Raw genomic sequence first — 55,477 nt, 5'->3', positions numbered from 1 at the left:
GCTGGCCTCGACCGCGCGGGAACTGGACCCGGACGCACCTGCCGCCGTGGCCCTGTCCCTGGGCGCCGCCGCGCTGCTGGCCGCGACGGTCCTTCTGCTGGTGTCGGTGCGTCCTGATCTGCGGGGGCGCGGCTGGACGAGCTGGCCAGGACTCGCGCCCGACCAGCTTCGCGCCTGGCTGGAGACGGGCTACGAGCCCGGCCATCTCGGGTTCATGGCGGAACTCGCGACGCGCAAGTTCCGCCTCATACGGGTGGCCGTCGACTGCCTGCTCGCGGGGCTCGGCCTCCTGGCACTCGGCGCCGTCCTCCACATCGCGTCCTGAGCGTCCCTCTCGTGGGGTGCGTCTCCGGGCCGCCGTGAACTTTTCCGGTGGTACGGCCATCGAAATCTGTGTCCGGCCCGACAGCGGGGGACGACGACAGCGAGATGTGAGGCGGTCATGGCGCGCCAGGCGGACACGAAGACGGAACGGGGCGAGTGCGGGGCCACCGGTGCCGGTACCGAGGCCGGTGCGGGGGCCGGTCTGGGCGCGGGGCGGGGGCGTGCGTTCCGGCAGGTGAGGGTCGCGGCGTCGGTCGCCGCCGCCGTGGTGGCGGGTGCCCTGCTGGCGGGCTGCGCCGGGGGAGCGGACGGGGGAGCGCAGCCGCGCTCGGCGGGGAGCGACGCGGTGCCCGCGGGCTCCGCGTCGAAGAGCGAGCAGCAGGGCGACACCGGTACCGGAACCACGGGCGGCGGCAGCGAGGGCGGTACGGGCGGCTCCTCCGGCACCGTGACCTCCGAGAGCGGCACGGGCGGCAGCACGAGCGGCGGTACGGGCGGGAGCACGAGCGGCGGCAGGACCACCACACAGGGCGGCTCCGGCGACGGCTCCGGTTCCTGCGCCACGTCCGACCTGAAGGCGTCCATCGGCCCCAACCACCCGGGCGCGGGCCAGGAGAACTTCGCCCTCGTCTTCACCAACGACTCCGGCGAGTCCTGCACCGTCCGCGGCTTCCCAGGACTCGCCTTCCTCAACGCCGACGGTGAACAGGTCTCCTTCGACCCGCAGCGCGAGGGAAGCGCGGGGAAGGCCGTCACCCTCGCCCCCGGCAAGAGCGCATGGGCACCGCTGTCGTTCAGCAACCCGGAGATGACCGGCGTGCCGACCGTCACCCCGGACAGTGTGCTGCTCACCCCGCCCGACCAGCGGACCTCGCTCAAGATCGACTGGTCCGGCGGCCCGGTCACCGCGACAGGCAAGGCGTCCGTGCCGAAGATCGGCGCACTCTCCGCCGGTACCAGCGCCTGAGCCGGGGCGGGAGCGTCCGGGGCCGGGGTGGCGCGGGACCCCTCCGGTGCGTCGGACCCGTACCGCGCACCCGCCGCACACCCGCCGCCCCGTCAGGACAGCCGGGTCAGGAAGTCCACGACGGCGGGGGCGAATTCCGGATGGCCCACCACGGAGAGATGGTCCCCCGGCAGGCCCAGCAGCTTCGCGTCCGGGATCGCCGCGCTGAGTGTTCCGGGCCGGACGGCCAGCGGGTCGTCGTCCCCGGCGATCAGGAGCGTCGGCGCGGTGATGGCGCCGACGTCGATGTGACCGCTGTGGACGGCGGCGGCCTGAGCGGCGAGCGACGGCAGATCCGCGCCCGTGGCCTCGGCGAACTGGCGGAAGGCGGCGCCGGGACCCGTGAGCGTGGACGGGTCCGTGGTGCTGAGCGCGGCGGCCAGCCCTTCGCCGCCGGTGGCCCGGGTATCGACCCCGCCCAGCTCGACGACGGCCGCGCCGACCCCGCCCACGACGAGCCTGCGGACACGGGGGTCGTGGCTCGCGGTGAGGAGGGAGATGATCGCGCCCATCGAGTAGCCCACCAGGTCGACCTGGTCCAGGCCGAGGTGGTCGAAGAGTGCCAGGTGGTCGCGCGACATGTTCCGCTCGCCGAAGAAGGACGGGTCGCTGCCCTTCTGCGACCTCCCGTGACCGCGGGCGTCCACGCCGATCACGTCCCGGCCCGCCGCGTTCAGCGCCGCCACGACGCCGGTGTGCACCCAGTTCGACTCCGTGCTGGCGGCGAAGCCGTGTTGCAGCACCACGGGCGGAAGTGCGGCGTCGGCGGGCCTGTCGGAGCGCCACGTGTGATAGCTGATCGCGGCCCCGTCGAAAGACGTCAACGACTCGGTGTCCATGGCAGGTGAGGGTATCCCCGCCGACGGAACACCGGCAGCGCGTAATCCGGTACCGCCTCCCCGCCTATGGTGGTTGGCTGTCCCGCATGACTGGACCAGACCCGAAGGCGCAGCTCCACCGCTATCTGCGGACCGGCCGCGAAGCCCTGCTGTGGAAGCTCGACAGCCTGTCGGAGTACGACATCCGACGCCCCCTCACCCCGACCGGCACCAACCTGCTGGGACTCGTGAAGCACCTGGCGGGCTGTGAACTGGGCTATTTCGGCGACACCTTCGGCCGCCCGGTTCCCGGACTGCTGCCCTGGCTGAGGGAGGAAGCCGAGCACAACGTGGACATGTGGGCCACCGCTGACGAGTCACGGGAGGAGATCGTCGGCCTCTACGAGCGGGTGAACGCGCACGCGGACGCGACGATCGAGGCCCTGACGCTGGACGCGACGGGACACGTGGCGCACTGGCCCGCCGACAGGAGCGAGGTGACGCTGCACGGCATCCTGGTGCACATGATCGCCGAGACCCACCGGCACGCGGGGCACGCCGACATCGTCAGGGAACTCATCGACGGTGCCACCGGGATGCGCAAGGGCAACGACAACATGCCCCCGGGCGACGAGGCATGGTGGGAGGAGTACCGGAACAGGCTGGAGGACGTGGCGCGGCAGGCGGACCAGAGCCGGAGGGCCTGAGCGGCACCGAGGGGCGCCCCGAGCGGCGATACGGGGGCGCCGCGCCGACAGCGCTCCCGCCCCACTCGTTCCGTCGCCCCGTCGTCCCCAGCGTCCCGTCAGCTCCGGTTGAGCACCCGGGTCACGCCCGCGACGACGGCGGTCGTCAGCAGCCACCCCGCGGCGACGAGCGCGTACGCGAGCCACTGCACCGGCCCCGCCTCCCAGTACCAGGAGTTCCGCTGGCCCAGTCCGCCGAAGGGGATCAGCAGGTCCAGGGTGTAGACGAGAGGGCTGAATGGCGCCCCCTCGCCGGGCTTGACGGGCCTGGGGCCGGCGGCGCCGAAAGCCGCCGTGCCCAGCAGGGTGAGCGCCGTCAGCCAGAGCCCGGCCAGCCATGGCCGGTACCCGTGGCCGACCGTCGCGTCGAGGAGCAGGCCCCAGGCGCGCCCGGCGGGCCGCAGGGTGCCGCGTCGGCAGCGCTGCCGCGCCAGCAGCACGCGGCGCGCCTCGTCGTCGTGGCCGACGGACCGGCAGACGGCGGCCAGTTGCTGGTAGGGCTGCGGCCGGTATCCGTCGGGGTCGCGCCGCAGGGTCGCGAGACGGTGCGCCACGGGCGCCATCGGCTCCCAGGCGCGGTAGACGAGCCCGTCCAGGCGCAGCGGAGACACGTCGGGCACCTCGGGCGCACCGTGCGCGGTGCGCAGCACGTCGAGCCGCGCGTGACGCAGATCGACGGTGCCTTCCGTGTGCGCGGTCTCCAGGTGCGCCTCGGACGCCTGCACGCGCGAGCAGGCTATGGCGTCACCGGCCGGGTTCTGCACGGTGCCGCCCTCGAAGCTGACGGTTCCTTCGATGGCGGCGCCGGTCAGCACGACCGCGCCGTCGGCGTGAAAGCCCTGGCCGCAGTCGACGCGGGCGGACTGGAGGCCCTCGGCGAACAGCGCTTCGCCGCCCGGGTGGTGCAGTCGGGCGCCGTCCAGGAGCAGACCTCCGTGCGCGCGTGCCCCCGGCAGGCGGACCTCGCCTTCGGCGCGGAATCCGTCCCGGCCGACGATGCCGCTGCCGACCTCCAGCCGCGAGCCGTCGAGCGCGAGCCCGACGGTTCCGGTTCCGGTTCCGGTACCGGTTCTGGTCCCGGCCCCGGCCCCGGAGAGCCGCGCGCCCTGCAACAGCAGGCTGCCCGTGATGTGCGCGCCCGTCAGCGTCACCGTGCCCGCGACCCGGGCGCGCATCAGGTCCAGATCTCCCTCGACGGTGACGCTGTTGGCCCCCAGTCCCGGCAGCCACGAGCCGCCGAACCCGGTGACGTGCAACCGCGCCCCGTAGAGCTGCGGCGCCTGCTCGAACCAGCACTTCTCCAGCCGCAGCACGCAGCACGCCTCGGCGAAGACGAGGCGCAGCTTTCCCGACACCCGGGCCCCTACGAGGTGGACGACCGGTGTCTCACCCGGCACCGTGTCGGCACCGCCGAGCACCAGCGAGCGGATGACGGACGCACGCACCGTCCGCTCGGGCCCCCAGCCGGAACCCTCCTCCGCCGTGGGCCCCTCCGCCGTCCCTGCCGGACGCAGATCGACCTTGTCGCCCCGCGCGAACGCGGCCCACAACCGCCGCTCCGGCTCACTGAGCCCGTCCGCCCGCATGCAGCCCACGCCCCTCCCGCCTGCGGACTCCCGCGGACCGCTGAACTCTAACCGCCGTGTGTTCCCGGCACAGCCCCGCAGGGCATTTGTCCGGCAGCTCCGCCCGGCGGCGGGGAGGCCGGTGGCCAACGTGTGCAGGTTCGGGGAGGATCTGACGGCAAATTCGCGCCCCGTGGTGCCGAACGCCGCGCGATGCATCATGGTGGCTCAGTCGGCGGGCGGTTCCGCGGCCGGACGTGCGTCTGTGAGACGGCGTCAACTGGCCCGTGGGGACACGAGTTCCGGCACCGGATCAGGACTTGCGACGAAACTTACCTTGAAGTAACAACGTGCCCCATGAACTTGTTCAGCCGCAGCTCTTCCCTCCGCCGCTCGGCGGTCGCCACCGCACCGGAGGCCCCGGAGCACGCCGGACCGGCCGGGTCCGCCGTCCTCACGGATGATCCTGGTCTGGAGGCGCTCACCGGCGAGTGGATCATCGATCAGGCTCACAGCAGGATCGGGTTCTCCGTCCGGCACGCCATGGTGACCACGGTCCGCGGCGCGTTCACCGAGTTCGAGAGCCGCCTCTACTTCGACGGCCGCGACCCGGCCCGCTCCCGAGCCGAGATCTCGCTGTCCACCGCCAGCGTCCAGACGGGCGTGGAACAGCGCGACGCGCACCTCATCGGCCGCGACTTCCTGGACGCCGCCACATATCCGCACATGAGCTTCACCAGCACCGCGGTGCGGCTCGTGGGCGTCGACGTCTACCGCATGACCGGTGACCTCACCATCCGGAACGTCACCCGCCCCGTCGACCTGGAACTCACCTACATCGGCTACGTCACCGACCCATTCGGCTACCAGCGTGCCGGGTTCGACGGCACCACCACCATCAACCGTTCCGACTGGGGCCTGACGTACAACGCCAAGCTGGCGCAGGGCGGTGCCATGGTCTCGGAGAAAGTCCGCCTCCAGTTCGACATCGCCGCCATCCGCACCGCTCCTGCGGGGTGACCGCTTCCGCGGCGTGAAGGAACGTTTCTGGAAACGCCGCGAGGACGGACCGGGGGTGGCTCGGAGAGGGGCCGCCCCCGTCGACGGCCGTGTGGTCCGCGTGGTCAGCGCGGGGCGTCCGATGGGGTACTGTGGATCTTGAAAGCGCCGCCGGAAACGGAACACCTGGTGGTGTGTCAGGCGTCGGTGGTCCAAGGAAAGACGCCCCGCTTCCTGCGGGGAGATGCAGGTGCGAGGCCTGCCCGGCGCTCCGCGCGGCCCCACCCCTCATGAGGGGTGGGGCTTTTTGCTGTCGGCGGGGAGGGACGCCGCTCGCCAGTACCGCCCGTCCGCCCGCCCCGTCACTCGTCGGAGAAGTAGGCCGAGGGTGTGGTGCCGAGCGTGCGGTGGAACATCGCCGTGAGCGCGCTGGGGGTGCCGTAGCCGACGGCGGTGGCGATGGTGGTGACCGGCGTGCCTCTGGCGAGGAGGTTGACGGCGTGCAGCAGCCGGGCCTGCTGCACCCACCGCGCCGGGCTCATCCCCGTCGCGGCGAGGAACCTGCGCTGGAGGCTGCGCTGGCTCAGATGGGCGTGGGCGGCGGCGCGCGCGGTCGTCCACGGCTCCGCCGGGTGGCGGCGGACCGCCGCGCACAGGTCCTCCAGCCGGGGGTCATCCGGAGCGGGCAGATGCAGCGCCGGGACGGGGCGCGGCGTCAGGTCCAGGAGAAGGAGTTCCATGACCTTCCCCTCCCGGCCTTCGAGGTCGTACTCCACCGGCAGCCGCGTCGCCTCGTCGATCAGCTCGCGCAGCAGCGGGGGCACCGAGACGACGGTCGGCCGCGCGGGAAGCTGCCGGGCCGCCGCGGGATCGACGTACAGGGTGCGCATGGCCACCGCTCCCGCGCAGGTCATCGCATGCGGGAGACCGGCGGGGAGCCAGACACCGCGCGTCGCGGGAGCCACCCATGTGCCGAGTCCCGTGACGACGGTGATGGCTCCGGTCGTGCCGTAGATGAGCTGGGCACGTGGGTGCTGGTGGGTGGGGATGTGGTGCCCGTCGGACAGGTCCCTGGCCATCGCCGCGACCGGCCGGGGCACATGCTGATAGTCCTCGCGCTGCTCGCTCTTCCCGTACATGGCGCATTCTCGACAGACGATGGCGTGACAGCGAAAGTATGCCACCCGGGGGACACCTAGCGTCGGATCATGTGAACGCACCACATGTCCTCCCCGACCACCGCTCAGCGCGTCGCCTGACGGGCGTACTGGCCGCCACCAGCGCCGTCACCGCGGCCAACGTCTATCTCAGCCAGCCCCTGCTGGGCGCCATGGCCGCCTCGCTGGGCGCGGGTCCCGCGCTCGCGGGGGCCGTGGCGACCTCGGCCCAGCTCGGCTACGCGGCGGGCATCCTGCTGCTGGTCCCGCTCGGCGACAGCGGCGACCGGCGCCGCCTGATCCTCCGCCTCACGGCGGCCTCCGCCGTCGCGCTGGCCGCCTGCGCGCTGTCGCCCACCCTGTGGTGGCTGCTCGCGGCGAGCTTCGCGCTGGGCCTGTTCTCCCCCCTGCCCCAGCTCGTCACCCCGCTCGCGGTCGCGCTGGCCGACGCGCGTGAGGGCAGCGGCCGGGTGGTGGGCACCGTGCAGGCGGGGCTCCTCGTCGGTGTCCTCGCCTCCCGCGCCTACTCCGGCGCCTTCGCCGAGCTGACGGGATGGCGCGGTGTGTACGTCTGCTCGTGCGCGCTCACCCTCCTGCTGGCACTCGTGCTGCGACGGCATCTGCCACACCTCCCCGCCGTCGGCACCACCACCTACCGCGCCCTGCTCGCCTCACTCCCGCGCCTGGCCGCGCACCCGCTGGTGTGGCGGGTCGTGTCCTCCGGGCTGCTGGTCGGGGTCGCCTTCGGCGCCTTCTGGACGGCACTGAGCTTCCTGCTGGAGCGCCACTACCACTACGGCCCGGCCGGAATCGGACTCTTCGGACTGGTCGCGGCGGCCAGCGCCCTCGCCTCGCCCTGGGCGGGGCGGACGGCGGACAGGCTGGGGCGACGTGGTGCCCTGGCCGCGCTGATCGGCGTGATCCTGGCGGGGTGGCTGCTCCTGCTGCCGGGCGGCACCGGCCTGTGGTGGCTGATCGCGGGGGTCGTGGTGGTGGACGTGGGGGTGTGGGGCAGCCAGGCCGTGAACCAGACGCTGCTGTTCACCCTCGACCCCGCACTCCACAACCGCCTGAACACCCTCTACTTCACCCTCCGCTTCGCCGGTATCGCCACCGGCTCGCTGATCGGCCCGATGGTGTGGAGCGGCAGCGGGTGGGCCGCGGTGGTCGGCACGGGGGTGGCCTGCACCCTGGGCGGACTGCTCCTCGGCGTCCTGCCCGCCCGCGCGGGTGCCGGGCGGGGGTTCGCGGCGGCCCGGCGATGACCTCGCCCGCCGCTCAGGCCCTCGCCCAGGTCCTCGCTCAGGCGAACGTCACCCGCGCGGTCGCGTGCCGTGCCTCCCGGTGGGTGGCGACGTGGAGCGCCGCGCCGTCGCCGTCGGGGGTGCCGCGGGCCAGCAGCCGCTCGCCCGCGAACACCGGCCGCCGCAGCCGGTAGGAGAGTGAGCGGACCTGACGTCGCGGCGCGTCGCGGCGCACCAGCTCCAGCATGGCCAGGGCCAGTAGCGGGCCGTGCACGACGAGGCCCGGGTAGCCCTCCTCGTCCTTGGCGTACGGGGCGTCGTAGTGGATGCGGTGTGCGTTGGCGGTGAGCGCGCTCAGCCGGAACAGCAGGGTGGGGTCGGGTCGCAGAGGAAGTTGCCAGGGTGCGGCGGCCTCGGGGGAGGCGGTGTGGCCGGGGCCGGGGGCGGGGGTGTCGTCCGCGCCGTGTGCGGGCCGGGGGCCGCGCCCCGACCGGTAGACGATGTCCTGCTCCTCGACGAGGCACGTCCGCCCGCGCTGACGGAACTCGCGGCGCTCGGTGACGAACAGCATCTCTCCCGTGCTGCCGCGCTTGGCGGCCGTCGCGCCCAGGCTGCTGACGCGCTGGGTGGGTTCGCCCACCCTGAGCGGCTCACCGATCTCGCAGCGGCCCCCGGCCCACATGCGCTGCCGGTGGGGGACGGGCGGGAGGAAGTGGCCGTGCAGCGGATGGCCGTCGGGGCCGAGTTCGCTCTGCGCGGGCCAGCGCAGGAAGTAGAGCCACTGCCACAGGGGCGGCAGCGGCTCGCCCGCAACGGCGGCGGGTCCGGGCAGGTCCAGCAGCGCCGACAGGGCCGCGACGGGGCCCGGCGGCAGGGCGTCCTCGTCGGTGACGGGACCGGGGGCCCAGGACTCCACGTACGAGGCGAGCGGGGGAGGGGTGGCGGCCATGGTGTCCTTCCTGTCGGGTGCGGGGCGCGGAGTGCGGCATGTGGGCGTCGGTGTCGGACGAGCGGGGCACGTAACGCTGTTTCAGCGGTGCGGTTGTGAGCGATCATGAGGGTATTCCCGGCACCGGGCCCCGCACGCTCCTGGAGGTCGCCGTATGACCGAGCTACCCGACGCACCCCCGTTGACCGGTATCACCGTCGTCAGCGTCGAACAGGCCGTGGCGGCGCCCTTCGCCACCCGTCAGCTCGCCGATCTGGGCGCCAGGGTCATCAAGGTGGAGCGCCCCGGCGGGGGCGACTTCGCCCGCCGCTACGACGCCACCGTGCACGGCGAGTCCAGCTACTTCGTGTGGCTGAACAGGTCGAAGGAGTCCGTGACGCTGGACCTGAAGTCGGAGCGCGGACGCCACGTACTGGAACAACTGCTCGCGGACGCCGACGTGTTCGTCCAGAACCTGGCCCCGGGCGCGGCGGACCGCATGGGCCTCGGCCCCGAAGCCCTCGCCGCGCGCTTTCCCTCCCTCATCCCGTGCGCGATATCCGGCTACGGCACGAGCGGCCCCTGGGCGGACCGCAAGGCGTACGACCTGCTGGTGCAGTGCCAGACGGGCCTCGTCTCGCTGACGGGCAACGAGCACGGCACCGCACGCGCCGGGGTCTCGGTCGCCGACATCGCCGCGGGCATGTACGCCTACTCGGGCATCCTCACCGCCCTGTTCCGGCGGGCCACCACGGGCGTGGCCCGCGCCGTCGAGGTCTCGCTGTTCGAGGCGCTGGCGGAGTGGGTGAGCCAGCCCGCGTACTACACCCGCTACGGCGGCAGCCAGCCACCCCGCATCGGCACCCAGCACGCGACCATCGCCCCGTACGGCACCTACACCGCCGCCGACGGCAAGGACGTCCTCTTCTCCATCCAGAACGAGCGGGAATGGTCGGCCCTGTGCGAGGGGTTCCTGCGCCGTCCGGAACTCGTCGCCGACCCGCGCTTCGCCACCGGCTCCGCGCGTGTGACGCACCGTCAGGAGCTGAACGCCGTCGTGTCCGCACGGTTCACCGAGTCGGACAGCGCCGAGGTGATGCGGCAGCTCGACGAGGCGGGCATCGCCAACGCGGGAGTCAACGACATCGAGGAGTTCCTCGCCCATCCCGTCCTCAGCGCCCGCGACCGCTGGCGGGACGTGCCGATACCCGGCGGGGCCACGGTGCGGGCACTTCGGCCCCCGGCGGATCTGGCGGGCACCGCGCCGCGCATGGACGCCGTGCCCTCGGCCGGGGAGCACACCGGGGCCGTCCTGGCGGCCCTCGGCTACGGCCGGGACGAGATCGACGCGATGCGCGCCGACCACGTCATCTGAGGCGGCGCGGGCCACATCCGGCACATCCGGACCAGCAAGGGACGTGAGCATGAGCACCCTCGACATCCTGACCGAGGACGAGCGCTTCGTCGTCCGCACGGTGCGCGACTTCGTGGACAAGGAGGTGAAGCCCGTCGTCAGGGAGCTGGAGCACAGCGACACCTACCCCGGGGACCTGATCGAGACGATGAAGCGGCTCGGGGTCTTCGGGCTCGCCGTCCCGGAGGAGTACGGCGGCACACCGGTCTCCACACCCTGCTACGTGCTGGTCGCGGAGGAGCTGGCGCGCGGCTGGATGAGCCTGGCCGGTGCGATGGGCGGCCACACGGTGGTCGCCAAACTGCTGCTGCACTTCGGCACCGAGGAGCAGAAGCGCCGCTATCTCCCCCGCATGGCCACCGGCGAGGTGCGGGCCACCATGGCGCTGACGGAGCCGGGCGGCGGCTCCGACCTCCAGGCCATGCGCACCGTCGCCCGCAAGGACACCGACGGCTATGTCGTCGACGGGACGAAGACCTGGATCACCAACTCGCGCCGCTCCCGGCTCATCGCGCTGCTGTGCAAGACCGACCCGGACGCCACCCCGGCCCACAGCGGCATCTCCGTGCTCCTGGCCGAGCACGGGCCCGGACTGACGGTCTCCCGCGATCTGCCCAAGCTCGGCTACAAGGGGGTCGAGAGCTGCGAGCTGTCCTTCGACGGGTACCGCGCACCGGCCGACGCCGTGCTCGGCGGCGTCGAGGGAAGGGGCTTCGCGCAGATGATGAAGGGGCTGGAGACCGGCCGTCTGCAAGTGGCAGCACGTGCGCTGGGCGTCGGCAGGGCGGCGCTGGAGGACGCGCTCGTCTACGCGCGGGAGCGGGAGTCCTTCGGCAAGCCGATCTGGCGGCACCAGTCGATCGGCAACCTCCTCGCCGACATGGCCACCTCGCTCACCGCGGCCCGCCAGCTCACCCTGTACGCGGCCCGCGAGGCGGAGGCGGGGCGGCGCGTGGACATGGAGGCGGGCATGGCCAAGCTCTTCGCGTCGGAGACCGCCATGGAGATCGCCCTCAACGCCGTCCGTATTCACGGGGGTTACGGCTACTCGACGGAGTTCGACGTCGAGCGGTACTTCCGCGACGCGCCGCTGATGATCGTCGGTGAGGGCACCAACGAGATCCAGCGCAACGTCATCGCGAGCCAGCTCGTCAAGCGAGGAGGTCTCGACGTGTGACCGGCCCTAGCTCCCCGTGCCGGACAACTCGTTCGCGTGCCCAGCGGCCACATGTCTAGGCTGCGCGCATGGTGTCGAGACTGCCGCTGCGGGACGAGCTGCGCACACTGCTCGGCGAGCCCGCCAAGACCCGTCGGTTGAGCAGCAGTCCGCGTTCCCGCGTCTGGCGCGCGGAACTCGGCGGCACCCTGGCGGTCGTCAAGCAGTTCGTCGAGGGGCCGGAGGCCGACGGGCGGTACGCCCGCGAGGTGGCCGCGCTACGGTTCGCGGCGCGGGTCGAACCGCCCGTGGTGCCGCGGCTGCTCGGCACCGATCCGGGCGAGCGCGTGCTGGTACTGGAACATCTGGGACACCGCCGTCCGGCCCCTGACTGGGTGGTCGGCTACACCACCTCCCTGGCCCGCCTACACGCGTCCACCGGGCGGCAGGACGTCGGTGCCCTGCCCGCGTGGACGGGCCCGACCAGCGACGACATCGCTTCGTTCCTCGCCCTCGCCGAGGGAATGGCGGCCCCGGTCCCACCCCGTGTGCACACCGAGCTGGAAGCGCTGGTGGACCGGCTCACCCGGACACCGGGACACAGCCTCCTCCACGGCGACCCGTGCCCCGGCAACGACCTGCACGCCCCCGACGGCGTCCGGTTCATCGACTTCGAGCAGGCGTCACTGGGCCACGGCATCGTGGAACTGGCCTATCCGCGCATCGGCTTCCCGACCTGCTGGTGTGTCACCGCGCCACCCGAAGCACTCCTGGAGGAGGCCGAGACGGCCTATCGCACCACCTGGCGCGCCGAGACCGGCACCGAGGTGACGGGAGACCTCGCCGACGCGTGCGCGGGCTGGCTCATCCGCGGCGACGCGCTGGTTCAGCGGGCCCACCGGGGCACCGTCGACCACCTCGCCCGCGTCCCGGACCACGACTGGACGTGGGGCACGGTGACCGCGCGCCAGCGGCTCGCGCACCGGCTCGGCGTCGTCGCACGGATGACCGCAGAGCACGACGCACTCGGCGCGCTGAGCCGCCTGAGCGCGGATCTGCGCGAGCGCCTCCTCGCCCGGTGGCCCGCGCTCACACCCCCGCCGTCACGACGACCTCGGTAGTCGCTCCCGGCGCCGTCCGGTGGGCAGGGGCACGGGCTTCTGGCCGGGCACCACGGTGTTGGAGACGGTGCCGATGCCCTCGACGGTGAGGGTGACGGTGTCACCGGGGCGCAGGGGCGGGGGAGTGTGCTCGCCCCGCAGGCCCCACAGCTCGGCGAGGCAGCCACCGTTGCCGCAGGTGCCGGAGCCCAGGACATCGCCGGGCACGACGCGCGTACCGCGCGAGGCGTAGGCCGTCATCTCCTCGAAGGTCCAGCTCATGTGCGACAGCAGATCCTCGCCCACCGTCTCGCCGTTGACCTGCGCGGTGAGCGCGAGGCGCAGGAACCCCTCGTCGTCGCGGTACGGCTCCAGCTCGTCGGCCGTGACCAGATACGGGCCCAGTGTGGTGGCGGTGTCCTTGCCCTTGCAGGGACCGAGGCCGACCCTCATCTCGGCGGACTGGAGGTCGCGCGCCGACCAGTCGTTGAAGACGGTGTAGCCGACGATGTGCTCGCGGGCCTGCTCGGGCGTGAGGTCGCGGCCCTCACGTCCGATGACGGCGGCCACCTCCAGCTCGAAGTCGAGCACGGCCGAGCCCGGGGGCACCGGTATGTCGTCGTGTGCGCCGAAGACGGCGTGGGGGTTGGTGAAGTAGAAGGTGGGCGCCTCGTACCACTGCTCCGGCACACCGACGGAACCGTCGACCGACCGGCGCACGCCCTCGACGTGTTCCTCGAAGGTGACGAAGTCCCGTACGGACGCGGGCTGGAGGGGCGGCAGCAGCCGCACTTCGGAGACGTGCGGGCCGGGCGGCGCTTCGAGCGCGGCGGCACCGCCGGCGAGCAGCGCTTCGGGACCGTCCCCTGAGGCGAGGAGCCCGGTGAGCGAGTGGGCACCGGGTACGGGGTGCAGGAAGCCGTCGTCGTCGACGGCGGCGAACCGGTCCTGTCGCTGGTGGTGGTAGGAGGCGAATCGCATGCGGGCTCCGGGTGGTGCGGGAAACGCGAGGCGGTGGGTGTGCGGTGCGGGTGCGGCTTCCTGGTGCGGTGACCAATCTGGACCCGGCGCACCGGATCCGGGAAATCGATCCTGTGGATGCGGGACATCCACGATACCTATCCCCGCTGGTCACCGGCGATGCGCGGGCCGAGTTCGTGGGCGTCGCTCCCGTCAGCGTGCGGCCCGGCCGACACGGGACGCGGTGACGAGGACGCCGTCCGCGAAGCACAGGCGGTAGGCGTCCGACGAGTTGAGGCCGGTGCTGTAGTACACACAGCGCTGCCCACGCGGGACGGGCGGTGCGTCGTCGGGCGGGCCGTCCCGGGTGAACATGGGCATCCGTGCCTCCACGGCCGCCCGCGAGGTGCCGGGGCGCAGCCGGTCGTAGTCGGCCCGCTCCAGTACCGACAGGGAGGAGCTGACGAGACCGACCGGGGCCATCAGCAACGCGATCCCGGCGACCGCCGCCAGCGGTGCGAGGACGGTACGCGCCAGGCTGCGGCGCACGCGCCGCCTGACCCGTTCCAGCTCCCGCGAGGAGGCGGTGGGCGCACCGCGCGGATGGCGGCGCGTCGTCGCGGCGGGCGCGGTGTCCTCGCCACCGGCCGGCAACTCGCCGCCGACGGGCGGTCCGGCGCCGACGGGCAGTTCGGCGGTGACCTCGAAACCGCCCTCCGCCGTGCCGCCCGCGCCGAGGGTGCCACCCGCGAGGCGGACGCGTTCGTCCAGGCCGACGAGCCCGGCCCCACCCGAGACGACCGTGAGCGGGGTGGCGGTGTGCGCGGCGGACGGCCGGCGCGGTTCTGCCGAACGGCGGTCTGGCGCGGGGCCGTTGGTGACGGTGACCGTGCGGACGTCCGCGCCGCCGGTCACCCGTGCGCGCACACGTACGCGCACCTCGGCACCCGGTGCGTGCTTGGCGGCGTTGGTGAGGGACTCCTGCACCACACGGTGTGCGGCGCGCGCGGCCGTCCCGGTGAGCGCCCGCGCCTCGTGGCCGCCTTCGAGCGTGACGGTGAGACCCGCGTCGCACGCGCCCCTGACCAGGTCCTCGACCGTCTCCTCCGGGCGACCGGCCGCGGGCTCATCCGGGAAGCCCGCCGCGCGCTCCCCGTCATCCTCCGCGCGCAGCACGCCGACGATGTCCCGCAGCCGCTCCGTCGCCGCTGCCGCCGCCTCCCTCAGCTCCGCCGCGGCGGCCTGCTGGCGCGTCCCGAGCGTCGGATCGACCTGGAGTGCCCCGGCGCGGATGGCCAGCAGTGTCAGATCGTGTCCGAGCGAGTCGTGCATGTCGCCCGCGATCCTGGCGCGTTCCCGCAGCCGCGCCCGTTCGGCGGCGGCCCGCTGCTGGTGCTCCAACTGCTCGGCCAATTGCCAGCCGGTGCTGGTCAGCTCCGCGTACTGCCGCCGGTAGCGCCCCAGCAGCCATGGCATCACCACGGCGAGCAGCAGTGCCAGGAGCTGCGTCGGCCAGGCCCACAACTCCCGCTCCACGAACGCGCACAGCGGCAGCCCCACGGTGGCTACGCCCCCGAAGAACCCCAGCGCCGACCGCCCCGACGGCATGCGCCGGCCCGCCAGGAAACCGAAGAGCACCAGCGCGGGCCAGTACGCGGGGGCCAGCAGCTCGACGTTCGTCGCGAGGCCCATCGCCACCGGCACGGCCATCGCGGCCAGCGGCCACCGCCCGCACACCTTCGCCGCGACGGCCAGCAACGGCACGGCCATCGCTGCGGTCACCGCGTCCTGACCGTGGGAGGTCACGGCCATGGTGGCGGGCGCGGCGCAGACCGCGAGGAGGAGGACGAGGGTGCGCATGCGCCAAGCATCACCGACACACCAGGGCCCCCGCCCTCGTCTCGTGGAAGTTGACATCCGCGACCCCCTTGGCACACCCTTTCACTACTTGCCTAGTGAAAGGGGGAAGCTTGTGGCCGCGTCGGGAACCATCGAGTTCCGTATCGACCGCCGCAGTGGCGTCGCCACCTACCTCCAGATCGTCCAGCAGACCAGACGAGCTCTGCGCCTCGGCCTGCTGGAACCCGGTGACAAGCTGCCCACGGCCCGTGAGGTCGTCGAGGCGACCGCGATCAACCCGAACACCGTCCTGAAGGCGTACCGGGAGCTGGAACGCGAGGGACTGGTCGAGGCCCGCCGGGGCCTCGGCACCTTCATACGGAAGACGCTCGGCGCCTCCCCCGCCGCGGACTCCCCCTACCGCCAGGGCCTGGCGGACTGGGTGGCGAGCGCGTCCGAGGGGGGCCTGGACCGGGAGGACATGGCGGCCCTCTTCGACTCCGTGCTGAACGATCATTTTCCCCAGGAGAACTCATGAACAGCGCCGCGCCCGCCCTTGAGGCGACCGGACTCGGCATGTCCTACTCGCGGTACCCGCGCCGGAAACAGGACGTCCTCACCGACTGCTCCTTCCGGCTCCCGCAGGGCCGGGTGTGCGCCGTGGTCGGCCCGAACGGGGCGGGCAAGTCCACCCTTTTCGGCCTGGCCGCCGGGCTGCTGCGCCCCACCACCGGCGCCCTGGCCGTCCTGGGAGGGACACCCGCCGAGGCCCGCGACCGTATGGCGTACGCCGCCCAGGACAAGCCGCTGCACCCGCACCTCACCGTCGCCGAGACGCTCCGCTTCGGCGCCGCGCTCAACCGCTCCACCGGCAGGTGGGACCAGCGGGTGGCCGAACGCATCGCGTACGGCGAGGGCGGCCCCGAACCCGAAGCGAAGGTGCGGACGCTCTCCGGCGGCCAGCGCACCCGCGTCGCGCTCGCCCTCGCCCTCGGCAAGCGGGCCGAGCTGCTGCTGCTCGACGAGCCGATGTCCGACCTCGATCCGCTGGTCCGCCAGGAGCTGACCGGGGCGCTCATGGCGGAGGCGGCCGAGCACGGCACCACCATCGTGATGTCGTCACACGTCATCACCGAACTGGAGGGTGCCTGCGACTACCTCCTGCTGCTGGGCGGCGGCCGCGTCCGGCTCGGCGGCGAGACCGACGAGATCACGGCGGCCCACACCCTGCTCACCGTGCCCGCCACGGCCGACCTCGGCGGGCACACCGTCATCGAGGAACGCCCGGCGGGCCGTGGCCGCACCGCGCTGGTACGCACGCACCCGCACGACGAAGACGGCCAACACGGCGACGACGGCGCACACGGGGACATCGGCGGCGACTGGATTGCCGAGCACCCCTCCCTGGAGGAAGTCATCCTGGCCCACCTGCGCCACCCGCAGGCCCCCGCCCTCCTCACCGAGAGCGCCACACCCACCACGCCCACCACCTCCCCGCACACACAGTCCGCACCCTCGCAGGAGACCCCCGCATGAGCACCACCAAGACCCCCGCGTCAGCGCCGGGCCGCACGGACACGGCACGCCCCGGCCGACTGTGGGCGATACTCCGGCTGCACCGCACAGCGCTGTGGATCTGGACCGCCTTCGTCGTCATCGCGGCGGGCGCCCTCCTCTGGCTGCGCCTGGGCCCGGACGCGACGGCAGCCGTGCAGTTGCAGGCGGGCTGCGGCACCCCCGGCCACCGCGCCTGCAACCTGACCCCCGCGAGTGAGGACTTCTACGCCTTCCAGCGCAACCTCATGGGCGTGGGCTCGTTCCTGCGCAACCTCGCACCTGTCGTGGCCGCCTGGGCGGGCGCCGCGCTGATCGGCCGCGAGCTGGAGAACGGCACCGCCGGGCTGGCCTGGTCCCAGTCCGTCCGCCCCGTCAGGTGGCTCGCGGAGAAGCTCGCCGTCCCCGCCGTCCTCCTGACCGTGGGGACGGGCCTCCTCGTCGTCCTGTACCGGGGGCTCCTCGACTGGGCCGCCGACCACCACCTGCTCACCGCGGGCTACGAGGCCAATGACCTCTACTTCGCCGTCGGCCCGGCGCTCGTCGCGTATACGCTGCTCGGCCTGGCCCTCGGCGCGCTCGCCGGTCTGCTGGTGCGCAGGGCACTGGGCGCGCTGGCCGTCGGCGCCGTGGCCGCCTGGGCCGTCGCCTGGCTGATCGGCCCGTGGCGCACCCGGATCTGGCCCGCCGTCACCTCCGTCGGCAAGGGCGAGGGCCCCTGGGGGTACACGGTGAGGCCGTGCGAGTGGAACCAGTCCGAGTTCCGGTACTCCGTCGACGCCTGCCTCGGCGCCCGCCCCGCCTCCCACTACTGGCCCGCGCAGCTCGCGGAGACCGGCTTCCTCCTCGCCCTGGCCGCCGTTGCCACGCTGGCCGCCTTCTGGCTGCTCCGCCGCCGTACGCCGTAACCGACCCGTACGCCGTCACCAGCGGACGGAGGCGGCGGCCGCCGCGCACAGGCCGCCGTCTCCGCCGACGTGTCAGGGGGAGCGGACGTGGTGTGACGCGGCGGCGCGGTCGCGTCAGGGGGCGGGAGCCCGTGTGAGGTGTGCGCGCAGCGTGGCGGCGAACTCCTCGGCCCGCGCCAGTTGGGTGCGCAGATCCCGTACCCGCTGCCGCGCGGCTTCCTCGAAGCCGCGCACCCGTTCCACCAGTTCCTCGCGCTCCGCGGCCGACAGCTCCTCGCCGGAGTCGAGACGGTCGGTGGCCGCGAGCAGCTCGCGCATCTCGTCCAGGCTGAAACCCAGCGGCTTCATGCGGCGGATGACCATCAGCCGGGCGACGTCGGCCTCGTTGTACAGCCGGAACCCGCCCTGGGAACGGGCGGAGGGGACGACCAGGCCCGTCTCCTCGTAGTGCCGGATGGTGCGCAGCGACAGCTCGGTCCGTGCCGCGACCTCGCCGATCTGCATGTGCTCGCCGCTCACGCGCCCGCCTTCCTCGTCCCTCGTCCTCGCTCGCCGCGGTCACGGTGACCGTCCGCGATCTCTACCGTAACGTTAGGGTAGGGTCCGTTGGTGCCGAGGCCCGTGTGCCGCCCGCTCCATGGTGCGGGGTGCCTCTCGCGACCTTCGCTGTGCCGGGGCCGAGGACGCGGCCGGCGAAGACCGACGCACGCGGGTTCCACGGACGGCCGCCCGGCCGCACCGGCCGCTCCGCGCCTTTCCGCACGTCCAGGGTGATGCCTGACGTGCCCGAGAACGACAGGTTGCCTCTTGTCCACGTCCGCTCCGTCCCCGGCCGCGCGCCTGCGCGGCCTGCGACCCGGCTGGCTGTCAGAGCCGAAGGCCTGGCGCACCGAGATCCTGGCCGGTCTGGTGGTCGCGCTCGCGCTGATCCCCGAGGCGATCTCGTTCTCGATCATCGCCGGGGTCGACCCCGCGATCGGCCTGTTCGCGTCCTTCACCATGGCCGTGACCATCTCGGTCGTCGGCGGCCGCCGCGCGATGATCTCCGCGGCGACGGGTGCGGTCGCCCTGGTCATGGCCCCGCTCAACCGCGAGCACGGCCTCGGGTATCTGGTCGCGGCGGTCATCCTGGCCGGTGTCTTCCAGATCGTCCTCGGCGCGCTCGGTGTCGCCAAGCTGATGCGGTTCGTGCCCCGCAGCGTGATGGTCGGCTTCGTCAACGCCCTCGCCATCCTGATCTTCATGACCCAGGTGCCCGAGATGCACGACGTGCCCTGGCCCGTCTACCCGCTGATCGTCGGCGGGCTGGCGCTGATGGTGTTCTTCCCGCGCGTCACCAAGGTGGTCCCGGCCCCGCTGGTCTCCATCGTCGTCCTCACCGTCATCACCGTCGCCGCCGGGATCGCGGTGCCGACCGTGGGCGACAAGGGCGAGCTGCCCTCCTCCCTGCCGGTGCCCGGGCTGCCTGACGTGCCGTTCACGGCGGACACCCTCACCACCATCGCCCCCTACGCGCTCGCGATGGCGCTGGTGGGCCTGATGGAGTCGCTGATGACCGCAAAGCTGGTCGACGACATCACCGACACCCACTCCTCCAAGACCCGCGAGTCCATCGGCCAGGGCGTCGCCAACATCGTCACCGGTCTCTTCGGCGGCATGGGCGGCTGCGCGATGATCGGCCAGACGATGATCAACGTGAAGGTGTCAGGCGCCCGCACCCGCCTGTCCACGTTCCTGGCGGGCGCGTTCCTGATGGTGCTGTGCATCGTCTTCGGGCCCGTCGTCTCCGACATCCCCATGGCAGCGCTGGTCGCGGTGATGGTGATGGTGTCCTACGCGACCTTCGACTGGCACTCCATAGCGCCCGGGACCCTGCGGCGGATGCCCGCTGGAGAGATCGCCGTCATGGTCGTCACCGTGGCCTGCGTGGTCGCCACGGACAACCTCGCCATCGGTGTCGTCGTCGGATCCGTCACGGCGATGGTCATCTTCGCCAAGCGTGTCGCCCACCTCGCACACGTCACCTCGGTCACCGACCCCGAGGGCGGCAGTGTGGTCTACTCCGTCACCGGTGAGCTGTTCTTCGCCTCCTCCAACGACCTCGTCGGGCGGTTCCGCTATGCCGACGACCCCGAGAAGGTCGTCATCGACCTGACCGACGCGCACATCTGGGACGCCTCGTCCGTCGCGGCGCTGGACACCATCGGAACGAAGTACGCGCAGTACGGCAAGACCGTCGAGATCATCGGCCTCAACGAGCCGAGCGCCCGCATCCACGAGAAGCTCAGCGGCGAACTCACCGGCGGCCACTGACACCTCGTCAGGGCGGCAGACGCTTCGTCAGGACAGCAGGCGCTGCTCCTTGACCACCGCCACCGCTCCGGCGCGGGTGTCCACACCGAGCTTGTCGTAGATGCGGCCGAGGTGGGTCTTCACCGTCGCCTCGCTGATGAACAGTGCCTTGGCGATGTCGCGGTTGCCCAGGCCCCGGGCGAGCTGGCCGAGGATGTCGCGCTCGCGGCCTGTGAGGGCGGGGCGCGGGGCGCGCATGTTGGCCATCAGCCGCCCGGCGACCGGGGGCGAGAGCGCCGTGCGGCCCTGGGCCGCCGCGTGGATCGCGGCGAACAGCTCGTCCGGGTGCTCGGCCTTCAGCAGATAGCCGGTCGCGCCCGCCTCGATGGCGCGGGTGACGTCGGCGTCCGTGTCGTACGTGGTGAGCACCAGGACGTGGGGGGTCCGACGGGTGCCGGTGCCGGTGTCGGTGTCGGCGTCCGTGCCGGTGCCGGTGTCGGTGCTGGTCAGGCGGCGGGTGGTCTCCACGCCGTCGATGCCGCCGCCGAGCTGGAGGTCCATGAGGACCACGTCGGGGCCCAGCTTCGCGGCGAGCGCGAGCGCCTCCTCGCCGGTGCCCGCCTCCCCGACGACCTCGATGTCCGGCGCGCTGTCCAGCAGGGCCAGCAGCCCGGCCCGTACGACCACGTGGTCGTCGCACACCAGGATCCGCACCGGGGCCGACGCGTGGGCCGAAGGCGTGGCGGTGTTCGTGGCCGGGGGTGGTGTGTTCACTGCGGGGGCTCCAGGGGGATCGCGGCGGACAGGACGGCGCCCTCGCCGGGTGCCGACTCGATGGTGAGGGTGCCGCCCAGTTGCCTGACCCGGGCGCGGATCGCGGGGAGGCCGTGGCCGCGTGTCCCGGTGGGCGCTTCGCGCAGCGTCGCCGGGTCGAAGCCGCAGCCGTCGTCGGCGATGTCCAGGACGACCTGGTCGCCGAGGACGGTGAGGGTGAGCGCGGCGGTGCGCGCGCCGGAGTGTTCGCGCACGTTGGCGAGGGCGCCCTGCGCGATACGGAGAAGGCCGGAGCGCACCCGGTCGGGCAGCGGGGTGGGCGTGGGGAGCGGGGCAGGCGGAGTGAGCGCGGTATCGTGCGCCGAGGGGTCCTCGACGCGGACGCGGACCGTGAGGCCGCCGTCGCTCTCGCGCGCCGCGAGCGTACGCAGAGCTTCCGGGAGGCCGCCGCCCCGGGCGAGGTCGACGGGGGCCAGGTCGTGCACGAAGCGGCGGGCCTCGGCGAGATTGTGCTCGGCGATCGACGCGGCGGTACGGACGTGTCCGCGTGCCTTGTCCGGATCGGCCTCCCAGGTGCGGTCCGCGGCCTGGAGCAGCATCCGCTGGCTGGACAGGCCCTGGGCGAGGGTGTCGTGGATCTCCATCGAGAGGCGCTGGCGCTCGGCGAGGGTGCCCTCGCGGCGTTCTGTGGCGGCGAGTTCGCGACGGGTGCGCACCAGGTCGTCGATCAGGGACCGCTGCCGGGCCGCCTGCCGCCGCATATAGACGAAGATCGCGGTGGCGAAGGTGGCGACGGCTGCCGGGCCGACCACCGTGTCCAGGTCGAACCGCCGGGCAAGGGTCAACTGCGCGATGATCACGAAGACGGTGAGGACGCCGACCAGGACGTAGGCGGCCAGCGGCGGCAGGGTGCGCAGCGCCGCGTAGAAGAGGGGCACCGCGACCCAGGCGAAGCTCGGCGCCAGCTCCACCAGCACCGCCCACACCGCGACGACAGCGCCCAGCCAGATCAGGCGCCGGACCGGCGGCCACGGCACCCTGCCGCCCGGCGGCAGCGGCGGAACCGCGGGGGCGCCCCGGCTGGGCCCCGCCGCGTACAGCACGACCAGCACCACCGCCAGCGCGATCACCCACGGGGCGCGTACCTCGCCGCCGTGCCGCTGCACGAAGCGGGCCATGGACGAGCCGAGCAGCAGGAAGAACGTCACGTGCATGACGGCCGCCAGCCACCGGGCGTCCGGATCGACGTCGCGCACTCGCTCTTCCGCGTGCACCGTGCACCGCCTTCCTGGACGCGCCGAGCCGGCCGGGGCCGTCTCCATACCCGTACCCGTGCCCGCACCCGTACCACCTGAGCTGGGGAAACACCCTCATTGTCCCCCGGCCGGGCCGCGCCGGGGTCATCCGATCGGCTGACCCCGGTGTCGCCCGGACGGCATGCCGCATCCAGCCGGTACGACGACGGGAACCGGGCGGAAGCGGCCCCAGGATGGATCTCGGAGCAGGCGGCGCGACCCCTTCCGCCACCACTGCTCCGTCACCTCGGAACGTCCCCATGAACACCTGGAGTCGGCAGTCATGAAGCACACCGTGAAGCACGCCATGAAGGTCTCCCGCCGCACCCGAGTCGTCACCGGTGGCGCGCTGGCCGCCGCCGTCGCCCTCGGCGGCTTCGGCGCGTGGTCCGCGAGCGCGTCCTCCCCGGCCCCGGCCGTCCAGACCGCCGCCGTCGCCGCGAAGGGCGCGGCCAAGTCCGACGCGAAGAGCGCGGGCCTCGTGCGGTCCACCCACCTGAGCATCGGGGCCGCCACCGAGGCGGCCCAGGCCGCGCTCAAGGCCGCGCAGAAGGAGAACCAGCGGGTCTCCGTCGCCGTCGTGGACCGCGACGGCAACACCCTCGTCACCCTGCGCGGCGACGGCGCCGGTCCGCAGTCCTACGAGTCCGCCGAGAAGAAGGCGTACACCGCCGTCTCCTGGAACGCCCCGACCTCCGAGCTGGTCAAGCGCCTGGACAACGCGCCGACCCTCAAGGACATCCCCGGCACCCTGTTCCTCCCCGGCGGTGTCCCGGTCACCGCCAAGGACGCGCCGGTCGCCGGTGTCGGTGTCGCGGGTGCGCCGTCCGGCGACCTGGACGAGAAGTTCGCCCGCGCCGGTGCCGCCGCGCTCGCCGGGTGACCACACCGTGTGACAGGGCTCGGAGCGGTACGTAGCGCCACATGGCGGCACGTAGCGCTCCGGACCGGCCGGTCAGCGGCGGTGACGGGGCTCCTCGGTCTGGCGCCGGGTCGCGTGGACGGAGCCGAGGAGGTGCAGGGCCTCGGCGCTGGAACTGCCCGGCTCGGCGTGGTAGATGACGAGCTGCTGGCCGGGCGCGTCGCGTACGTCGAACGTCTGGTAGGTGAGAGCGAGCGGGCCGACGTCGGGGTGGAGGATGTGCTTGGCGTCCCGCGTCTTGCCGCGCACGGTGTGTGCGTTCCAGAGGCGGGAGAACTCCGGGCTGTGTGCGCCGAGGGTGCGGACGAGTTCGTTCAGTCGCGGGTTGTCCGGCTCGAACCCGACCGCCTGGCGCAGATTGGCGACGGTGGCCTCGGCCGTCCTGTTCCAGTCCGCGTAGAAGTCGCGGCCCACGGGGTCGAGGAACGTCATGCGGGCCAGGTTGTCCACCGGGTCGAACGGCGCGTAGAGGGCGTCGGCCAGCGCGTTGGTGGCGAGGAGGTCCAGGGTCCGGCTCATGACGAGCGCCGGAGTGTTCGGGTAGCCGTCCATCAGCTGGCGCAGCGCGGGACCGACCCGCTCGGGCGTGCGGGCGCCGGGCCGGTCGTCCGGCACCGCCCCGGCCAGCCGGTACAGGTGCGCGCGGGCGTCCGCGTCGAGACACAGGGCGTGGGCGAGCGCCTCGATCACCTGGGGCGAGGGGTTGCGCTCGCGGCCCTGTTCCAGCCGGGTGTAGTAGTCGGCGTTCACACCGGCCAGTACGGCCACCTCCTCGCGGCGCAGCCCGGCGACCCTGCGGGCGCCGTAGCTCGCCATGCCCACGTCCTGCGGCTGGAGGTCGGCGCGCCGCGCGCGCAGGAAGTCTCCCAGGTGATTGTCGGCCATGTGCCCACGGTATGCGGTGGCCCGGCGTGCTGCCTGGGTGCGCCGCACCCAGGCAGCACGCGCCCTGGGCCATGCCCGCTGACCTGCGCTGATCTGCGCGGACACGCAGGACACGCGGGACACAGGGGAGGCGCCGGAGCCGGTATCGCCAGAAGTCGGACGTAACTGCCGGTACCGCGGGGCGGGGCGAGGCCGCGGTACCGGCGCACTCCGGTCCGGCGGCTCAGCCGCCGAGACCGAAGAACTTGGCGGCGTAGTACGGGCCGCACAGCGAGTCGTGCCCCTGGCCGAGGGTGCCGCACTTGTCGATCCCGGTGCCGGGATCGATGGGCGGCTCATGCCCCATCGAGTTGATCAGATACGTCTCGACCTGCCCGCTGCCGTACACCTGCTTCGTCACGCCGAGGGCCGGGCGCGAGGTGGCGGACGGGGTCTGCGAGAGGCCCAGCGTGTCGGTCCAGCCGTCGCGCTGCTTCTCCAGCGAGTTCTGGTTGATGAGCGGGTCGGAGCCGCCGTGCCAGATCTGCACACGGGGCCGCGGGCCGGTGTACCCGGGGTAGGCGGAGCGGATCTTGTCGCCCCACTCCTCGGCGTCGAGGGTGTTGAAGCGGCCGGGGCAGGGCGCGAGGGAGCCGGTGTCGAAGTAGTCGTCCTCGTTGTCGGCGCACCCGTAGGCCATGCCGAAGAACACCGCGCCCGCCTTGAACACCTCCGGGTAAGCGGCGAGCATCACGTTCGTCGCGGCGCCACCGCCCGAGTACCCGGTGGCGTAGACGCGGTTCGCGTCGACCGCGTAGTTCGCCTTCATGTAGTCGACCATCTCGATCACGGAGCGGGCCTCGCCCCGGCCGTCGTGGGTGCGGTCGGCCTCGTTCCACGCGCTGAAGCACTTGTGCGGCACGATGCCGCCCGAGCCGACGTTCTCGTCCTTCTGCTCGGGGAAGACGATCGTGAACCCGTAGGCGTCGGCGTACTTGCGCCACCCCGTGTTGACGTCCAGATCCCGCGCCGCGCCGCCGCAGTGGTGGAAGAGGACCACGACGGGCGCGCCGGTCCGCGCCTTCTCCGGGACGTACGCGAACATCTTCAGGTTGCCCGGGTTGCTGCCGAAGTCGCGCACCTCGTGGAAGCCGGTCTGCGCCGCCTGCGCCCGCGCGGGTTCGAGGGCGAGCAGCGAGGTCGCCAGTACCGCGACGACCGCCGCCAGTACGGCTCCGGTTCTGAGCCCTTTGAGGCGGGGTAACGCGCCCGCCACGCCGTGAGCGTCCATCCTCACAGCGTGGGGGCGCGTGTGCGGGGTGGCATCGGCAGAATCACCGGTTCCGGCCGGTGGACCGGGCTTCCGGTACCTCTTCCGGTACCTCTTCCGGTACCTCTTCCGGTACCTCTTCCGGTACCTCTTCCGGTACCTCTTCCGGTACCTCTTCCGTGGCCGCCGCCCGTCGCCCGGCCAAACTTCCTGGACGCGTGCACGGGCCACGGGCGATGATCGTCCTCCGGTCCGCGAGGGCGTGGCCGCGTGGTCGCGCGGCCAGCGGCGCCGGGCCCGGCCGTGACCGTGCCCGCGGCGGAGCACCCCCCCACCCTGGAGAAACGCACCATGAGCGAGAGCCCCCGCACTCCCGGCCTTCCGGACCCCGGACTCGCGAACCCTGCGGGACCGCTGCCCGCGCCCCCCTTCGACCCGCAGCTCGCACCCGTACTGGACGACATCGGAGAGCTGCGCGACGCCGCACCCGCGTCGCCCGCCGAAGTCCCGGCATGGCGTGCGCGGCTCGGTCAGCTCGCCCCTGACCCGACGCTGGAGGAACTGCGGGCCGACGGCGCCTACGAGGTGACGGAGCGTCATGTGCCAAGCCCCGAGGGGGCTCCCGACGTCCCCCTGGTGATCGCCCGGCCCGCAGGGCTGGAGCCCGGCGCACCCGTCGTCTACCACGTGCACGGCGGCGGGATGATCGGCGGCAGCAGCCGCGCCGGACTCGCGGGCCTCCTGGAGGAGTGGGCGGTGCCGCTGGGCCTTGTGGTGGTGTCCGTCGAGTACCGGCTCGCCCCCGAACACCCCTACCCGGCCGGGGTGGAGGACTGCTACGCGGGACTGGAGTGGACCGCGCGGCACGCCACGGAGATCGGCGGCGACCCCGAGCGGATCGTCGTCGCGGGCGGCAGCGCGGGCGGCGGCCTGACCTGCGCGCTGGCCCTGCTGGCGCGCGACCGCGAAGGCCCGGCCATCGTCGGCCAGTTGGCGATGTGCCCCATGCTCGACGACCGCAACGACACCCCGTCAGCGCGACAGCTCGAAGGGCGCGGGCTGTGGGACCGGCGCGCCAACCACGTCGGCTGGTCCTCCCTGCTCGGCGAGGCACGCGGCACCGAGCAGGTGTCCCCGTACGCGGCCCCCGCCCGCGCCCGGGACCTCTCCCGGCTGGCCCCGGCCTTCATCGACGTGGGCTCGGCCGAGACCTACCGCGACGAAGCCGTCGTCTACGCCACGCGCATCTGGCAGGCGGGCGGCGAGGCCGAACTGCATGTGTGGGCGGGCGGCTTCCACGGCTTCGACCAGATGGCGCCCCACGCCCGGCTCTCCCAGGACGCACGCCGCGCGCGGCTCCAGTGGCTGGGCCGCATCCTGGAACGCTGACAGAGGCACCGGACACGTCGTCTGTCACCCATTACGCGTTATCTGTCATCTGTTATCTGTTATCGGTTACCTGTCATCTGTCACGCGTCGCGCCGGTGAACAGCCCACCAGCCCGCGAGCAGCGCGGCAGTCGCCCACAGCGCGGTCACCGCGAGGCCCGTCCACGGCCCGAGAACGCCGTCCGGGTGCTGGTGCAGTATCTGTTGCCCGGCGCGGTCGGGCAGATAGGCGGCGGCGTCACCGGCGAGGTCCCCGACCACGAAGGACACGATCAGCAGGAAGGGCACCAGCAGGCTCAGCACCGCGACGGCGCTGCGCAGCACGAAGGTGAGCCCGGCGGCGAACGAGGCCATCAGGGCGAGGTAGAGCCCCGCGCCGAAGCAGGCCCGCAGCGCGCCCGGTTCGCCCGGGCCGATGGCGTCCTCGCCGAGGAACGCCTGCCCGGTGAAGAAGGCGGCGAAGGCCGTGACGAGTCCGACGGCGAGTGCTGAACAGACCACGACGGCCGTCTTGGCCGCGTAGAAGAGCCCCCGGACCGGCACGGCGGACAGCGAGATCCGCAGCGCGCCGTTCGCGTACTCGGACGAGACGGCGGTGGCGCCGAAGGCGAGAGCGGCGATCTGCGCGAAGTTGATCGCGTAGAAGGCCCCGAAGAGGGGGTCCCCGCCGCCGAGCTTCCCCGCCTGGCCGACGGTGGCGAAGACCAGCAGGGTGATCGCGAGTGTGGCGACGAAGACCGAGAGGAGGGAACCGAGGCAGGCACGGATCGATCTGATCTTGATCCACTCGGAGTGGAGCACCGCGGTGACAGACATCGTCAGACCTCCTGCGTGGTGACCGGGGGCGCGGATGTGGACGTGGGGGAGGTGGTGGGGGTGGCGAACTCCGCCTCGTCCGCGGTGAGCGCGAGATACGCCTGCTCCAGGGACGCGCGCTCGTCGGCGAGTTCGACGACGGGAATGCCCTCGCGCGCTGCGACGGCCCCGACCTCCTCGGCGCCGGCACCCTCGACGACCCACCGGCCGCCCCTGCCCACGCCCTCGTCCCTGCCGCCGTCCCCCTCCCCCTCCCTCTCCCCGTCCTCCACGACCGTGTGCCCCTCGGCGAGTAGCGCGGCACGCAGCCGGACCGGATCGCCGGTGCGCACACGCACGCGCGGGCTGCTGTGCCGGGCGATGAAGTCCCGCATGGGGAGGTCGGCGAGGAGCCGCCCCCGGCCGAGGACGACGAGGTGGTCGGCGAATGTCGCGGTCTCGTTCATCAGGTGACTGGAGACCAGGACCGTGCGCCCCTCGCGGGCGAGCCGCCGCAGCAACTCGCGGATCCAGACGATCCCCTCCGGGTCGAGACCGTTGGACGGCTCGTCCAGCAGCAGCACGTGCGGGTCCCCGAGCAGCGCGGCGGCGATGCCCAGGCGCTGGCGCATGCCGAGCGAGAACGTCCGTACGCGTCGGCGCGCCGCCGTGGCCAGACCGGTCTCCTCCAGCACCTCGTCCACGCGGCGGGCCGGTATGCGATTGCTGACGGCGAGGAAGCGCAGATGGTCGCGGGCGGTACGGGAGCCGTGTGCCGCGTGCGCGTCCAGCAGCGCGCCGACCGTACGGAGGGGTTCGTGGAGCGTCGCGTACGGACGGCCGTCGACGGTGGCGGTGCCGGAGGTGGGGCGGTCGAGGCCGAGCACGAGACGCATCGTGGTGGATTTGCCCGCGCCGTTCGGGCCGAGGAACCCGGTGACCCGGCCCGGTGCGACGGTGCACGTCAGGCTGTCGACGGCGCGGGTGCCGCCGTACTCCTTCGTGAGGTCTTCGAGGTTGATGGTCATGGCCTCAGCGTGGCCGTGCGGGAGATCCCCTACATCCCCAGGGGGAGGGGGTCGTGTCCCCCGCGAGGGGGAGTCGCCGTACCGCCCGTTCTGCCACGATGAGGCCATGCCGGGCCTTCTCTCGCCGCTGACGCGTGCGGTCACCTACACCCGCTGGCTTCATCTGCTGGCGAGTTCGGTCGTGCCGTTCGTCTGCGCCGCGATCTGGCCGGGCCTGAACAGCCCTTCACCGGACGATTGGGTGATCGCCGTAGTGCCCGTCCCTCTGGCCCTGCTCGCGGCCATGGTGCCCGTGGTGCGCAGGGCGGAAGGTCTCCAGGCACGGCTGATGCTGTTCCCCGGACCGCACGCACGGGTGCGGAGCGACGCGGATCAGGGGGTCTCCGCCGTTCCCTCCGCCTCGCTCCGTGACCGCGCGAGGACCGCCGTGTGGCTCGTGCTGCGTCTGGAGGCGGGACTCATCGTCGCCCTGGTCACGGGGCAGGGCATGGCATTCTCGCTGACGTTCACGGGCGCGGCCCTGGGCCGGGCCGATGTCGCAGACCCGATAGTGCGGCTCCCGGGGACGGGCTGGGCCTACGGCCTGCTGGTGCCGGTGATCGTGCTGCTGACGGTCGCCGTGGCCGTCGGCGCCGGAGCCCTCATGGCCATGGCCGCCCGTCGGCTGCTCGGCCCCTCGGCCAAGGAGCGCCTGGCCGAACTGGAGGAGCGCACCGAGCGGATGCTGGAGCACAACCGCATAGCCCGTGAGCTGCACGATTCCATCGGCCACGCCCTGACGCTCGCCGTGGTGCAGGCGGGCGCCGCCAGGACGGCAGCCGATCCGGAGTTCACCGACCGGGCGCTGGAGACGGTCGAGGAGACGGGCAGGGCAGCGCTGGAGGATCTGGAACGGGTGCTGATGGTGCTCCGCGAGATACCACCGCCCCTCGGCTCCCGCCCGGCCCTCGGCGAGGTGGACCGCCTGCTCGACTCCGCCCGGTCCTCGGGCGCGCAGGTCGATGCCGAGGTGACCGGACCGCTGGAACAGGTGGCGGGCCCCGTCTCCCGCGAGGGCTATCGAATACTCCAGGAGGCCCTCACCAACGTGCTGCGGCACGCGGGCCCGGTACCGGTCCGCGTCCGCGTCGCGGTGGAAGAGGCGCGGCTGCGGCTGGAGGTGCGCAATCCGCTGGCCGCGGCGGCCGCGGCCACCGGCACGGGCGGAGGCAGCGGACTGCGCGGGGTGCGCGAGCGTGCCGCGCTGCTCGGAGGGGAGGCACGGGCGGGGCCCGAGGACGGACAGTGGCTGCTGCACGTCGATCTGCCGCTGCGGTGACCGGGGTGTCTCCCGTGTCCGGTCTACCGCGTCCCGTGTCCCCGGTGCTCCAGAGGCCATCGGGCACGTCCCGGTTCCACACCGCCTAGGCTGCCCGTATGCCGCCGCTCACCGTGCTTCTCGTCGATGACGAGCCCCTGGTCAGGGCGGGCCTGCGCGCCGTGCTGGAGGCTCAGCCGGACATCGAGGTGGTGGGCGAGGCGGCCGACGGGGCCGCGGTCATCCCGCTCGTGAGGCAACTGCGCCCCGATGTCGTGGCCATGGACGTCCGGATGCCGCTGATGGACGGCATCGAAGCCACCCGGGCGGTGCTGCGCACGGTGCCGCACCCGCCGAAGATCGTCGTGGTGACGACCTTCGAGAACGACGAGTACGTGTACGGGGCGCTGCGCGCGGGCGCCGACGGGTTCCTGCTCAAGCGGGCACGCCCGGCGGAGATCGTGCACGCCGTGCGGCTGGTGGCCGAGGGCGATTCGCTGCTGTTCCCCGCCGCCGTACGGAGGCTGGCGGCGGCGTACGGGGAGAACGCCGCCGCGGACGGCGGCAACGCCGCTGCCCGTACGGTCCTTGAACGCGCCGCGCTCACGGACCGGGAGGGCGAGGTGCTGCGTCTCATGGCGCGCGGCCTGTCGAACGCGGAGATCGCGGCGCGCCTGGTGGTGGGCACCGAGACCGTCAAGTCGCACGTCAGCTCCGTGCTGGCGAAGCTCGGGGCGCGGGACCGCACTCAGGCGGTCATCGCGGCGTACGAGTCCGGCTTTGTCTCCCCGGGCTGACGGCACGGTGGCCCCGTGAGGCGCCACCGCCCGTCACCCCGTCGCCCCGGCGGTCTCGGAAGGCCGCGTCGGCGCGTGCCGGAGGGGCGTCAGACCACGCCCTGCGCCGCCATGGCCTCGGCCGTCCGGAGAAAGCCGCCCGCGTTGGCGCCCAGCACGTAGTCGTCGGCGTCCCCGTAGGTGTCCGCCGTGGTGCGGCACAGCGCGTGGATGTCGCGCATGACGGACGCGAGTTCCGTCTCGGTCCGCTCGAAGGACCACTGCTGGAGGGACGCGTTCTGCCGCATCTCCAGCGCCGACGTCGCCACGCCGCCCGCGTTCGCCGCCTTGCCGGGCGCGAAGAGGACATCCGCCTGACGCAGCACCTCGACGGCCTCGGGCGTGGTGGGCATGTTGGCGCCCTCCGCGACGGCCAGCACCCCGTTCTTCGCGAGCGCGACGGCGTGCTGCTGACCGAGTTCGTTCTGCGTCGCGCACGGCAGGGCGATGTCGCAGGGAACGTCGAACACACTGCCCCGCTCGGAGTGGACGGCGCCGGGCCGGGCCTCGGCGTACGCCGTGAGGCGTCCCCGGCGCTCCTCCTTGATCTCCTTCAGCAGGTCCAGGTCGAGGCCGTTCTCGTCGACGATGTAGCCGGAGGAGTCCGAGCACGCGACGGCCTTGCCGCCCAGCGCTTGGATCTTCTCGATCGCGTACAGCGCGACATTGCCCGACCCGGAGACGACGACACCGCGCCCCTCCAGGGACAGCCCGCGCGTGGCAAGCATCTCCTGGAGGAAGTGGACGACGCCGTAGCCGGTCGCCTCGGTGCGGGCGTGCGAGCCTCCCCAGCCCACACCCTTGCCCGTCAGCACCCCCGCTTCGAAGCGGTTGGTGAGCCGCTTGTACTGCCCGAAGAGATAGCCGATCTCCCGGCCGCCGACACCGATGTCCCCGGCCGGAACGTCGGTCTTCTCACCGAGGTGGCGGTGGAGTTCGGTCATGAAGGACTGGCAGAAGCGCATGACCTCGGCGTCGGATCGGCCCTTGGGGTCGAAGTCACTGCCGCCCTTGCCGCCGCCCAGGCCCAGCCCTGTCAGCGCGTTCTTGAATATCTGCTCGAAGCCGAGGAACTTCACGACGCCCGAGGTGACGCTCGGGTGGAAGCGCAGCCCGCCCTTGTACGGCCCGAGCGCGCTGCTGAACTCCACCCGGAACCCGCGGTTGACCTGCACCGTTCCCGTGTCGTCGACCCATGGCACGCGGAAGATGACCTGCCGTTCGGGCTCGCAGAGCCGCTCGACGATGCGCGCCTCCAGCAGATCGGGGCGCGTGGCCAGGACCGGCTTGAGCGCGTGCAGCACCTCCTGGGTCGCTTGGTGGAACTCCGGCTCGCCGGGGTTGCGGCGTACGAGGTCGGCCTGGAGCGCGTCGAGATGTGCGGCGACGTTCACGCGTGCTTCTTCCGTTCAGGATCATGTCGTGTCTCGCAGCACCCTAGACGTGACGCCGCCGCCGAGGTGTGGCCCCCGTCTCACGTCCGCTCACGTCCGCTCCGTCCGTCTCACGCGGGCTGCCACACCTGGGCCAGCGTCTCCGTGGTGAGGACCCGCTTGGGCGGGCCCTGGCCCACCAGTTTCCCGTCGCGCAGCAGGAGACAGGAGTCCGCCGAGCGGGCGGCCTTGAGGTCGTGCGTGGCCTGGACGACGGTCACACCGTCGGCGACCAGCTCGGTCAGCAGCACCGCTATCCGCTCCCTGGCCTCCGGGTCGAGCCCTGTGGTGGGCTCGTCCAGCAGCAGGAGGTCCGACTCCTGGGCCAGCCCCTGGGCGATCAGCGCGCGCTGGCGCTGCCCGCCGGACAGCTCTCCGAGCTGGCGTCCGGCGAGGTCGGTGATGTGCAGCCGCTCCATCGCCGCCTCCACCGTCGCGCGGTCCCGCCGCGTCAGCCGGTGCCACAGGCCGCGCTCGCCCCAGCGCCCCATCTCGACGGTCTGCCGGACCGTCAACGGCAGCGCGTCACCGACGGCCCCGCGCTGCGGCACGAACGCGGGTGCCTTGTGACCGCCGAACCGCAGCTCTCCCGATGTCACGCCGATCACACGGGCCAGGACCGCGAGCAGTGTCGACTTCCCGCTCCCGTTCGGGCCGACGAGCGCCGTCATGGTCAACGGCACGATATCCGCGGTGAGTTGGTGCAGCACGGGACGCCCTGGATAGCCCGCGCACAGCCCGGTGAAGCGGACGCGTGCCTCCCCGTCCTCGGCGATCTTCGACAGGGACCCCGGTGTAGTGAACATGGTTTTCATTATAGTGTGTTTGCATGGAGTGGTTGACGGGCCCCTTTGAGGTCACCTTTGTGCAGCGGGCCCTATGGGGCGGAATGCTGGTGTCGGCGATCTGCGCGCTGGCCGGAACCTGGGTGGTGCTCAGGGGGATGGCCTTCCTCGGCGACGCCATGTCCCACGGTCTGCTGCCCGGGGTCGCGCTCGCCGCGCTGCTCGGCGGCAACCTGCTCGTGGGCGCCGTGGCGAGCGCGGCCGTCATGACGGCCGGTGTCACCGCACTCGGGCGCACACCGAGGCTGTCCCAGGACACCGGGATCGGCCTGCTCTTCGTGGGCATGCTCTCGCTCGGTGTCATCATCGTGTCGCGTTCGCAGTCCTTCGCCGTGGACCTGACCGGCTTCCTCTTCGGCGACGTGCTCGCCGTCAGGGAGCAGGACCTGGTGCTGCTGGGAGTGGCGCTGCTGCTGGCGCTCGCCGTCTCGGCACTCGGCCACCGGGCCTTCCTGGCCCTCGCGTTCGACCCGCGCAAGGCGCGGACGCTCGGCCTGCGCCCGCGCCTGGCGCATGGCGTCCTGCTCGGACTGCTGGCCCTGGCCATCGTGGCCTCGTTCCACATCGTGGGAACGCTTCTGGTCCTCGGCCTGCTCATCGCTCCGCCCGCGGCGGCCCTGCCGTGGGCGCGCAGCGTGCGAGGGGTCATGGTGCTGGCCGCGCTCCTTGGGGCCGCCGCCACATTCGGCGGCCTGCTCCTGTCCTGGCATCTGAGCACCGCCGCCGGAGCGACCGTCTCGGCTCTCGCGGTGAGCCTGTTCTTCCTCTCCCATGTGGCATCCGGCCTCCGTCACCGCGCCCCGCGACGTATGGCAGTGCCTTCCCCCACCCCCGACAGTTCGCTGAAGAGGACCTGATGAGGCGATCCCCCCGACCGACCGTCCGAAGAAGATTTTCTCCCCCGAAACCGGCCGTACCGGCCGTACTCGTGCTCGCCGCGCTGCTGGTCACGAGCTGTGCGGGCGGGGAGGACAAGGAGTCCGCCCCGGCCGCGAACCCCTCGTCGTCCGCTCCCCACGGGTATGTCGAGGGCGCGAAGGAGGCGGCCGAGCAGCAGTCGCGACTGCTGCTCAGCGACCCCGGGACCGGCGACACCCGGGTGCTCGACCTGATCACGGGGAAGGAGCACAAGGTCCCGAGGGTCGCGGGCGGCGCCGAGCTGACCACGGACGGCCGGTTCGGCTATTTTCACACCTCTCGTAGTACCCAGGTCCTCGACAGCGGCTCCTGGATGGTCGACCACGGCGACCACGTGCACTACTACCGTGCGGCGATACGCGAGGTCGGAAAGCTCCCCGGAGGCACGGGCTCGCAGGTCCGCAGCGACATCGCCGTGACCGCGCTGACCGGCGAGGACGGCCGGGTCCGGCTCTACCGCAGGGCCGGACTGGAGGACGGGAAGATCCCGTCGCCCCGCACGCTGCCGGGAACGTACGCCGGTGCGGTCGTGCCGTACGAGGAGCATCTGCTCGCCTTCTCCGAGGAGGACGGGAAGACGAAGCCCGTGGTGCTCGACCGCAAGGGCAAGCGTGTCGCGTCGCTCGACGAGAAGTGCGAGGAGCCGCGAGGCGACGCCGTCACCCGGCGCGGAGTGGTGCTCGGATGCGCCGACGGCGCACTGCTCGTCGACGAGTCCGACGGCACCTTCACGGCCGAGCGCATCCCGTACGACGAGGACGTGCCCGAGAAGGAGCGGGCCACGGAGTTCCGGCACCGCTCCGGCAGCGACACCCTCACGGCGCTGGCCGGGGACAGCGCGGTCCGGGTCCTGGACGTGACGAAGCGAGAGTGGACACGGGTGGACACCGGGCCCGTCGTCGCGGCCAACACCGCGGGCGAGGGCTCCCCGCTGCTGGCTCTCCGCGACGACGGGACGCTGCGGGGCTACGACATCGGCACCGGGAAGGAAGTGGCGAAGACCAAGCCTCTCCTGACAGGTGGTCAGAAGAAGGGCGCCGTCGGTGACGGAGAAGACGGAGATGGTGGCCCTGTCATCGAGGTGGACCGCAGCCGCGCGTACGTCAACGACCCGGCGGGCAAGCGCGTCCACGAGATCGACTACAACGACGACCTGCGCATCGCGCGCTCCTTCGACGTCGGCATCGCGCCCGGCCTCATGGTGGAGACCGGCCGATGAGCCCCGCGACGGCACCGTCCGCACTCTCGGCACCGTCCGCAACGTCCGCACCGTCAGCGCCCTCGGCACGGCCGCGCTGGCAACGCGCCCTGCTGCTGGCCCTGCTCACCCTGCTCCCCGCCGGTGCGGTGACCGCCTGCACGAGTGGTGACGAGCGGCCCAAGGTGGTCGTGACGACCAACATCCTGGGCGACATCACCCGGCAGGTCGTCGGTGACGAGGCCGAGGTCACCGTCCTGATGAAGCCGAACGCGGACCCCCACTCCTTCGGCCTCTCGGCCGTGCAGGCCGCCGAGCTGGAGCGGGCCGACCTGGTGGTCTACAACGGGCTCGGCCTGGAGGAGAACGTGCTGCGGCACGTCGACAACGCCCGGCAGTCCGGGGTCGCCACCTTCGAGGCCGGGAAGGCGGTGGACCCGCTCACCTTCCAGGTGAAGGGGGGCGGAGGGCCCGAGGAGGAGGCCGGGCAGCCCGACCCGCACTTCTGGACAGACCCCGATCGCGTACGCAAGGCCGCCGACCTGATCGCCGGGCAGGTGACCGAGCACGTGGCGGGTGTGGACGACGCAGCGGTCCGCGCCCGGGCCGCCCGCTACGACAAGCGCCTGGCCGGCCTCACCACCTGGATGGAGAAGTCCTTCGACCGCATACCAGAGGAGCGGCGCGCGCTGGTGACCAACCACCACGTCTTCGGCTACCTCGCCGAGCGCTTCGGCTTCCGGGTCGTCGGCGCGGTGATCCCGAGCGGTACGACCCTGGCCTCGCCCAGCTCCTCCGACCTGCGCTCCTTCACCGAGGCCATGCGGAAGGCGGGGGTGCGGACCGTCTTCGCCGACGCCTCCCGGCCCAAGCGCCTGGCCGAGGTGCTGCGCAAGGAGATGGGCGGCGGGGTGCGGGTCGTCGAGCTGTACTCCGAGTCGCTGACCGCGCCGGGAAAGGGCGCCGGCACCTACCTCCAGATGATGCGCGCCAACACCACCGCCATGACGGAGGGGCTGGCCGAGGACTCGTCGGGCGACTGACGCCGCCCGCCACTCGGCCTTACCTCACACCTCACACCTCACACCTCATCTCGAACGCCGCGCTCGCGCGGCCCAGAAAGGAACACACCGGTGAACAAGCCGATACGCAGCAGAGCCCTCACGGGGACCGCACTCGTCCTGGCGGTCTCCGCCGTCCTGACCGCCTGCGGGGGAGGGGACACCTCCTCGTCCGACGCCAAGGCCAAGGACGAACAGGGAGCCAAGGCGGCCAGCCTGAAGGACCCGCTGGTCGCCACGTACGACGGCGGCCTCTACGTGCTGGACGGCAAGAGCCTCAAGCTCGCCGAGACGATCAAGCTGCCGGGCTTCAACCGCGTCAGCCCCGTCGGCGACGACTCCCACGTCATGATCTCCGCCGACAGCGGCTTCCGCCTCATGAACGCTGCCACCCAGAGCCTCACCGACATCGAGTACAAGGGCGCCAAGCCCGGACACGTCGTACGGCACGCAGGCAAGACAGTGCTCTTCACCGACGGCACCGGCCAGGTCAACGTCTTCGACCCGGACGACCTCAGCAGCGGCAAGAAGCCGGAGGGGCGCACCTACGACTCCGCGAAGCCGCACCACGGTGTCGCCGTCGAACTGCGCAACGGCGAACTGCTCAGCACCCTGGGCGACGAGGAGAAGCGCACCGGCGTCCTCGTCCTGGACAAGGACAACAAGGAGATCAAACGCAACGAGAAATGCCCCGATGTGCACGGCGAAGCAGCGGCGCAGGACGAGGCCATCGCCGTCGGCTGCGAGGACGGCGTCCTCATCTACAAGGACGGCGACTTCACCAAGGTGAAGGCCCCCGACGACTACGGCCGCATCGGCAACCAGGCGGGCAGTGACGAGTCGCCGATCGTCCTGGGCGACTACAAGACCGATCCGGAAGCCGAACTGGAGCGTCCGGAGCGCGTCTCGCTGATCAACACCGAGACCGGAAAGCTGCGCCTGGTCGACCTGGGCACCAGCTACTCGTTCCGCTCCCTCGCACGCGGACCGCACGGTGAGGCGTTCGTCCTCGGGACCGACGGCGCCATCCACGTCATCGACCCGGAGAAGGGCACCGTGGAGAAGAAGATCCCCGCCGTGGGGAAGTGGCAGGAGCCGCTGGACTGGCAGCAGCCCAGGCCCACACTCTTCGTCCGGGACCACACCGCGTACGTCTCCGACCCCAGCGAGCGCAAGCTGGTCGCCATCGACATCGACTCGGGCAAGAAGCTCACCTCCGTGACCCTTCCGAAGGGCACGAACGAGCTGTCGGGCGTCGTCGAGGGCCACTGACCGGCAGCACCCCGACAGCCCCCGGGGGCACCCCGGCAGCACCACCGACCCGGCGTCGCGGGCCCGTCGACTCGTCGACGGGCACGAGCCCGCTGACCGACGTCCGTTGACAAAGCGGAACGTCGCTCCGTATCGTAAGCGGAGCGGCGTTCCGCTTGTGGTGCGGACGGGGCCGGCCGCTTCCGGCTGCCGCGCCGCCGTCGGCCCGGACGGCCCGGCGGCAGGGGTCTTCGAAGGGAAATACGCAGCATGAGCGCATCGACGTACGCGGCCGGAACCCTCGGCCCGGCCACGCCGGTCCTGTCGGTCAGCCCGGTGGTGCTGTCGGCTCCCGGCCGGGCGGTGGACCTGGAGGTGCGGGTCTCCGCGCCCGTGACCGGGGGCGATCTGCCGGTCATCCTCCTCTCGCACGGTCAGGGCTACTCGAACCACCTCTCCTCGCTCAACGGCTACGCGCCCCTCGTCAACTTCTGGGCGGCGCACGGCTTCGCCGTGATCCAGCCCACCCATCTGAGCTCGCTGTCGCTGAACCTGGACCCCGGAACCCCGGGGGCGCCGATGTTCTGGCGGTCGCGGGCCGAGGACATGAAGCACGTTCTCGACCGGCTCGACGTGATCGAGGCTGCCGTGCCGACGCTCGCCGGGCGCCTCGACCACGGCAGGGTCGCCGTGGCGGGGCACTCGATGGGCGGGCACACCGCGGGTCTGCTGCTCGGCGCCCGGCTCACCGATCCGGAGGACGGGACGGAGGTGGACCTGACCGAACCCCGGATCACGGCGGGGGTCCTGCTCGCCGCGCCGGGCAGGGGCGACACCCTGAACGAGTTCGCGGCCGAGAACTTCTCCTTCATGCGGACGGCGGACTTCTCCAGGATGGCGACACCCACCCTGGTGGTCGCGGGCGACAAGGACGTCTCCGGCCATCTGACGGTCGCGGGCCCGGACTGGCACGCCGACCCGTACCACCTCGCCCCCGGTCCCAAGTCCCTGCTCACCCTGTTCGAAGCGGAGCACGGGCTCGGCGGCATCTCCGGTTACGACGTCGCCGAGACCACTGACGAGAACCTGGAGCGCGTGTCCGCCGTCCAGCACCTCACCTCGGTCTACCTCCACAGCGCACTGCGCCCCGGTGACGGCGGCTGGCAGGCGGCGTGCGACGCGCTGGCGGCCGATCCCGGCGCGCTCGGACGCGTCGAGTCCAAGTCCGGGCCCGAGTCCAAGTCCGAGTCCGAGTCCGAGTAGTCCCGAAGAGCCGCTCTCTTCCGCCCGGTGCGCGATACGGGGCGGGGGAGGGCGGTTACTGGGGCTGTGCCGCGGCCGTGAGATAGCGGGTGAGCATGGCGACGAGTTCGTTCTCCAGCCGGACGGCGTCCACGGGATCGGGCTCGGCGATGAGCAGGTGGACGGCGGGCCCGACCGCGGAGATGACGAGCTGGGCGGCCACCTGCGTGTCCGTCACGCGGACTTCCGGGTGGTTCTTGAGCAACTCCTCCACGTCGGCGACGAGTTCCCGCTGGTGCTGGGAGACCTTCTCCGCCAGCTCGGGGGACCGGGGTGACTGCTCGAACATGACGCGCAGCAGATGCGGATCGTGGCGGTGGTTCTCGATCGCGGTGCGTACGTGGCCGCGCAGGAAGTCTTCGAGGGGGCCGGAGATCCCCTCGCTCCAACGGCGCTTGGTGGCGGCCGTCCCGGCGTCGAGGTGCCGGGTCACCAGCTCGACGAGGATCGCGTCCTTATTCGGGTAGTACTGGTACAGCGAGCCGATCGAGATCCGCGCCTGTTCGGCGATCCGGTTGGTGGTCCCCGCGGCATAGCCGTGCTCGGCGAAAACGTGAGCAGCGGCGGTGAGGATGCGCTGCCGGGTCAGCTCGGCGCGGACCTGACGTGGCTGTTTACGTGGCTGAAGCCGGCGGTGTTCCGACGTCATGGCACCTCCTGGGCAGGGCCTCGAAAGCGAGTAGCGCGTGGCTGAATAATTGCTCACAATAGTGCCATGACCTGCGACGGAGCGGTGACAGCCGCCGTCGGGTCAGGGGCGCTGGCGTGCTGGGGCACTGGCGGGTGGGCGACGGTCTGCCTGTCGCACATCGCGCATCGCGCCCCGCCGCGTCCCGTTGCCCCCGTCGCCTCTCGCCGTCTCCCGAAGGAGCCTTCGTGACGCATGCCAGCACGCGCCCCCGGCCGGTGCCGCCGGACGAGGTCATCGCCCGCCTCGGGAAACCGGACGCCATGACCGAGGCGAAGGTGTTTGACCACATCGACGAGCAGTTCCGCCGCTTCATCGCGCATTCCCCCTTCCTGACGATGGCGACGGCGGACGCGGCGGGACGCGCCGACTGCTCACCCCGTGGCGACTACCCGGGCTTCGTGAAGGTCCTCGACGCACACACACTCGCGATCCCCGACCGGCCCGGCAACAAGATCGCCGACTCCTTCCGCAACCTCGCCGAGAACGACGGGATCGGGCTGCTCTTCCTCGTCCCCGGCATGCGCGAGACGCTGCGGATCAACGGCCGCGCGTATCCCACCGACGAACCCGACGTCCTCGCCCGGATGCGGACCGAGGCCAAGGCGCCGGAGCTGGCGCTCGTCGTCGAGGTGGCTGAGGCGTACTTCCACTGTGGCCGCGCGCTCATCCGGTCCCGGCTGTGGGACCCCGCGAGCCAGGCACTCGCCGACGAACTCCCGTCGGCCGGTGAGATCTTCACCGCGCAGTTCGGGCTCGACGTCGACCCGGACGCGATCAACCGCGGTCTCGAAGACGGCTACCGGAAACTCTACTGACCAGGCCACAGGTGAAGCACCGATGCAACAGACCCTCATCGACCACATCGGCCAGGTTGCCGAGGACGTCGTTTCCCTCGTCCTGCGCGGCACCGGAGGACCGCTGGCACCCTGGGAGCCGGGAGCCCATGTCGACCTGGCACTGCCGAACTGGCTGACCCGGCAGTACTCGCTGTGCGGAGACCCGGCGGACCGCGAGTCCTACCGCGTCGCCGTACGGTACGACCCCCTCAGCCGGGGCGGTTCGGAGTACGTGCACCGCTTCCTGCGCCAGGGCCGCACACTCGATGTGTCGCTGCCCCGCAACCACTTCCCGCTCCTGCCCGCGCCGGAGTACCTCTTCCTCGCCGGCGGAATCGGCATCACCCCCCTCCTCCCGATGCTGCGCGCCGCGACCGGTGCCGGTGTCCCGTCGACGCTCGTCTACGCGGGGCAGTCGCTCGCGACCATGCCGTTCGTCGACGAGCTGCGCTCCTCCCACGGCGAGCGGGTGCGGATCGTCGCCACACGCCAGCAGGGCAGACCGGACCTCGCCGCGCTCGCCTCCGCACTGGCACCCGGCGCCCGGGTCTACTGCTGTGGCCCGGCGTCGATGCTCGCCGCCGCCGAGGAGGTGTTCCCCGCCGACCGGTTCCACGCGGAGCGGTTCCACCCGAAGGGCAGGGTGTTCGCCCCCAACGCGCCGTTCGAGGCGGTGTGCGCCCGGTCCGGGCAGACGGTCCAGGTGACCCCGGACGAGTCACTGCTCGACGCGCTGTCCCACGCGGGGCACCCCGTGGCGTCCGGCTGCCGCGAAGGTGTCTGCGGTAGCTGCGAGGTCACCGTCCTCGACGGCGAACCCGAGCACCGCGACGACATCGGCGCGCCCACGGGCCGTATGTACCCCTGTGTGTCCCGCGCACTGTCCCCGAGGCTCGTCGTGGACCTCTGAGCCGGCCGGCCTCGCCGAGTCGGCACAGGTGAAACCGCCGGGCTCGCGCCGCAGGGCCGGGTGCCACTCGACCGGCTGTCACCCAGGGTGCTCGACGGGTGCTCGATCGGGCGTATGTGGGGGGCGCGGTGGCGCCACGGTGTGTCGGGGCGAGGCGCGGGAGCAGTATGGGTTCAGAGGGACGGCGACGCGGTCACAGCCGGTTGCCGAAGGACCACCGGAGACGAGCGAGCCATGAGCACTGCACACACCACCCACCCGAACCACGTCCACCAGCACGGCGAGGGCTGCGGACACGTCGCCGTGCCGCACCAGGACCACGTGGACTACGCCCACGACGGCCACCTCCACCGTGTCCACGGCGACCACGTGGACGAGTGCGAGCCCGCCGGGCACACGGCCCACGACGACCACGGGCACCGGCACGGCGAGGGCTGCGGACATGTCGCCGTGCCGCACGGTGACCACGTCGACTACGTGCACGACGGCCACCGCCACGCCAGTCACGACGGTCACTGGGACGATCACTGATACACGGCGCCTCGCTCCGAGGCGTCGACGGGTGTGACGGGCGACGGGTGCTCCTCCGGGTGAGGGGCACCCGTTCCGCTGTCTGCGGACATGTCACCTCCGGTCGTCGGATAAGTGAACGCCGCGTTCAACCAGCGTCCCTTTCCCGGAAGTTCGCACGGGCCCGTAGTCGTGTCAAGAGGCGGATTCCGCCTCTGTGGACGCTCTACGTGCATCTCTTGACACGAAGCGCAGTCGCTCTGAATATGAACGTGACGTTCGCATGGTGAACGCCAACGCCTCGCGGTCGCCGTCGCCGTTGCCGCGAGAAGGCACCCGGCTCCCGCTTCTGCTCTGGAGGGCAGCATGAGCAACCAGCCACTGAAGTTCTTCGCCTTCGACATCTGCGCCCCCGCCCACCTGACCGCCGGTTCCTGGCGCGACGCACTCGACGAGGGGTGGCGCTACACGGACCTGTCCTACTGGACCGACACCGCCCGCATGCTGGAAGAAGCCTGCTTCGACGGCATCTTCTTCGCCGACACCGTCGGCTATCACGATGTCTACGGCGGTTCCCCCGACGCCGCGATGCGCGACGCCGCCCAGTTCCCGGTCAGCGAACCCGCCCTGGTCGTCCCGGCGATGGCCGCCGTGACCCGGCACCTCGGATTCGGGGTCACCGCGTCCCTGACGTACGAACAGCCCTACGCGCTGGCACGGAAGTTCAGCACCCTGGACCATCTGACGGACGGTCGCGTCGGCTGGAACATCGTCACGTCCTACAACGAGTCGGCAGCGCGCAACCTCGGACTCGGCACACAGATACCGCACGACGCGCGCTACGACATGGCGGACGAGTACCTGGAGGTCTGCTACAAGCTGTGGGAGGGCTCGTGGCAGGAGGACGCCGTCATCCGCGACCGCGCGGCCGGTGCCTACCTCGACCCGCGCCGGATCCGCCCCGTCCAGCACCAGGGCGCCTACTTCGACGTCCCCGGCATCCACCTGTGCGAGCCGTCGCCCCAGCGCACACCCGTGCTCTTCCAGGCCGGTGCCTCCTCGCGGGGCAGGACCTTCGCGGCGAGGAACGCCGAGGCGGTCTTCGTGAACACGATGACCCCCGAACTCACCCGGCGGGACGTCGACAGGATCCGCACCGCGGTCGGCGGAACGGGCCGGGACCCGAGGAGTGTGCGCATCCTCGCCCTCATCACCGTCATCGTCGCGCCCACCGACGCTCAGGCATGGGAGAAGTACGAGCGTCACCTGCGCCACGCCGGATACGAGGGCGCGCTCGCACGCTTCGCGGGCTGGACGGGGATCGACCTGAGCACCGTGGATCCGGACACACCGCTGGAGCACGCCGACGTGGAGGGCTGTCGCTCGGTGGCGGAGATGTTCTCGAAGGCCGATCCGTCCCGCACCTGGACCGCACGGCAGATCGCCGAGTTCATCGGCATCGGCGGCACGGGCGCGGTCATCGTCGGCTCACCGCGAACGGTGGCGGCCGAACTGCGCACATGGCGGGAGGTGGCCGATGTCGACGGCTTCAACCTCAGCTACGCCACCAAGCCCGGCGGCTGGCGGGACTTCATCGAACTCGCGCTGCCCGAGCTGCGCCGTCAGGGGCTGGCACGCGAGCGCTACGACGAGGGTGCGGCCACACTTCGCGAGAGCTTCTACGGCGCCGGGCGACGCCACACACTGCCCGACCACCCCGCCTCCGCGGTCCGCCGCGCCCGCACCCCGCACCTGGGCGCGGACACGTTCCCCGCGGGCGGTCACGTGCCCGTCACCGTGTCCCGCTGACCGGAGAGCGGGAGAGCGGGAGAGCGGGAGAGCCGGAGCCAGAGCAGGAGAGAGCAGGGGAGAGGGAGGAGCGCAATGACGGAGCACGCTGACGTCGTCATCGTCGGTGGCGGTGTGGCCGGGCTGATCGCCGCGCGCGAGCTGGGAAACACCGGCCGCGAGGTCGTGGTGCTGGAAGCCCGCGACCGGCTCGGCGGCCGGGTGTGGACCGACCACCGCCTCGGCCGTGACCTGGAGATGGGCGGAACATGGGTGCACTGGACCCAGCCGCACATCTGGTCCGAGATCACGCGGTACGGGCTGAAGGTGACACGCGGCCCCCGCCCCGAAGAGGCGTACTGGCTGGCCGGACAGGAGGTGCGGTCGGGTTCGCTCCAGGACTTCATGGACCTCGTCGACCCGGGCATGCGACGGCTGCTCGCGGGCACCATGGACTGGATCCCGCGCCCTGACGACCCCACCGGCAACCCGGACCTCGCGGCTGCCGACACCTGGAGCGTGCAGGACAAGCTGGACGAACTGCGGCTGCCGGCCGAGGAGTACCACGCCAACGAGGCAGCGTGGGTGGGGCACTTCAACGCACCGCCGCACGAGGGCGCGTTCACCAGCGCGCTGCGCTGGACCGCCGCTGCCGCCGGACACTGGCACCTCATGCACGAGGCGTCGGCGGTCTTCCGGCTCAGCGCGGGAACGCGCGCCCTGGTCGCGGCGATCGCGGCCGGGGCCCGCGCCGACATCCGTACGAGCGCGCCCGTACGCGCCATCGAGCACGACGCACACCGCGCACGGATACGGCTCGCCGACGGGAGGCAGCTCACCGCCGACTCCGTGGTGATCACCCTCCCGCAGAACCTCCTCGGCACCCTCGACGTCTCGCCGCCGCTGTGCGACGAGAAGCGGGCCGCGGCGCGGGAGAAGACGGCGTCGCGTGGCGTGAAGCTCTGGATCCGGGTGCGCGGCCCTGTCCGCCCGTTCTTCGCCTACTCCACGGCACACCACCCGCTGTCCGTGGTGCGCACGGAATACACGGGTACGCACGACGCCGTCCTCGTCGCCTTCGGCGCGGACGCCACCCGCATCGGTCCGCACGACACCGAGGCCGTGCGGAAGGCGCTGACGGTGTGGCGTGACGACCTGGAGGTGCTGGAGGTCACCGGACACGACTGGATGGCCGACCCGCACTCGGGCGAGACGTGGATGATCCACCGTCCGGGACAGCTCACCTCCTACCTGCGAGGGATGCAGCGCTCCGAGGGCGTCCTGCACTTCGCCAGCAGCGACAACGCCGACCTGTGGGCGGGCTTCATCGACGGAGCCGTCGAACGCGGCCTGCGTGTCGCACGGGACATCGCCGTCAAGCACTGACCACATGGCACCGGCCACGCGAGCTACGCACCGTTCTCACCCGAGCACCCGAGCACCCGAGCACCCGAGCCGTACACAGGATCCGGAGGGACCGCCACCATGAACACCCACGTCACCGGGCACCAGATCGACCAGACGGACTTCCGCCACGTCATGTCCCAGCTACCCACCGGGGTGGTGGCGGTGACGGGCGTCGAAGCGTCCACCGGCGCACCCGCGGGCCTGATCGTGGGGACCTTCCAGTCCCTCTCCCTCGCGCCGCCCCTGGTCGCCTTCAGCGTCGCCCGCACCTCCGGCAGTTGGCCCAGGATCCGCGCCGGCGGCCGGTTCAGCGCCAGCGTCCTGGCCGAGGGCCAGCATCACGTGTGCCGGGCCCTGTCCCGTAGGACGGGCGACAAGTTCGCCGGAGTGGAGTGGCACCCCTCCCCGGACGGCGCTCCCCGCATCGGCGGCGCCGTCGCCTGGATCGACTGCGGTCCGGAGCAGGAACTCGACGGCGGTGACCACGTCATCGTCGTCGCCCGGGTCCTGCGCATGGCCACGAACCCCGGCGAGCCCCTGGTCTTCCACCGGGGCAGGCTCGGCGGCTACCGTGCCCCGGCCGTGGCCTGAGCCCCCGGCCTCGCACCTGGCCCGAGCCCCCGGCCGGGGACGTCACCCCTCGGCCTGCTGCCCTTCCCACCCCGGCCACATGAGCCGCACGAGCTTTTCCGTCGCGGCGTGCATCTGCTGCAATGTCCCGGGAATCCTGTCCCTCCCGAACCGGTACCGCGGCGCGTCGACGGTGAGGATGGCCACCAGGCTCCCCGCGGAATCGCGGATCGGACGGGACAGCGACAGCAGCCCCTCCTCCAGCTCATTGTCCAGGATCGCGTAACCCTGTTCCCTGACCTCTTGCAGTTCCTTGAGGAGCGTTTTCCGGTCGCTGATCGTGTCGGCGGTGAATTTCTCCAGCTTCTCCGGAAGATTCTCCCGCAGCTTCGCGGAACTCATATCGGCCAGCAGGATCTTCCCGGTGGAGCTGGCGTGCAAGGGCCACTGCTGACCGATCAGCGAACTCACCGAAACGCCCACGACATGAGAACCGGCGGCTGCCGCGATCAGGTCCAGCTCCCCGCCCGGGGTGGGAACGGCGAGCGTCACCGTCTCCTTCGCGGATTCCGCGAGTTCTTCGAGAATCGGCTGAATACGGCCCACAAGGCTCCGGTACGGATCGGCGCGCCGTGCGAGGCGGGAAAACTCCCAGCCCAGCGTGTATTTCGCGTCGTTCCGGTCGACGAACCCCGTCTGTTCAAGGCTGTTCAGGATGCGAAAGGCCGTCGGCCGGGAGAGGCCGACGGCAGCAGCGAGTTCCGTCACGGTCGCACCGGACTCATGCCGGGCGAGTTCCCGCAGGAGCATCGCGCCCTTGAGGACCGATTTATTGGCAAGTTCCTGCGATTCGGACATCGAGCCCATCACGCCTTTCCGGTTGACCATGAAGCCGGTGCACGATCCTACGTCCCGTCGCATCGGCGCCGAGTGGTAGCCGGGCACGCCGGGGGAGCGGGGCAACTGCCCGAAAGCCCAACGGAACGTGCGCGATGCCTTGACGTGTTCCTGTCGTAGTGGGTTCATGGGAGCGCTCCCATGTCTGTTCCTTCCGATGCTCAGCTTTCTTGGCGCTCACTCCTTGGAGTCCCAGTGAGAACAGCGAGAAGCACGACACGTAAGAGAACCGTCACCGCCCTGCTGGCCCTCTTGGCCGCACTCCTCGTCCTCGTCGGACTCGGCGCCCTCGGCCCGGCCGCCGCGCAGGCACCGCCGCCCGGTGCCCAGGCCGCCGGCCTTCACATCAGCGACGGCCGCCTGGTCGAGAGCAACGGCAACGACTTCGTCATGCGCGGCGTCAACCACGCCCACACCTGGTACCCGAACGAGACGCAGTCGCTCGCCGACGTGAAGGCGCTGGGCTCCAACACCGTCCGCGTCGTTCTCTCCAACGGCCACCGCTGGTCGAAGAACAGCGCCGCGGACGTGGCCAACGTCGTCGACCAGTGCAAGGCCAACCGGCTCATCTGCGTGCTGGAGGTGCACGACACCACCGGCTACGGCGAGGAGGCCGCCGCGGCCACCCTCGACCACGCGGCCGACTACTGGATCGGCCTGAAGGAGGTGCTCGCCGGTGAGGAGGACTACGTCATCATCAACATCGGCAACGAGCCCTGGGGCAACACCGACCCCGCCGGATGGACCGCACCCACCATCGCCGCCGTGCAGAAGCTGCGCAACGCCGGGTACGAGCACACCATCATGGTGGACGCACCCAACTGGGGCCAGGACTGGCAGGGTGTCATGCGCGCCAACGCCCAGTCCGTCTACGACGCAGACCCCACAGGCAACCTGATCTTCTCGATCCACATGTACAGCGTCTACAACACCGCGGAGAAGGTCACCGACTATCTCAACGCCTTCGTCGACGCCGGACTGCCCCTGCTCATCGGGGAGTTCGGGGGTCCGCCCGACCAGTACGGCGACCCGGACGAGGACACCATGATGGCCGCCGCGCAGCAGCTCAAGCTCGGTTATCTGGCCTGGTCCTGGAGCGGCAACACCGACCCGATCCTCGACCTGGCGATCGACTTCGACCCCGGTCGGCTCAGCTCGTGGGGCCAGCGCATCTTCCACGGTGTCAACGGCATCGCGCAGACGTCGAAGGAAGCCACCATCTTCGGCGGTGGCACCGGCGACACCCAGGCGCCGACAGCCCCCGGCACCCCGACCGCCTCCGCCGTGACAGCCACCTCCGCCACGCTCTCCTGGCCGTCCGCCACGGACAACGTGGGGGTCACCGGCTACGACGTCGTCCGCGTCGGCGGAGACTCCGAGACGACGGTGGCCTCGTCCGCCACCACCACGGTCACCGTGACCGGTCTCGCCGCCGAGACGCGGTACACCTTCGCCGTCTACGCGCGCGACGCGGCCGGGAACCGCTCGCCACGCTCTGCCACGGTGAGTGTCACCACCGACGAGGACGGCGGCACACCCGGTGTCTCCTGCTCCGTCGGATACCGCGTCGTCCACGAGTGGCCCGGCGGCTTCCAGGGCGAACTCTCCGTACGCAACACCGGTACCACCGCGCTGAACGGCTGGACGCTGGGCTTCTCCTTCGCCGACGGGCAGACCGTCAGCAACATGTGGGGCGGCACCGCCACCCAGGAGGGCGCCGCGGTGAGTGTCGCCTCCGCGCCCTGGACCGCCTCGCTCCCGGCCGGTGGTTCGGTGACCGTCGGCTTCACGGCGACCAAGAACAGCGCCAACTCCACCCCGTCGAATTTCCGCCTCAACGGCACCGCCTGCGCCACCGCCTGACCCGTACGGCCGCGCTGACCGGTGGGGAAGCATGTCCCCGCCGGTCAGCGCATTCGTGCGCGGAGAGGGCTCCCGTAGCGGCGCGCTTTTTATGCCGTCATAAACGATCAGGTGGCGTGAATGCGTTGATCTCCATAATCGGAACACAACTCGCGGGTTGACGCAAAAGTTGAGGCCCTTCTAGGGTTCGCGATGGAGCACGACCAGAGCCAAAACGCGCCCAGGTTCGCATTAATGATCGACTGCGCATTGAAGATCGACGCGCGGCTGCGCGGTGTGAATGTTCACCGAACGACACCGTCGAGCGAAGGGTACGGAAATGCGGAAGGTGCTCCTCACCACGGCCCCCAAAGAGGCGCTGGTCGAGCCGAACGGGATCGGCGGAAACTGGTACGACCGGACCGATACGTACATGGCGTGGACGTGTGCCGTGGACATCGAGGACCGGCTGTCCGTGACCTGCCCGCCGACTGGTCTCCGCTTCCTCAAGTACAACGTCCCTGACGTCGAGATCCTCGAATATCCGACGTGGCAGGAATACCGCGCCGCGCTGAATTCCGAGAAGTGGGACATGGTGGGCGTCAGCTTCTACACCTGGTCCACGCTTGTCGCGATCGAGATGGCCGAGGCCGCGCGCGAGGCCGGAGTGCCCGAGATCTGGGGCGGCAACTACGGCGTCCTCTCACCCGGTATCGACCGCTACTTCACCAGACTGGTGAAGGGCGCGGGGGAGTTCCCGCTCCATCAGTACGTCTACGGTGAGCCGCTTCCCCGGGTGCGGCACCCGGCGATGCTGGGCGAGAGCGGATTCCGCGGGCTCAGCTCCCCGGTCGGATATCTCTACTCCAAGCGTGGCTGCAACATCGGCTGCACCTTCTGCTCTACGCCGATCTTCAATCCCAAAGAAGAAGCCATCTTCATGGAGGACATGTACGCGGCGCTCGACGCGTACAGGGAGGCACAGGTCGCCCACGTCATCATCTATGACGAGAGCTTCTTCCTCACCAACCACCTGGCCGAACAGGTCGTGGACGCCCTGGCCGAGCGCGAACTGCCATGGATCTGTCTGACGCGCGCCGATCTGATACGGGGCCGCATTCCAGAGCTGACCGACCGCTACATGGACGGCGCGATCGTCGGCATCGAGTCCTACCGCGACAAGAACGTCGCCGACGTGAAAAAGCGCGACGACGTCTACAACGTCCGCCAGACCGTGCGTGAACTGCTCAGCAACGGACGCCGGGCGCTCGGCACGTTCATGGTCGGATTCGCCGAGGACAGCATCGAGGACATGCAGTTCGACATCGAGCAGCTCAACGAGGAGGGATTGTTCGCCTGCCAGCTCACACTGCTGACGCCGTTCCACGGCACCCGTCTCTACCGGCAGATGGAGCACATGATCGACGAGCCGGATCTGAGCAAGCACGACCTCTACAACCTGGTGTGGAAACACCCGAAGATGAACCGCAGCGAGGCACGTGACCTGCTCGCATGGGCCCAGCGCAGGGTCAACGACCCCACCCGCATCGCCGCCAGGCTCAAGCAGGAGATGAAGGAGAAGGTGCGCAAGCAGCTCGCGCACCGGCACATCGCGTAGGAGAGCCGGCCGGGAGGAGGAGTACGCTCATGAAGAGCCTCAACATTCTCTGCGTCCAGCTCGGGTTCCACGATGCCTACCCCGATGCGTCGACGCTTGCGACCACCTACAACGACGGCATCTATTACGTCGCCTCGTTCATCCAGCAGGAGTACCCGGACGCGCGCGTCGAGATGTGCCAGATGTTCTGGGGCGAGAAGCCCGAGGACTTCCCTCTCGCCGAATACGACTACATCCTGATCTCGGCGCTCGCCACCCACTTCTGGTCCAACATCGCGGCACTGGAACTCATCCAGCGCGCCAAGCGGCCGGGCTGCGTCGTCATCATGGGCGGGCCCCACGCCGCGTTCGCGCCCTACGAGGCGCTGCGCTACGCCGACTACGCGGTGATAGCCGAGGGAGAGATCCCCTCCGTCCAGCTCATCAGGGCACTGGAGTCCGGCGAATCCGTCACCGAGGTCGACAACCTGGCCTATATCGACGCCGACGGCGAACTGAAGCTGAACCAGATCGCCCGCTACGGCAACATCCTCAACGCGATCAATCCGAAGTTCCTCGCGCGTGCCCCGAAGCTCCACTGGGCAACCGTCTCCATGTCGCGCGGCTGCCCGTTCGCCTGCTCCTTCTGCTACGCGATCCGGCTGCTCGGACGACGGTTCCGCACCAAGACGGCGGAAGACGTACGCGGGGAACTGGACGCCCTCTACGAGCAGACCGGATGCAACCGGTTCTACGTCACGGATCTCAACTTCACGACGCGCAAGGACTACTGCCGTGAGATCGCCGAGACGTTCCGTGACCGCGACTACAAGTTCATCGCGATGAGCCGCGTCAGCCACGCCGACGACATGGACCTGGTTCTCGACCTCAAGCGCTCGGGATTCGAGGAATACTGCCTCGGAGTCGAGTCGGAGGACCCGAGCGTCCTCCAGGCGTTCAACAAGCGCGTCGATCCTTCCGAACAGACCCGGCGGCTGCTGCGCTTCGCCGAGAACGACATCGCCATTCACTCCGCCATCATCTTCGGACTCGACGTCCAGGACCGCCCGGCCATCGAGGCGACGGCCCGGTGGTGCGCCGAAGCACGCATCATGCACCCGGTCTTCGTATGCCTCGCGGAATACCCCTTCCAGGACCTTCTCTACGGTGCCCGACAGGACGTCGAGGACCACCGGATCATCATGGAAGTGCCCACCTATCAGCACTATTCGTTCGTGGGCATCTTCCCGCGCCACATGCGCCCCAGCGAACTCCAGCGCGGAATCCTCGACAGCTACGGCATCTTCTTCCAGCGGGCCTTCGAGATCGAACGGCGGCCGCAGCGCCGGGCCCGGCTCAAGTCGTACGCGCGCAGCGTCGAACGCGGACGGGCCGGTATGGAGCAGCACATCCGTTTCCTGGAGGAACTGGAAAAGCCCTACTACACCGCTTCCGGAACCCTCAAGGAACCGCTGCTGAAGGCCGACTTCGACGCACGCCACGGCGCGTTGCGCGACTGGCTGGCCCGGTCCTCCAAGCGCTCCGACCTGGAGTTCGTGAAGGGGTACGCCCGATGACCCAGGCGCCTCGCGCTGAGACCGTCATCGACGCTCTGCTCGACAGCGCGCGGCACACACCCGACCGGCCGGCCTTTCGCGTGATCGAGAGGTCCGAGGAGGAGTTCGCCCTCAGCTACGCGGACGTGCACCGCCTCGTCGGACAGGCCGTCGCCGGTCTCGCGGCACACCGTATCGGCGCCGCGGACCGTGTCATCCTCGTCCTGCCCACCTCACGCGACTTCCTCTCCGTCTACCTCGGCTGCCTGTACGCCGGGGTGGTGCCCGTCGTCGTACCGGAGCCGATGGACGGCCGTACCGCGCACTACGCGGCCCACCTCCGGGGACTCGCGGAACACGCGCGCGCGGGCCACGTCATCACCTCCCCGGAGTGGGAGAAGGAACTCCAGCCGCTCCTGACGACCCCGGTGCTCACCCCGGACACCCTGCGCGCGGCATCCCCCGCGCCCGACCCGCCGCCCGCCTCGCTGGACCCACCGCGCGCGACGGCCGCGTCGCCAGCGCACCTCCAGGCGACCTCCGGCTCGACGGGCACACCGAAACTCGCCATGATCCGGCACGGCAACATCACCGCCAACGTCCGCTCCATCGCCGAGGCGATCCGGGGGAGACCCGAGGACACCCTGGTGAGCTGGCTCCCCCTGTTCCACGACATGGGCCTCATCGGGATCTCGTACGCGCTCCGCGCCCGCATCCCGATGGTGCTCTCGGACCCCGTGAACTTCCTGCGGAACCCGCTGTCATGGCTGCGCTGGATCAGCCGCTACGGCGGCACACTGTCGCCCGCGCCCAGCTCCGCGTTCCACATGTGTGTGCGCGTCGCGAAGCGGCGTCCGCCGGACGGCCTCGACCTGTCGGCCTGGCGCGTCGCCCTCTGCGGCGCGGAACCCGTGCCCGAGAGCACGATGCGCGACTTCCAGGAGACGTTCGCCCCCTTCGGCCTGTCCGGGACGACGCTGTGCCCCGTGTACGGGCTGGCCGAGTCGACACTCGCCGTCACCATCTCCGACGTCGGGCGGCCGTACTCCGTCGACCGGGTCGACGCGGCGGCGCTCGCCGCGAGGGGACGTGCCGTGCCGCGCCCGGCGGACGACCCGCGCACCACGGGCGCGATGTGTGTGGGCCGGGCGCTGCCGGACCACACCCTGCGGGTGGTCGACGCGGACGGCGCGCCGCTCCCCGACCGTACGATCGGGGAGATAGAGGTGGCGGGGCCCAGTGTCGTCGACGGCTACCTCCCGGAGCCGGATGTGGCGGAGGAGGCTGCGGACCCGCTCACGCGCGAGGACGGCTTCCTGCGCACGGGCGACCTCGGCTATCAGGTCGGGGGAGAGCTGTACGTCACCGGCCGCCGCAAGGACCTCGTCATCATCGCCGGGCGCAACTACGTGCCCAACCAGATCGAGACATTCGTCGAGGCCGTCACCCGGAGCCCGCGCACCCCGGCCGTCGTGGCCGTGGGCCTGCCCGATCCGATGCTGCGCACCGAGCAGCTCCACCTCCTGCTCGACGAACGGCTCGCCGACGGACGCGACCGGCGGGACATCACCGCGCGGGTGAGCGACGCGCTCGCGGAGGTCTTCGGGATCGGCGGAGTCGCCTACCACTGGATCAGGCGCGCCGACCTCCCCCGTACCACCAGCGGCAAGATCCAGCGGCATCTGTGCCGGAAGCTGATCGAGGACGACCGAGCGACCGAGGACCACCGAGCGAGAGGGGCACACGATGCCGGACCAGAACCGGGACCAGGAGCTGTTCGAGAGGCTCGTCAAACACATCGGTGAGTTCGTCGAGTCCGACGTCTCCCACCTCACTCCGCACTCGCACCTGGCCACGTCCATCGAGGGGATGAGCAGCCTCAAGATGGTCGAGCTGCTGCTCTACCTGGAGGACTGCTTCGAGCTGGAATTCGAGGAGTCGGCGGTCGGCCGGATGGAGACGATGCAGGACCTCGTGGACTACGTACGAGATCTCCAGGACACGGAGCAGCAGCCGGTCTGAAGCGGCCCCGGTCATGCGGAGACGCAGTGTGGTGGTGACCGGAATGGGGGTGGTCTGCCCCCTCGGCGCGACGGCCGACGAACTGTGGCACGGCCTCCTCACCGGGCGCTCGGGAATCGTGCCGCTGACGCGCTTCGACCCCGGCCGCTTCCGCAGCCGGTACGCGGGACAGATCGACGACGCGGCGGTCACGTTCGGGCCCGGTCCGCTCCAGTTCGAGATCAAGCGGATGAGCGCATTCGTGCGCTACGCGCTGTTCGCCGCGGGACGGGCACTGGAGGACGGCGGCCTTGTCGCGTCGCCGGAGAACACAGCGGGCGCGGCCGGGGCCTCGTCGTCCGTTCCGTCCGCCCCGTCGCCACCGCCCCAGGGCTGCCCGCCTGGCGGGGCCGTCTTCCTCGGGGTGGCGATGGGCGGCCTGCCCAGCATCGAGGCCGGAGTGCTGCGGCAGGAACAGCGGGGCGTGCGGCGGACCAGCCCCTTCCTGATCCCCTCCCTCCTCCCGAACATGGCGGCGAGCGCGATCGCGCTGCGCCACGGCATCGAGGACGAGCAGACGACGATCGCCGGTGCCTGCGCGAGCGGCTGCCAGGCGCTGGGGCAGGCGATGCGCGCGATCCGGTCGGGCGACCGCACCTGGGCACTGGCCGGGGGAGCCGAGGCCGTGACGACCCCGATCACCTACTCCGGCTTTGAGGCCATGAAGGTGCTCAGCCGCCGCGACGACCCGGCGGACACACCCCGCCCGTTCGACCGCGAGCGGGACGGCATGGTCGTCGGCGAGGCCGCCGCCGTCTTCGTACTGGAGGACAGGGACCACGCCGAAGCACGCGGCGCCGTGGTGCACGGCGAGCTGACCGGCTTCGCCACGAACAGCGGATCCGACGGCATCGCGGGCATCTCGGCCCACCACGCCGCGCGGTGCATGAGCGGCGCCCTCGCCGACGCCGCGGTGGCACCGGACGCGATCGACTGCGTCTTCGCGCAGGCATCGGGCATGGTCCAGGGCGACGCCGCCGAGATCGAGGCGGTGCGCACGGTGGCGTCGGACGCACGCCGCAAGCCACCCGTCACCTCGATCAAGGGACACGTGGGCCACGCCTTCGCCGCGAACGGACCGCTGAACCTCGCCGGGGCACTCATGGCGATCCGCCACCGCACCGTGCCGCCGACACTGAAACTCGATCACACCGATCCGTCGTTCACCGGCGTCGATATCGTCCGCGAAGCTAGAGTGACCGAGGTGCGCCGATGCCTGGTCAACGCGTGCGGCTTCGGCGGGATCAACGCCAGCCTGGTCGTGTCGCGCGGATAGCCGTGCCACCCACCGCACACAGCCGTGCCACCGCACCGAGAAGCACTGAGAAGGAGCACTGTCATGGGCTCTTCGTCGACGCACTTCGAGAAGCTGACGCGCTGCTGCATGAACTGCAAGATCTCCCGGTTCCTGGACAAGGAGATCACGATCGAGAAGGCCGGGGTCGCGCGGGTGGGCATCCCCTTCCACCCCGATCTCACCCAGAACGCGGACTTCACCCACGCGGCCATGCTGTTCGAGGTCGGCGACACCGCCGGATTCATGGCGGCCAACTCGATGGAGGAGACGTACAGCGTCCTCACCGTCGACTATCACATCAACCTCATCCGGCCGGTGCGGAAAGAGGGTATTCACGCCATCGGTGAAGTGGTGACCGCGGGGAAGACGCTCTACGTCACGCGCAGCAACGTCTACTCCGAGAGCGGCAAACTCGTGGCCGCTGGACAGGGCACGTACACGGTCTCGAAGATCCTGCTCACCGACCTCGACGGCTACGAGGACTGACCGGCCGCCACCTCCGCCGCCTCCGCCGCGCGGCCGGTGTGCCCGGCCCGTCGCGGTGACCTGAAACCTCCCTGGCGTGCCGCCCTCGCACGCGCCAGCATGACGGTGTGATGGAGACAGCCGAGCGCGACGGCGTCGCCGTCCTGACGATGCGTCACGGGCCGGTGAACGCACTGGACCTGGAGCTGCTTCTCGCTATCCCTGACGCGCTGTCAGCCGTAGCCGAAGCGCGCGCCGTCGTGCTGACCGGCAGCGGGCGGTCCTTCTCCGCGGGCGTGGACCTGAAGCGGATCGTCGCCGGAGGACCCCGGTACGTCGAGGAGTTCCTCCCGGCCCTGAGCCACGCGATGCTCACCCTGTTCGGACACCCCAGGCCGGTCGTCGCCGCCGTCAACGGCCACGCCCTGGCCGGCGGGTGCGTGCTGGCAGCGGCGTGCGATACCCGGCTGATGTCGGACGGCACCATCGGACTCTCCGAGCTGGCCGCGGGCGTGCCGTTCCCCACGGTGCCTCTGGAGATCATGCGCCACGCCGTCGGCCCG

Annotated in this window: 52 protein-coding genes (2 of these 52 only partly in view); 35 read left to right on the top strand and 17 right to left on the bottom strand. The window is 71.4% G+C overall.

The window, feature by feature from the left end; all coding sequences use genetic code 11:
• Positions 1-325: the 3' portion of a Pycsar system effector family protein gene (locus tag ACYVOO_RS23820; protein WP_461017722.1), read on the top strand. 170 nt of this gene lie to the left of the window's left edge; only the last 325 of its 495 coding nucleotides appear in the window; the start codon falls outside the window, past its left edge; its stop codon occupies positions 323-325.
• Between the two features lie 117 nt (positions 326-442).
• Complete coding sequence (locus ACYVOO_RS23815; RefSeq protein WP_461017721.1) at positions 443-1,291, top strand: DUF4232 domain-containing protein; 849 nt, start codon at positions 443-445, stop codon at positions 1,289-1,291.
• Positions 1,292-1,383: 92 nt separating this feature from the next.
• On the opposite strand, the gene ACYVOO_RS23810 is transcribed toward ACYVOO_RS23815, so the two are convergent.
• Positions 1,384-2,169, bottom strand: coding sequence for an alpha/beta fold hydrolase (locus tag ACYVOO_RS23810; protein WP_461017720.1), 786 nt, complete (start codon positions 2,167-2,169; stop codon positions 1,384-1,386).
• Between the two features lie 86 nt (positions 2,170-2,255).
• Between ACYVOO_RS23810 and ACYVOO_RS23805 the strand changes: the two genes are divergently transcribed.
• Positions 2,256-2,855 carry a DinB family protein gene (locus ACYVOO_RS23805; RefSeq protein WP_461017719.1) on the top strand — a complete coding sequence of 200 codons (600 nt, stop codon included), beginning with the start codon at positions 2,256-2,258 and terminating at the stop codon, positions 2,853-2,855.
• A gap of 98 nt (positions 2,856-2,953) precedes the next feature.
• Here ACYVOO_RS23805 and ACYVOO_RS23800 read toward each other — a convergent pair whose 3' ends face one another.
• Positions 2,954-4,480 (bottom strand): oxidoreductase, encoded by a 1,527-nt coding sequence (locus tag ACYVOO_RS23800; RefSeq protein ID WP_461017718.1) that lies wholly within the window; start codon positions 4,478-4,480, stop codon positions 2,954-2,956.
• A 336-nt stretch (positions 4,481-4,816) separates the two neighbouring features.
• On the opposite strand from ACYVOO_RS23800, the gene ACYVOO_RS23795 reads away from it, so the two are divergent.
• Entirely contained in the window at positions 4,817-5,479 is a 663-nt protein-coding gene (locus tag ACYVOO_RS23795) for a YceI family protein (protein WP_453348079.1), read from the top strand.
• A gap of 341 nt (positions 5,480-5,820) precedes the next feature.
• On the opposite strand, the gene ACYVOO_RS23790 is transcribed toward ACYVOO_RS23795, so the two are convergent.
• Positions 5,821-6,597: an AraC family transcriptional regulator gene (locus ACYVOO_RS23790; RefSeq protein WP_461017717.1), complete on the bottom strand. Its 777-nt coding sequence runs from the start codon at positions 6,595-6,597 to the stop codon at positions 5,821-5,823.
• 71 nt (positions 6,598-6,668) lie between these two features.
• On the opposite strand from ACYVOO_RS23790, the gene ACYVOO_RS23785 reads away from it, so the two are divergent.
• On the top strand, positions 6,669-7,880 hold the full coding sequence (locus tag ACYVOO_RS23785) for an MFS transporter (RefSeq protein ID WP_461017716.1): 1,212 nt from the start codon (positions 6,669-6,671) through the stop codon (positions 7,878-7,880).
• A 37-nt stretch (positions 7,881-7,917) separates the two neighbouring features.
• Here ACYVOO_RS23785 and ACYVOO_RS23780 read toward each other — a convergent pair whose 3' ends face one another.
• Positions 7,918-8,808, bottom strand: coding sequence for an HTD2 family dehydratase (locus tag ACYVOO_RS23780; RefSeq protein WP_461017715.1), 891 nt, complete (start codon positions 8,806-8,808; stop codon positions 7,918-7,920).
• A 154-nt stretch (positions 8,809-8,962) separates the two neighbouring features.
• Here ACYVOO_RS23780 and ACYVOO_RS23775 point away from each other — a divergent pair, with 154 nt between their 5' ends.
• The 3 genes from ACYVOO_RS23775 (at position 8,963) to ACYVOO_RS23765 (ending at position 12,478) form a co-directional block, all read left to right on the top strand.
• Positions 8,963-10,162 carry a CaiB/BaiF CoA transferase family protein gene (locus ACYVOO_RS23775; protein ID WP_461017714.1) on the top strand — a complete coding sequence of 400 codons (1,200 nt, stop codon included), beginning with the start codon at positions 8,963-8,965 and terminating at the stop codon, positions 10,160-10,162.
• A 49-nt stretch (positions 10,163-10,211) separates the two neighbouring features.
• The gene (locus tag ACYVOO_RS23770; RefSeq protein WP_461017713.1) at positions 10,212-11,378 is read left to right on the top strand and encodes an acyl-CoA dehydrogenase family protein; all 1,167 of its coding nucleotides are present in this window, start codon (positions 10,212-10,214) and stop codon (positions 11,376-11,378) included.
• Positions 11,379-11,446: 68 nt separating this feature from the next.
• Positions 11,447-12,478 (top strand): phosphotransferase, encoded by a 1,032-nt coding sequence (locus ACYVOO_RS23765; protein WP_461017712.1) that lies wholly within the window; start codon positions 11,447-11,449, stop codon positions 12,476-12,478.
• On the opposite strand, the gene ACYVOO_RS23760 is transcribed toward ACYVOO_RS23765, so the two are convergent.
• Positions 12,461-13,438, bottom strand: a complete 978-nt coding sequence (locus tag ACYVOO_RS23760; RefSeq protein WP_461017711.1) for a fumarylacetoacetate hydrolase family protein — start codon at positions 13,436-13,438, stop codon at positions 12,461-12,463. The two genes, ACYVOO_RS23765 and ACYVOO_RS23760, sit on opposite strands and share 18 nt — an antisense overlap.
• Positions 13,439-13,630: 192 nt before the next feature.
• Complete coding sequence (locus ACYVOO_RS23755; RefSeq protein ID WP_461017710.1) at positions 13,631-15,277, bottom strand: histidine kinase; 1,647 nt, start codon at positions 15,275-15,277, stop codon at positions 13,631-13,633.
• Positions 15,278-15,389: 112 nt separating this feature from the next.
• On the opposite strand from ACYVOO_RS23755, the gene ACYVOO_RS23750 reads away from it, so the two are divergent.
• Genes ACYVOO_RS23750 through ACYVOO_RS23740 form a run of 3 tightly spaced genes read left to right on the top strand, consistent with a single transcriptional unit; the run spans position 15,390 to position 17,718 of the window.
• Positions 15,390-15,794: a GntR family transcriptional regulator gene (locus ACYVOO_RS23750; RefSeq protein ID WP_461017709.1), complete on the top strand. Its 405-nt coding sequence runs from the start codon at positions 15,390-15,392 to the stop codon at positions 15,792-15,794.
• The gene (locus ACYVOO_RS23745; RefSeq protein ID WP_461017708.1) at positions 15,791-16,792 is read left to right on the top strand and encodes an ABC transporter ATP-binding protein; all 1,002 of its coding nucleotides are present in this window, start codon (positions 15,791-15,793) and stop codon (positions 16,790-16,792) included. The genes ACYVOO_RS23750 and ACYVOO_RS23745 overlap by 4 nt, the downstream gene beginning before the upstream one ends.
• Positions 16,789-17,718, top strand: a complete 930-nt coding sequence (locus ACYVOO_RS23740; RefSeq protein WP_461017707.1) for a hypothetical protein — start codon at positions 16,789-16,791, stop codon at positions 17,716-17,718. Before ACYVOO_RS23745 ends, ACYVOO_RS23740 begins: the two co-directional genes overlap by 4 nt.
• A gap of 114 nt (positions 17,719-17,832) precedes the next feature.
• On the opposite strand, the gene ACYVOO_RS23735 is transcribed toward ACYVOO_RS23740, so the two are convergent.
• On the bottom strand, positions 17,833-18,237 hold the full coding sequence (locus ACYVOO_RS23735) for a MerR family transcriptional regulator (RefSeq protein ID WP_461017706.1): 405 nt from the start codon (positions 18,235-18,237) through the stop codon (positions 17,833-17,835).
• 288 nt (positions 18,238-18,525) lie between these two features.
• Between ACYVOO_RS23735 and ACYVOO_RS23730 the strand changes: the two genes are divergently transcribed.
• Positions 18,526-20,031: a SulP family inorganic anion transporter gene (locus ACYVOO_RS23730; RefSeq protein WP_461017705.1), complete on the top strand. Its 1,506-nt coding sequence runs from the start codon at positions 18,526-18,528 to the stop codon at positions 20,029-20,031.
• Between the two features lie 27 nt (positions 20,032-20,058).
• Here ACYVOO_RS23730 and ACYVOO_RS23725 read toward each other — a convergent pair whose 3' ends face one another.
• Positions 20,059-20,784: a response regulator gene (locus ACYVOO_RS23725; protein WP_461017704.1), complete on the bottom strand. Its 726-nt coding sequence runs from the start codon at positions 20,782-20,784 to the stop codon at positions 20,059-20,061.
• The gene (locus ACYVOO_RS23720) at positions 20,781-21,998 is read right to left on the bottom strand and encodes a sensor histidine kinase (protein WP_461018104.1); all 1,218 of its coding nucleotides are present in this window, start codon (positions 21,996-21,998) and stop codon (positions 20,781-20,783) included. Before ACYVOO_RS23720 ends, ACYVOO_RS23725 begins: the two co-directional genes overlap by 4 nt.
• A gap of 364 nt (positions 21,999-22,362) precedes the next feature.
• Between ACYVOO_RS23720 and ACYVOO_RS23715 the strand changes: the two genes are divergently transcribed.
• The gene (locus ACYVOO_RS23715; protein ID WP_461017703.1) at positions 22,363-22,962 is read left to right on the top strand and encodes a GlcG/HbpS family heme-binding protein; all 600 of its coding nucleotides are present in this window, start codon (positions 22,363-22,365) and stop codon (positions 22,960-22,962) included.
• A gap of 72 nt (positions 22,963-23,034) precedes the next feature.
• Here ACYVOO_RS23715 and ACYVOO_RS23710 read toward each other — a convergent pair whose 3' ends face one another.
• Both ACYVOO_RS23710 and ACYVOO_RS23705 read right to left on the bottom strand, forming a co-directional pair.
• Positions 23,035-23,886, bottom strand: a complete 852-nt coding sequence (locus ACYVOO_RS23710; RefSeq protein WP_461017702.1) for a helix-turn-helix transcriptional regulator — start codon at positions 23,884-23,886, stop codon at positions 23,035-23,037.
• Between the two features lie 223 nt (positions 23,887-24,109).
• On the bottom strand, positions 24,110-25,156 hold the full coding sequence (locus ACYVOO_RS23705) for an extracellular catalytic domain type 1 short-chain-length polyhydroxyalkanoate depolymerase (RefSeq protein ID WP_461017701.1): 1,047 nt from the start codon (positions 25,154-25,156) through the stop codon (positions 24,110-24,112).
• Between the two features lie 330 nt (positions 25,157-25,486).
• Here ACYVOO_RS23705 and ACYVOO_RS23700 point away from each other — a divergent pair, with 330 nt between their 5' ends.
• Positions 25,487-26,524, top strand: a complete 1,038-nt coding sequence (locus ACYVOO_RS23700; RefSeq protein WP_461017700.1) for an alpha/beta hydrolase — start codon at positions 25,487-25,489, stop codon at positions 26,522-26,524.
• Between the two features lie 80 nt (positions 26,525-26,604).
• Here the strand turns inward: ACYVOO_RS23700 and ACYVOO_RS23695 are convergent, their stop codons facing one another.
• Positions 26,605-27,339 (bottom strand): ABC transporter permease, encoded by a 735-nt coding sequence (locus ACYVOO_RS23695; RefSeq protein WP_461017699.1) that lies wholly within the window; start codon positions 27,337-27,339, stop codon positions 26,605-26,607.
• Between the two features lie 2 nt (positions 27,340-27,341).
• Entirely contained in the window at positions 27,342-28,346 is a 1,005-nt protein-coding gene (locus ACYVOO_RS23690; RefSeq protein ID WP_461017698.1) for an ABC transporter ATP-binding protein, read from the bottom strand.
• A gap of 106 nt (positions 28,347-28,452) precedes the next feature.
• On the opposite strand from ACYVOO_RS23690, the gene ACYVOO_RS23685 reads away from it, so the two are divergent.
• Entirely contained in the window at positions 28,453-29,664 is a 1,212-nt protein-coding gene (locus ACYVOO_RS23685) for a sensor histidine kinase (protein ID WP_461017697.1), read from the top strand.
• Positions 29,665-29,762: 98 nt separating this feature from the next.
• Positions 29,763-30,440, top strand: a complete 678-nt coding sequence (locus tag ACYVOO_RS23680) for a response regulator transcription factor (RefSeq protein ID WP_461017696.1) — start codon at positions 29,763-29,765, stop codon at positions 30,438-30,440.
• 89 nt (positions 30,441-30,529) lie between these two features.
• Here ACYVOO_RS23680 and gdhA read toward each other — a convergent pair whose 3' ends face one another.
• Both gdhA and aztA read right to left on the bottom strand, forming a co-directional pair.
• Entirely contained in the window at positions 30,530-31,873 is a 1,344-nt protein-coding gene (gene gdhA, locus ACYVOO_RS23675) for an NADP-specific glutamate dehydrogenase (RefSeq protein ID WP_461017695.1), read from the bottom strand.
• 110 nt (positions 31,874-31,983) lie between these two features.
• Positions 31,984-32,727, bottom strand: a complete 744-nt coding sequence (aztA, locus tag ACYVOO_RS23670; protein WP_461017694.1) for a zinc ABC transporter ATP-binding protein AztA — start codon at positions 32,725-32,727, stop codon at positions 31,984-31,986.
• A gap of 14 nt (positions 32,728-32,741) precedes the next feature.
• Here aztA and aztB point away from each other — a divergent pair, with 14 nt between their 5' ends.
• From aztB to ACYVOO_RS23645, 5 genes are all read left to right on the top strand, one after another.
• Entirely contained in the window at positions 32,742-33,614 is an 873-nt protein-coding gene (gene aztB / locus ACYVOO_RS23665; RefSeq protein WP_461017693.1) for a zinc ABC transporter permease AztB, read from the top strand.
• Positions 33,614-34,894, top strand: coding sequence for a hypothetical protein (locus tag ACYVOO_RS23660; RefSeq protein ID WP_461017692.1), 1,281 nt, complete (start codon positions 33,614-33,616; stop codon positions 34,892-34,894). Before aztB ends, ACYVOO_RS23660 begins: the two co-directional genes overlap by 1 nt.
• The gene (gene aztC, locus ACYVOO_RS23655) at positions 34,891-35,916 is read left to right on the top strand and encodes a zinc ABC transporter substrate-binding protein AztC (RefSeq protein ID WP_461017691.1); all 1,026 of its coding nucleotides are present in this window, start codon (positions 34,891-34,893) and stop codon (positions 35,914-35,916) included. Before ACYVOO_RS23660 ends, aztC begins: the two co-directional genes overlap by 4 nt.
• A 90-nt stretch (positions 35,917-36,006) precedes the next feature.
• The gene (aztD, locus tag ACYVOO_RS23650; RefSeq protein ID WP_461017690.1) at positions 36,007-37,206 is read left to right on the top strand and encodes a zinc metallochaperone AztD; all 1,200 of its coding nucleotides are present in this window, start codon (positions 36,007-36,009) and stop codon (positions 37,204-37,206) included.
• 249 nt (positions 37,207-37,455) lie between these two features.
• Entirely contained in the window at positions 37,456-38,448 is a 993-nt protein-coding gene (locus tag ACYVOO_RS23645; RefSeq protein WP_461017689.1) for an alpha/beta hydrolase family protein, read from the top strand.
• Positions 38,449-38,503: 55 nt separating this feature from the next.
• Here the strand turns inward: ACYVOO_RS23645 and ACYVOO_RS23640 are convergent, their stop codons facing one another.
• Positions 38,504-39,136 carry a TetR/AcrR family transcriptional regulator gene (locus tag ACYVOO_RS23640; RefSeq protein ID WP_461017688.1) on the bottom strand — a complete coding sequence of 211 codons (633 nt, stop codon included), beginning with the start codon at positions 39,134-39,136 and terminating at the stop codon, positions 38,504-38,506.
• 227 nt (positions 39,137-39,363) lie between these two features.
• Here ACYVOO_RS23640 and ACYVOO_RS23635 point away from each other — a divergent pair, with 227 nt between their 5' ends.
• The 6 genes from ACYVOO_RS23635 to ACYVOO_RS23610 all read left to right on the top strand — a co-directional run bounded on the left by ACYVOO_RS23635 (position 39,364) and on the right by ACYVOO_RS23610 (position 45,220).
• Complete coding sequence (locus ACYVOO_RS23635; protein ID WP_461017687.1) at positions 39,364-39,993, top strand: MSMEG_1061 family FMN-dependent PPOX-type flavoprotein; 630 nt, start codon at positions 39,364-39,366, stop codon at positions 39,991-39,993.
• A gap of 22 nt (positions 39,994-40,015) precedes the next feature.
• Entirely contained in the window at positions 40,016-40,924 is a 909-nt protein-coding gene (locus tag ACYVOO_RS23630) for a PDR/VanB family oxidoreductase (RefSeq protein ID WP_461017686.1), read from the top strand.
• A gap of 234 nt (positions 40,925-41,158) precedes the next feature.
• Positions 41,159-41,455 carry a hypothetical protein gene (locus tag ACYVOO_RS23625; RefSeq protein WP_453348050.1) on the top strand — a complete coding sequence of 99 codons (297 nt, stop codon included), beginning with the start codon at positions 41,159-41,161 and terminating at the stop codon, positions 41,453-41,455.
• Between the two features lie 345 nt (positions 41,456-41,800).
• Positions 41,801-43,243, top strand: coding sequence for an LLM class flavin-dependent oxidoreductase (locus ACYVOO_RS23620; RefSeq protein ID WP_461017685.1), 1,443 nt, complete (start codon positions 41,801-41,803; stop codon positions 43,241-43,243).
• A 75-nt stretch (positions 43,244-43,318) separates the two neighbouring features.
• Positions 43,319-44,608 carry a flavin monoamine oxidase family protein gene (locus ACYVOO_RS23615; RefSeq protein ID WP_461017684.1) on the top strand — a complete coding sequence of 430 codons (1,290 nt, stop codon included), beginning with the start codon at positions 43,319-43,321 and terminating at the stop codon, positions 44,606-44,608.
• 99 nt (positions 44,609-44,707) lie between these two features.
• Complete coding sequence (locus tag ACYVOO_RS23610; RefSeq protein WP_461017683.1) at positions 44,708-45,220, top strand: flavin reductase family protein; 513 nt, start codon at positions 44,708-44,710, stop codon at positions 45,218-45,220.
• A 42-nt stretch (positions 45,221-45,262) separates the two neighbouring features.
• Here the strand turns inward: ACYVOO_RS23610 and ACYVOO_RS23605 are convergent, their stop codons facing one another.
• Positions 45,263-46,225, bottom strand: coding sequence for an IclR family transcriptional regulator (locus ACYVOO_RS23605; RefSeq protein ID WP_461017682.1), 963 nt, complete (start codon positions 46,223-46,225; stop codon positions 45,263-45,265).
• Between the two features lie 66 nt (positions 46,226-46,291).
• Here ACYVOO_RS23605 and ACYVOO_RS23600 point away from each other — a divergent pair, with 66 nt between their 5' ends.
• The 8 genes from ACYVOO_RS23600 to ACYVOO_RS23565 all read left to right on the top strand — a co-directional run.
• Entirely contained in the window at positions 46,292-47,959 is a 1,668-nt protein-coding gene (locus tag ACYVOO_RS23600; RefSeq protein WP_461017681.1) for a cellulase family glycosylhydrolase, read from the top strand.
• Between the two features lie 319 nt (positions 47,960-48,278).
• Complete coding sequence (locus ACYVOO_RS23595; protein ID WP_461017680.1) at positions 48,279-49,556, top strand: B12-binding domain-containing radical SAM protein; 1,278 nt, start codon at positions 48,279-48,281, stop codon at positions 49,554-49,556.
• Positions 49,557-49,585: 29 nt separating this feature from the next.
• Entirely contained in the window at positions 49,586-51,112 is a 1,527-nt protein-coding gene (locus ACYVOO_RS23590; protein ID WP_461017679.1) for a B12-binding domain-containing radical SAM protein, read from the top strand.
• Entirely contained in the window at positions 51,109-52,896 is a 1,788-nt protein-coding gene (locus ACYVOO_RS23585; RefSeq protein ID WP_461017678.1) for an AMP-binding protein, read from the top strand. Before ACYVOO_RS23590 ends, ACYVOO_RS23585 begins: the two co-directional genes overlap by 4 nt.
• On the top strand, positions 52,838-53,113 hold the full coding sequence (locus tag ACYVOO_RS23580) for an acyl carrier protein (protein ID WP_461017677.1): 276 nt from the start codon (positions 52,838-52,840) through the stop codon (positions 53,111-53,113). Before ACYVOO_RS23585 ends, ACYVOO_RS23580 begins: the two co-directional genes overlap by 59 nt.
• 13 nt (positions 53,114-53,126) lie before the next feature.
• Entirely contained in the window at positions 53,127-54,428 is a 1,302-nt protein-coding gene (locus tag ACYVOO_RS23575; protein WP_461017676.1) for a beta-ketoacyl-[acyl-carrier-protein] synthase family protein, read from the top strand.
• Positions 54,429-54,491: 63 nt separating this feature from the next.
• Entirely contained in the window at positions 54,492-54,935 is a 444-nt protein-coding gene (locus ACYVOO_RS23570; protein ID WP_453348039.1) for a PaaI family thioesterase, read from the top strand.
• 110 nt (positions 54,936-55,045) lie between these two features.
• Positions 55,046-55,477, top strand: the 5' portion of a protein-coding gene (locus ACYVOO_RS23565) for an enoyl-CoA hydratase/isomerase family protein (RefSeq protein WP_461018103.1). 297 nt of this gene lie beyond the right edge of the window; 432 of the gene's 729 nt are visible here — the first part of the coding sequence; the start codon lies at positions 55,046-55,048; the stop codon falls past the right edge of the window.

The organism is Streptomyces daliensis, from assembly GCF_054782395.1.
Note: the sequence above shows the minus strand (reverse complement) of the source record. Positions and strands in the feature narration are given on the sequence as shown.

What these genes read in the sequence shown, in the direction of transcription:
- ACYVOO_RS23815 (WP_461017721.1), top strand. Translation starts at nt 443, where the DNA reads ATGGCGCGCCAGGCGGACACGAAGACGGAACGGGGCGAGTGCGGGGCC.
- ACYVOO_RS23810 (WP_461017720.1), bottom strand. Translation starts at nt 2,169, where the DNA reads ATGGACACCGAGTCGTTGACGTCTTTCGACGGGGCCGCGATCAGCTAT.
- ACYVOO_RS23805 (WP_461017719.1), top strand. Translation starts at nt 2,256, where the DNA reads ATGACTGGACCAGACCCGAAGGCGCAGCTCCACCGCTATCTGCGGACC.
- ACYVOO_RS23800 (WP_461017718.1), bottom strand. Translation starts at nt 4,480, where the DNA reads ATGCGGGCGGACGGGCTCAGTGAGCCGGAGCGGCGGTTGTGGGCCGCG.
- ACYVOO_RS23795 (WP_453348079.1), top strand. Translation starts at nt 4,817, where the DNA reads ATGAACTTGTTCAGCCGCAGCTCTTCCCTCCGCCGCTCGGCGGTCGCC.
- ACYVOO_RS23790 (WP_461017717.1), bottom strand. Translation starts at nt 6,597, where the DNA reads ATGTACGGGAAGAGCGAGCAGCGCGAGGACTATCAGCATGTGCCCCGG.
- ACYVOO_RS23780 (WP_461017715.1), bottom strand. Translation starts at nt 8,808, where the DNA reads ATGGCCGCCACCCCTCCCCCGCTCGCCTCGTACGTGGAGTCCTGGGCC.
- ACYVOO_RS23775 (WP_461017714.1), top strand. Translation starts at nt 8,963, where the DNA reads ATGACCGAGCTACCCGACGCACCCCCGTTGACCGGTATCACCGTCGTC.
- ACYVOO_RS23770 (WP_461017713.1), top strand. Translation starts at nt 10,212, where the DNA reads ATGAGCACCCTCGACATCCTGACCGAGGACGAGCGCTTCGTCGTCCGC.
- ACYVOO_RS23765 (WP_461017712.1), top strand. Translation starts at nt 11,447, where the DNA reads ATGGTGTCGAGACTGCCGCTGCGGGACGAGCTGCGCACACTGCTCGGC.
- ACYVOO_RS23760 (WP_461017711.1), bottom strand. Translation starts at nt 13,438, where the DNA reads ATGCGATTCGCCTCCTACCACCACCAGCGACAGGACCGGTTCGCCGCC.
- ACYVOO_RS23755 (WP_461017710.1), bottom strand. Translation starts at nt 15,277, where the DNA reads ATGCGCACCCTCGTCCTCCTCCTCGCGGTCTGCGCCGCGCCCGCCACC.
- ACYVOO_RS23745 (WP_461017708.1), top strand. Translation starts at nt 15,791, where the DNA reads ATGAACAGCGCCGCGCCCGCCCTTGAGGCGACCGGACTCGGCATGTCC.
- ACYVOO_RS23740 (WP_461017707.1), top strand. Translation starts at nt 16,789, where the DNA reads ATGAGCACCACCAAGACCCCCGCGTCAGCGCCGGGCCGCACGGACACG.
- ACYVOO_RS23720 (WP_461018104.1), bottom strand. Translation starts at nt 21,998, where the DNA reads ATGCACGTGACGTTCTTCCTGCTGCTCGGCTCGTCCATGGCCCGCTTC.
- ACYVOO_RS23715 (WP_461017703.1), top strand. Translation starts at nt 22,363, where the DNA reads ATGAAGCACACCGTGAAGCACGCCATGAAGGTCTCCCGCCGCACCCGA.
- ACYVOO_RS23710 (WP_461017702.1), bottom strand. Translation starts at nt 23,886, where the DNA reads ATGGCCGACAATCACCTGGGAGACTTCCTGCGCGCGCGGCGCGCCGAC.
- ACYVOO_RS23705 (WP_461017701.1), bottom strand. Translation starts at nt 25,156, where the DNA reads ATGGACGCTCACGGCGTGGCGGGCGCGTTACCCCGCCTCAAAGGGCTC.
- ACYVOO_RS23700 (WP_461017700.1), top strand. Translation starts at nt 25,487, where the DNA reads ATGAGCGAGAGCCCCCGCACTCCCGGCCTTCCGGACCCCGGACTCGCG.
- ACYVOO_RS23695 (WP_461017699.1), bottom strand. Translation starts at nt 27,339, where the DNA reads ATGTCTGTCACCGCGGTGCTCCACTCCGAGTGGATCAAGATCAGATCG.
- ACYVOO_RS23690 (WP_461017698.1), bottom strand. Translation starts at nt 28,346, where the DNA reads ATGACCATCAACCTCGAAGACCTCACGAAGGAGTACGGCGGCACCCGC.
- ACYVOO_RS23685 (WP_461017697.1), top strand. Translation starts at nt 28,453, where the DNA reads ATGCCGGGCCTTCTCTCGCCGCTGACGCGTGCGGTCACCTACACCCGC.
- ACYVOO_RS23680 (WP_461017696.1), top strand. Translation starts at nt 29,763, where the DNA reads ATGCCGCCGCTCACCGTGCTTCTCGTCGATGACGAGCCCCTGGTCAGG.
- aztA (WP_461017694.1), bottom strand. Translation starts at nt 32,727, where the DNA reads ATGAAAACCATGTTCACTACACCGGGGTCCCTGTCGAAGATCGCCGAG.
- aztB (WP_461017693.1), top strand. Translation starts at nt 32,742, where the DNA reads ATGGAGTGGTTGACGGGCCCCTTTGAGGTCACCTTTGTGCAGCGGGCC.
- ACYVOO_RS23660 (WP_461017692.1), top strand. Translation starts at nt 33,614, where the DNA reads ATGAGGCGATCCCCCCGACCGACCGTCCGAAGAAGATTTTCTCCCCCG.
- aztC (WP_461017691.1), top strand. Translation starts at nt 34,891, where the DNA reads ATGAGCCCCGCGACGGCACCGTCCGCACTCTCGGCACCGTCCGCAACG.
- ACYVOO_RS23645 (WP_461017689.1), top strand. Translation starts at nt 37,456, where the DNA reads ATGAGCGCATCGACGTACGCGGCCGGAACCCTCGGCCCGGCCACGCCG.
- ACYVOO_RS23640 (WP_461017688.1), bottom strand. Translation starts at nt 39,136, where the DNA reads ATGACGTCGGAACACCGCCGGCTTCAGCCACGTAAACAGCCACGTCAG.
- ACYVOO_RS23630 (WP_461017686.1), top strand. Translation starts at nt 40,016, where the DNA reads ATGCAACAGACCCTCATCGACCACATCGGCCAGGTTGCCGAGGACGTC.
- ACYVOO_RS23625 (WP_453348050.1), top strand. Translation starts at nt 41,159, where the DNA reads ATGAGCACTGCACACACCACCCACCCGAACCACGTCCACCAGCACGGC.
- ACYVOO_RS23620 (WP_461017685.1), top strand. Translation starts at nt 41,801, where the DNA reads ATGAGCAACCAGCCACTGAAGTTCTTCGCCTTCGACATCTGCGCCCCC.
- ACYVOO_RS23615 (WP_461017684.1), top strand. Translation starts at nt 43,319, where the DNA reads ATGACGGAGCACGCTGACGTCGTCATCGTCGGTGGCGGTGTGGCCGGG.
- ACYVOO_RS23610 (WP_461017683.1), top strand. Translation starts at nt 44,708, where the DNA reads ATGAACACCCACGTCACCGGGCACCAGATCGACCAGACGGACTTCCGC.
- ACYVOO_RS23605 (WP_461017682.1), bottom strand. Translation starts at nt 46,225, where the DNA reads ATGAACCCACTACGACAGGAACACGTCAAGGCATCGCGCACGTTCCGT.
- ACYVOO_RS23595 (WP_461017680.1), top strand. Translation starts at nt 48,279, where the DNA reads ATGCGGAAGGTGCTCCTCACCACGGCCCCCAAAGAGGCGCTGGTCGAG.
- ACYVOO_RS23590 (WP_461017679.1), top strand. Translation starts at nt 49,586, where the DNA reads ATGAAGAGCCTCAACATTCTCTGCGTCCAGCTCGGGTTCCACGATGCC.
- ACYVOO_RS23585 (WP_461017678.1), top strand. Translation starts at nt 51,109, where the DNA reads ATGACCCAGGCGCCTCGCGCTGAGACCGTCATCGACGCTCTGCTCGAC.
- ACYVOO_RS23580 (WP_461017677.1), top strand. Translation starts at nt 52,838, where the DNA reads ATGCCGGACCAGAACCGGGACCAGGAGCTGTTCGAGAGGCTCGTCAAA.
- ACYVOO_RS23575 (WP_461017676.1), top strand. Translation starts at nt 53,127, where the DNA reads ATGCGGAGACGCAGTGTGGTGGTGACCGGAATGGGGGTGGTCTGCCCC.
- ACYVOO_RS23570 (WP_453348039.1), top strand. Translation starts at nt 54,492, where the DNA reads ATGGGCTCTTCGTCGACGCACTTCGAGAAGCTGACGCGCTGCTGCATG.